The 57671-nt window shown below is 44.0% G+C and carries 52 protein-coding genes, 3 pseudogenes and 1 riboswitch (1 of these 56 running past the window's edge); of the genes and pseudogenes, 17 read left to right on the forward strand and 38 right to left on the reverse strand.

Annotation, left to right across the window (positions count from 1 at the left end):
* The 3 genes from ACERC7_RS03165 to ACERC7_RS03175 all read left to right on the forward strand — a co-directional run.
* The coding region (locus ACERC7_RS03165; RefSeq protein WP_373660429.1) for an IS3 family transposase at window positions 1-91 on the forward strand (91 nt) is incomplete at its 5' end.
* Window positions 92-385: 294 nt separating this feature from the next.
* Window positions 386-1147 (forward strand): GNAT family N-acetyltransferase, encoded by a 762-nt coding sequence (locus ACERC7_RS03170; protein WP_373666117.1) that lies wholly within the window; start codon window positions 386-388, stop codon window positions 1145-1147.
* A gap of 94 nt (window positions 1148-1241) precedes the next feature.
* Window positions 1242-1484 carry a type B 50S ribosomal protein L31 gene (locus ACERC7_RS03175; protein ID WP_018367403.1) on the forward strand — a complete coding sequence of 81 codons (243 nt, stop codon included), beginning with the start codon at window positions 1242-1244 and terminating at the stop codon, window positions 1482-1484.
* 128 nt (window positions 1485-1612) lie between these two features.
* Here the strand turns inward: ACERC7_RS03175 and ACERC7_RS03180 are convergent, their stop codons facing one another.
* A complete protein-coding gene (locus tag ACERC7_RS03180) occupies window positions 1613-2767 on the reverse strand; it encodes an MFS transporter (RefSeq protein WP_373666118.1) in 1155 nt (384 codons plus the stop codon).
* 62 nt (window positions 2768-2829) lie between these two features.
* A complete protein-coding gene (locus ACERC7_RS03185) occupies window positions 2830-3339 on the reverse strand; it encodes a QueT transporter family protein (RefSeq protein WP_373659540.1) in 510 nt (169 codons plus the stop codon).
* Window positions 3337-3436, reverse strand: a riboswitch (PreQ1 riboswitch). Its footprint overlaps the gene before it by 3 nt.
* A gap of 28 nt (window positions 3437-3464) precedes the next feature.
* Here ACERC7_RS03185 and ACERC7_RS03190 point away from each other — a divergent pair.
* Window positions 3465-3893 carry a GtrA family protein gene (locus ACERC7_RS03190; RefSeq protein WP_373659541.1) on the forward strand — a complete coding sequence of 143 codons (429 nt, stop codon included), beginning with the start codon at window positions 3465-3467 and terminating at the stop codon, window positions 3891-3893.
* Between the two features lie 33 nt (window positions 3894-3926).
* On the forward strand, window positions 3927-4697 hold the full coding sequence (locus tag ACERC7_RS03195) for a TraX family protein (RefSeq protein ID WP_373666119.1): 771 nt from the start codon (window positions 3927-3929) through the stop codon (window positions 4695-4697).
* Between the two features lie 128 nt (window positions 4698-4825).
* Here ACERC7_RS03195 and ACERC7_RS03200 read toward each other — a convergent pair whose 3' ends face one another.
* The 4 genes and pseudogenes from ACERC7_RS03200 to uvrB form a co-directional block, all read right to left on the reverse strand.
* Window positions 4826-5437, reverse strand: a complete 612-nt coding sequence (locus ACERC7_RS03200; RefSeq protein ID WP_373666120.1) for an acetate uptake transporter — start codon at window positions 5435-5437, stop codon at window positions 4826-4828.
* 311 nt (window positions 5438-5748) lie between these two features.
* On the reverse strand, window positions 5749-6180 hold the full coding sequence (locus ACERC7_RS03205; protein WP_373666154.1) for a hypothetical protein: 432 nt from the start codon (window positions 6178-6180) through the stop codon (window positions 5749-5751).
* A gap of 48 nt (window positions 6181-6228) precedes the next feature.
* A pseudogene (locus tag ACERC7_RS03210) lies at window positions 6229-6576 on the reverse strand (AbaSI family restriction endonuclease); the annotation flags it as partial.
* Window positions 6577-6598: 22 nt separating this feature from the next.
* The gene (gene uvrB / locus ACERC7_RS03215) at window positions 6599-8590 is read right to left on the reverse strand and encodes an excinuclease ABC subunit UvrB (RefSeq protein ID WP_373659544.1); all 1992 of its coding nucleotides are present in this window, start codon (window positions 8588-8590) and stop codon (window positions 6599-6601) included.
* A gap of 278 nt (window positions 8591-8868) precedes the next feature.
* Here uvrB and ACERC7_RS03220 point away from each other — a divergent pair.
* The 4 genes and pseudogenes from ACERC7_RS03220 to ACERC7_RS03235 form a co-directional block, all read left to right on the forward strand.
* Window positions 8869-10239 (forward strand): annotated as a pseudogene (locus tag ACERC7_RS03220) (amino acid ABC transporter substrate-binding protein/permease); the annotation flags it as partial.
* Window positions 10240-10242: 3 nt separating this feature from the next.
* Window positions 10243-10992: an amino acid ABC transporter ATP-binding protein gene (locus ACERC7_RS03225; RefSeq protein WP_373660589.1), complete on the forward strand. Its 750-nt coding sequence runs from the start codon at window positions 10243-10245 to the stop codon at window positions 10990-10992.
* Window positions 10993-11187: 195 nt separating this feature from the next.
* Window positions 11188-12429, forward strand: a complete 1242-nt coding sequence (locus tag ACERC7_RS03230) for an aminopeptidase (protein WP_373666121.1) — start codon at window positions 11188-11190, stop codon at window positions 12427-12429.
* Window positions 12430-12639: 210 nt separating this feature from the next.
* Window positions 12640-14104, forward strand: a pseudogene (locus tag ACERC7_RS03235) (transposase).
* Window positions 14105-14449: 345 nt separating this feature from the next.
* On the opposite strand, the gene ACERC7_RS03240 reads toward ACERC7_RS03235, so the two are convergent.
* The 11 genes from ACERC7_RS03240 to cps2T form a co-directional block, all read right to left on the reverse strand.
* On the reverse strand, window positions 14450-15952 hold the full coding sequence (locus ACERC7_RS03240; protein WP_373666122.1) for a DUF2142 domain-containing protein: 1503 nt from the start codon (window positions 15950-15952) through the stop codon (window positions 14450-14452).
* Entirely contained in the window at window positions 15952-17205 is a 1254-nt protein-coding gene (locus ACERC7_RS03245) for a lipopolysaccharide biosynthesis protein (RefSeq protein ID WP_373666123.1), read from the reverse strand. Before ACERC7_RS03245 ends, ACERC7_RS03240 begins: the two co-directional genes overlap by 1 nt.
* Entirely contained in the window at window positions 17189-17542 is a 354-nt protein-coding gene (locus tag ACERC7_RS03250; RefSeq protein ID WP_373666124.1) for a DUF2304 domain-containing protein, read from the reverse strand. Before ACERC7_RS03250 ends, ACERC7_RS03245 begins: the two co-directional genes overlap by 17 nt.
* Window positions 17539-18237, reverse strand: coding sequence for a glycosyltransferase family 2 protein (locus ACERC7_RS03255; RefSeq protein ID WP_373666125.1), 699 nt, complete (start codon window positions 18235-18237; stop codon window positions 17539-17541). The genes ACERC7_RS03250 and ACERC7_RS03255 overlap by 4 nt, the downstream gene beginning before the upstream one ends.
* A gap of 716 nt (window positions 18238-18953) precedes the next feature.
* The gene (locus ACERC7_RS03260; protein ID WP_373666126.1) at window positions 18954-21326 is read right to left on the reverse strand and encodes an LTA synthase family protein; all 2373 of its coding nucleotides are present in this window, start codon (window positions 21324-21326) and stop codon (window positions 18954-18956) included.
* A gap of 91 nt (window positions 21327-21417) precedes the next feature.
* Window positions 21418-23154, reverse strand: coding sequence for a rhamnan synthesis F family protein (locus ACERC7_RS03265; RefSeq protein WP_373666127.1), 1737 nt, complete (start codon window positions 23152-23154; stop codon window positions 21418-21420).
* Complete coding sequence (locus ACERC7_RS03270; protein ID WP_373666128.1) at window positions 23151-24167, reverse strand: glycosyltransferase family 2 protein; 1017 nt, start codon at window positions 24165-24167, stop codon at window positions 23151-23153. Before ACERC7_RS03270 ends, ACERC7_RS03265 begins: the two co-directional genes overlap by 4 nt.
* A 13-nt stretch (window positions 24168-24180) precedes the next feature.
* Window positions 24181-25407 (reverse strand): ABC transporter ATP-binding protein, encoded by a 1227-nt coding sequence (locus ACERC7_RS03275; protein ID WP_373666129.1) that lies wholly within the window; start codon window positions 25405-25407, stop codon window positions 24181-24183.
* Entirely contained in the window at window positions 25407-26222 is an 816-nt protein-coding gene (locus tag ACERC7_RS03280; RefSeq protein WP_373666130.1) for an ABC transporter permease, read from the reverse strand. The genes ACERC7_RS03275 and ACERC7_RS03280 overlap by 1 nt, the downstream gene beginning before the upstream one ends.
* On the reverse strand, window positions 26209-27159 hold the full coding sequence (locus ACERC7_RS03285) for a glycosyltransferase family 2 protein (protein ID WP_373666131.1): 951 nt from the start codon (window positions 27157-27159) through the stop codon (window positions 26209-26211). The genes ACERC7_RS03280 and ACERC7_RS03285 overlap by 14 nt, the downstream gene beginning before the upstream one ends.
* Window positions 27149-28303 (reverse strand): beta 1-4 rhamnosyltransferase Cps2T, encoded by a 1155-nt coding sequence (gene cps2T / locus ACERC7_RS03290; protein WP_373666132.1) that lies wholly within the window; start codon window positions 28301-28303, stop codon window positions 27149-27151. Before cps2T ends, ACERC7_RS03285 begins: the two co-directional genes overlap by 11 nt.
* 184 nt (window positions 28304-28487) lie before the next feature.
* Here cps2T and ACERC7_RS03295 point away from each other — a divergent pair, with 184 nt between their 5' ends.
* Together ACERC7_RS03295 and gorA are read left to right on the forward strand one after the other, a co-directional pair.
* Window positions 28488-29948 (forward strand): HlyD family secretion protein, encoded by a 1461-nt coding sequence (locus tag ACERC7_RS03295; RefSeq protein ID WP_373666133.1) that lies wholly within the window; start codon window positions 28488-28490, stop codon window positions 29946-29948.
* Window positions 29949-30063: 115 nt separating this feature from the next.
* Entirely contained in the window at window positions 30064-31416 is a 1353-nt protein-coding gene (gene gorA / locus ACERC7_RS03300; protein WP_373666134.1) for a glutathione-disulfide reductase, read from the forward strand.
* A gap of 65 nt (window positions 31417-31481) precedes the next feature.
* Here gorA and ACERC7_RS03305 read toward each other — a convergent pair whose 3' ends face one another.
* From ACERC7_RS03305 to galE, 5 genes are all read right to left on the reverse strand, one after another.
* Window positions 31482-31811: a metal-sulfur cluster assembly factor gene (locus tag ACERC7_RS03305; RefSeq protein ID WP_373666135.1), complete on the reverse strand. Its 330-nt coding sequence runs from the start codon at window positions 31809-31811 to the stop codon at window positions 31482-31484.
* Window positions 31812-31825: 14 nt separating this feature from the next.
* A complete protein-coding gene (locus ACERC7_RS03310) occupies window positions 31826-32302 on the reverse strand; it encodes a GNAT family N-acetyltransferase (RefSeq protein ID WP_373666136.1) in 477 nt (158 codons plus the stop codon).
* A gap of 370 nt (window positions 32303-32672) precedes the next feature.
* Window positions 32673-33782: an RNA polymerase sigma factor RpoD gene (rpoD, locus tag ACERC7_RS03315; RefSeq protein WP_373658753.1), complete on the reverse strand. Its 1110-nt coding sequence runs from the start codon at window positions 33780-33782 to the stop codon at window positions 32673-32675.
* Window positions 33783-33790: 8 nt separating this feature from the next.
* A complete protein-coding gene (dnaG, locus tag ACERC7_RS03320; protein WP_373666137.1) occupies window positions 33791-35575 on the reverse strand; it encodes a DNA primase in 1785 nt (594 codons plus the stop codon).
* 111 nt (window positions 35576-35686) lie between these two features.
* The gene (gene galE, locus ACERC7_RS03325) at window positions 35687-36703 is read right to left on the reverse strand and encodes a UDP-glucose 4-epimerase GalE (RefSeq protein WP_373666138.1); all 1017 of its coding nucleotides are present in this window, start codon (window positions 36701-36703) and stop codon (window positions 35687-35689) included.
* Between the two features lie 205 nt (window positions 36704-36908).
* On the opposite strand from galE, the gene ACERC7_RS03330 reads away from it, so the two are divergent.
* From ACERC7_RS03330 to ACERC7_RS03340, 3 genes are all read left to right on the forward strand, one after another.
* A complete protein-coding gene (locus tag ACERC7_RS03330) occupies window positions 36909-37037 on the forward strand; it encodes a DUF4044 domain-containing protein (RefSeq protein ID WP_018367432.1) in 129 nt (42 codons plus the stop codon).
* A gap of 188 nt (window positions 37038-37225) precedes the next feature.
* The gene (gene obgE, locus ACERC7_RS03335) at window positions 37226-38539 is read left to right on the forward strand and encodes a GTPase ObgE (protein ID WP_373666139.1); all 1314 of its coding nucleotides are present in this window, start codon (window positions 37226-37228) and stop codon (window positions 38537-38539) included.
* A gap of 315 nt (window positions 38540-38854) precedes the next feature.
* The gene (locus ACERC7_RS03340; RefSeq protein WP_373658756.1) at window positions 38855-39013 is read left to right on the forward strand and encodes a hypothetical protein; all 159 of its coding nucleotides are present in this window, start codon (window positions 38855-38857) and stop codon (window positions 39011-39013) included.
* Between the two features lie 26 nt (window positions 39014-39039).
* Here ACERC7_RS03340 and ACERC7_RS03345 read toward each other — a convergent pair whose 3' ends face one another.
* Window positions 39040-40527: an ATP-binding cassette domain-containing protein gene (locus ACERC7_RS03345; protein ID WP_373658757.1), complete on the reverse strand. Its 1488-nt coding sequence runs from the start codon at window positions 40525-40527 to the stop codon at window positions 39040-39042.
* A gap of 510 nt (window positions 40528-41037) precedes the next feature.
* On the opposite strand from ACERC7_RS03345, the gene ACERC7_RS03350 reads away from it, so the two are divergent.
* The 3 genes from ACERC7_RS03350 to ACERC7_RS03360 are packed head-to-tail and all read left to right on the forward strand — an operon-like array spanning window position 41038 to window position 43148.
* The gene (locus ACERC7_RS03350) at window positions 41038-41943 is read left to right on the forward strand and encodes a permease (protein WP_373666140.1); all 906 of its coding nucleotides are present in this window, start codon (window positions 41038-41040) and stop codon (window positions 41941-41943) included.
* Entirely contained in the window at window positions 41940-42755 is an 816-nt protein-coding gene (locus ACERC7_RS03355; RefSeq protein ID WP_373666141.1) for a TIGR03943 family protein, read from the forward strand. Before ACERC7_RS03350 ends, ACERC7_RS03355 begins: the two co-directional genes overlap by 4 nt.
* A gap of 15 nt (window positions 42756-42770) precedes the next feature.
* The gene (locus ACERC7_RS03360; protein WP_373666142.1) at window positions 42771-43148 is read left to right on the forward strand and encodes a glyoxalase; all 378 of its coding nucleotides are present in this window, start codon (window positions 42771-42773) and stop codon (window positions 43146-43148) included.
* 102 nt (window positions 43149-43250) lie between these two features.
* On the opposite strand, the gene ileS is transcribed toward ACERC7_RS03360, so the two are convergent.
* The 15 genes from ileS to ACERC7_RS03435 all read right to left on the reverse strand — a co-directional run.
* Window positions 43251-46013, reverse strand: a complete 2763-nt coding sequence (gene ileS, locus ACERC7_RS03365) for an isoleucine--tRNA ligase (protein WP_373666143.1) — start codon at window positions 46011-46013, stop codon at window positions 43251-43253.
* Between the two features lie 454 nt (window positions 46014-46467).
* Complete coding sequence (locus tag ACERC7_RS03370) at window positions 46468-47202, reverse strand: DivIVA domain-containing protein (protein ID WP_373666144.1); 735 nt, start codon at window positions 47200-47202, stop codon at window positions 46468-46470.
* Between the two features lie 10 nt (window positions 47203-47212).
* Window positions 47213-47998 (reverse strand): RNA-binding protein, encoded by a 786-nt coding sequence (locus ACERC7_RS03375; RefSeq protein ID WP_373666145.1) that lies wholly within the window; start codon window positions 47996-47998, stop codon window positions 47213-47215.
* On the reverse strand, window positions 47999-48253 hold the full coding sequence (locus ACERC7_RS03380) for a YggT family protein (protein ID WP_018367443.1): 255 nt from the start codon (window positions 48251-48253) through the stop codon (window positions 47999-48001).
* A 2-nt stretch (window positions 48254-48255) separates the two neighbouring features.
* On the reverse strand, window positions 48256-48906 hold the full coding sequence (locus ACERC7_RS03385) for a cell division protein SepF (protein ID WP_373666146.1): 651 nt from the start codon (window positions 48904-48906) through the stop codon (window positions 48256-48258).
* An 11-nt stretch (window positions 48907-48917) separates the two neighbouring features.
* Window positions 48918-49583 carry a YggS family pyridoxal phosphate-dependent enzyme gene (locus tag ACERC7_RS03390; protein ID WP_373666147.1) on the reverse strand — a complete coding sequence of 222 codons (666 nt, stop codon included), beginning with the start codon at window positions 49581-49583 and terminating at the stop codon, window positions 48918-48920.
* A 2-nt stretch (window positions 49584-49585) separates the two neighbouring features.
* Window positions 49586-50890, reverse strand: a complete 1305-nt coding sequence (gene ftsZ, locus ACERC7_RS03395) for a cell division protein FtsZ (RefSeq protein ID WP_373666148.1) — start codon at window positions 50888-50890, stop codon at window positions 49586-49588.
* Window positions 50891-50911: 21 nt separating this feature from the next.
* Entirely contained in the window at window positions 50912-52285 is a 1374-nt protein-coding gene (gene ftsA / locus ACERC7_RS03400) for a cell division protein FtsA (RefSeq protein WP_373658766.1), read from the reverse strand.
* A 146-nt stretch (window positions 52286-52431) separates the two neighbouring features.
* A complete protein-coding gene (locus ACERC7_RS03405; RefSeq protein WP_373658767.1) occupies window positions 52432-53121 on the reverse strand; it encodes a 5'-methylthioadenosine/adenosylhomocysteine nucleosidase in 690 nt (229 codons plus the stop codon).
* 9 nt (window positions 53122-53130) lie between these two features.
* Complete coding sequence (gene macP, locus ACERC7_RS03410; RefSeq protein WP_018367449.1) at window positions 53131-53355, reverse strand: cell wall synthase accessory phosphoprotein MacP; 225 nt, start codon at window positions 53353-53355, stop codon at window positions 53131-53133.
* The gene (locus tag ACERC7_RS03415; RefSeq protein WP_373666149.1) at window positions 53348-53905 is read right to left on the reverse strand and encodes an NUDIX hydrolase; all 558 of its coding nucleotides are present in this window, start codon (window positions 53903-53905) and stop codon (window positions 53348-53350) included. The genes macP and ACERC7_RS03415 overlap by 8 nt, the downstream gene beginning before the upstream one ends.
* Window positions 53906-53937: 32 nt before the next feature.
* The gene (gene glmU, locus ACERC7_RS03420) at window positions 53938-55317 is read right to left on the reverse strand and encodes a bifunctional UDP-N-acetylglucosamine diphosphorylase/glucosamine-1-phosphate N-acetyltransferase GlmU (RefSeq protein ID WP_373666150.1); all 1380 of its coding nucleotides are present in this window, start codon (window positions 55315-55317) and stop codon (window positions 53938-53940) included.
* 387 nt (window positions 55318-55704) lie between these two features.
* Window positions 55705-56034, reverse strand: coding sequence for a hypothetical protein (locus ACERC7_RS03425; RefSeq protein WP_373658770.1), 330 nt, complete (start codon window positions 56032-56034; stop codon window positions 55705-55707).
* A gap of 82 nt (window positions 56035-56116) precedes the next feature.
* On the reverse strand, window positions 56117-57082 hold the full coding sequence (locus ACERC7_RS03430; RefSeq protein ID WP_373666151.1) for a Gfo/Idh/MocA family protein: 966 nt from the start codon (window positions 57080-57082) through the stop codon (window positions 56117-56119).
* A gap of 23 nt (window positions 57083-57105) precedes the next feature.
* Window positions 57106-57671: the 3' portion of a CPBP family intramembrane glutamic endopeptidase gene (locus ACERC7_RS03435; RefSeq protein ID WP_373658773.1), read on the reverse strand. The gene runs 151 nt beyond the window's last position; the window shows 566 of its 717 coding nt (coding positions 152-717); the start codon falls outside the window, past its right edge; its stop codon occupies window positions 57106-57108.

The raw sequence follows: 57671 nt of genomic DNA on the forward strand, positions 1-57671 counted from the left end.
CGATTATATTTTTTACTACAATAACAAACGAATCAAAACAAAATTAAAAGGACTTAGTCCTGTGCAATACAGAATTAAATCCTTTCAATAATATTTCTTGTCCAACTTTTGGGGGTCAGTACATCGTTGCAGTTATTTATCGACAGATTAACATGGGTTACTCAACCAAGGTGGTTTTGTTGATGTTAACCTGTTGCCTACACCACTGGGACTTTTATCCTTCGTTAATGAAAACGAACTATTCTGTAAAACGATAGACAGGATAAAACACAGTTTTCCCAGTCTAAAAAGTGCGAAATAAGCGGTGAACAAGTTCACTCTACAGTACCTGGCACTGCTTGTCTCATGGCTGAACAACTACCGTCCTCAATACGGAGAAAACAAGATGATTAAACGTTTGGAGAAACCTGAAAGCATTGCTCACTTGTTTAACGGGTGGGAACAAGTGCTTCTAACTGCTTGCTTAACTGGTCAGATGGGTGATGTCTGGGGTGACCAGTCAGACAATCCTCAATCTGTTTTGGCACGAATCGGGCAATTTGGTGCCTTTGGATTTTTGGCAGGAGAGCCACTGCTCAATCTGGTTGAACACTGTCATGGTCAAGACATCATTCTAGTACCGACTACTGATGCATGGGCAAACCTGATTGAACATCATTACGGAGAGAAAGCACACGGTTTTACCCGATATGCCATGATTGCGAATCAGTTTGATCAAGCTAGGTTAAGAATTTTGGCAGATGGCCTACCTGATGGCTATCGTTTAGAGTATCTCAATGATTTGGCTTATGACCAGTGTTTAAGAGAACCGTGGTCGCGTGACTTGGTCGGCAACTTTCCGACAGCAACTGCTTATGCCAAAGATGGATTAGGCGTGGTTATCTGGTTTGGTGACGCTGTCGTAGCAGGAGCTTCCTCTTATGCTCGAACAGATGACGCTATCGAAATCGACATCAGCACCCATCCAGACCATCGCTTAAAGGGACTAGCAACGGTGGTTGCTGCACGTCTCATCCTGCGATGCTTAGAGCAAGGTCTCTCTCCGTCATGGGACGCCCATACGCTCATTTCTCGCCAATTAGCTGAAAAGCTGAGCTATGGCTTAAATTACCCTTATCAAGCTTATGAGATTTCTTGGGAAATTTAAGATAAAGTTCTTGCCAAGCTCTGCTATTTTTGGTAAAATGTAATGGTTAATAACTATGGCTCACAAAGGGCTATGGCAGAAAGGATTTTTTACGATGAGAAAAGACATTCATCCAGACTACCGTCCAGTTGTTTTCCTTGACACAACAACTGGTTACCAATTCCTTAGTGGTTCAACGAAACCATCTAAAGAAACTGTTGAGTTCGAAGGCGAAACTTACCCACTGATTCGTGTGGAAATTTCATCTGACTCACACCCATTCTACACTGGACGTCAAAAGTTCACGCAAGCAGATGGACGTGTGGATCGTTTCAACAAAAAATACGGTCTCAAATAAGAACCCCTATTTCTCAGTGGAAATCACTGAGAACAAGCCTTTTCCGAGAATATCGGAAGAGGCTTTTTATGTGCGGCAACCATTTAGGCGCACTAAAAAAGTGGCTGGACATCCAGCCACCTGACTAGTTAAGAGTGCTTCAAGGGACGAGCTAATAGATAGACACCGGCGAGTAAGCACAGCACAGCATAAATGAGCACAATCGTCTGAGTATTTGGAAAAATTTGTTCCAAAAAAGCTGGCAAAATCGACGAACTTGCTCCACCAAGATTACAGCCTACCAAAACAATAGTCATCTTTTTATTCAATAGACGAGCTGAAACACCTTCTGAGGCTTGATTGAACACGATAGTGAGAACAGTGCTGTAACAAAAACCAGACAAGATGGCGCCCGTTCCAAGCACTAAAAGACTACTTCCCAAACTAACCAACAACACTAATCCAGCAAAAAGAAGAACTGACAAACCCAGCAACTGGCGACCTAATCGTTGTACCAGAAAGCTAAACGAGATCCCTGCCAAAATTCCCATCAGCATCATAGCACTGATGATTCTGCTCGACTGGGCTGCTGTCCCTAGACCAAGCCCTTCAACAAGTAATGGAATTTTCAGGGTCAGCATGGTATTGATATGAATAACAAAACCCGCTATAAGACCTAAAAAGATGGCTTGTCGCCACTGTGATTTCGGCAAACGAACATCTGCGTCACTATCTTGATGGCGCTGACCGGGCTGTGTTTTTGGCACAAAAGCCAGATACAGCCCCAAAATAAGAAAGGCAACCAGATAAATGGCAAAACTGGCTGTCCAGCCCAAAGGCAAGAGAAGCCCGACCAATGCAGTCAAACTAGCTGAGCCGAGCACTTCTGCTGCACCTCGAAAGCCGAGCATTTGCAAACGTTCCTGACCATCATAGTGACTACTGATAATATTGATGGCTCGCGCATTGATAAACCCAAGACCGGTTCCAAGAATCAACCGTCCTAAGAAAATCAGCACGTAAGACCTTGTCACCAAAGGTAGACTACCGCCGCAAGCTATCAGTACCAATCCCAAACTAATCATGACCGGCTCAGGCAGATAGCCCTCTAGGTAAGGATTAACCAGCAGAGAAACCATGATGGCTAAGGACGTCACGGTAATCAAAAACTCAACCTGAGCACCAGAAATCCCTAACGGCTCAAAAAAAGCAATCATGGCAGGTAAGGCAGGCGACACTGCAAAGGTTGACACCAGCATTACCGACAAGGATAGGATGCTCATTTTTTCAATCAAACGTTTCATAAAACCTCCAAAATAAAACGGACATCTACCGGCTGGTAAGATATCCTTCACTACCAAATCGACTACTTGGTCAAATCAAATCGCTGGCTCAAATGCTCAATCAGCAATGACCCGATTAAAAGCGAAGCCAATTCTCCCAAACCTGTTGTCACCCAAGTCAAGAAAAAGGGAGCTCCAGCAATAATAGTCAATTCTGCTGCAATGGTAAACATGCTAGCTGCAAAAAATAAGGAAAAATAGAAAAATGCCTTATTAAAGAGTCCACCCAAAACGCGCTCATTCTGGTATTTTTTGAATAGCATAACTCCCAGAGCAACGAAAACTAAGGTCGATAAGCCCCCTACAACCACATCAATCAAGCCATAAGTAAACAAGTTGGCAATAACAACACCCGCAGTAACAGCGATGATGTATTTCCGATGGAAAAATGTCAAGAAGTTCATCATCTCTGATATCCGAAACTGGTACGGACCGTAGCTGATGGCATTAAACGGTGGTGTAATGGTCAACACAACATAAATAGCAGCAACGATAGCCATGTGCGTGTAGTCAGTAACTGTCAATTTTTTCATTTCTTTTCTCCTTTAGCGGCTTTCCCGCATCTAATATGCTCGGCGAAAGGGAAATAAGCACCGAGGGTCCGTAAACGAACGTTTTTATTGTAGCATATTTTTAGTTTTTTTGGTATAGTCTGAGTATGAAAAAATTATTTAATAACGAGATTTTTAGCTACCTCTTCTTTGGTGTCTTGACCACCCTTGTCTACCTCAGCATCCGCTTTGCTTTATTTGAATTTCTAAAACAAACGGCTTTGCACTCAGCGGTTATTGCTAACATGACTGCTATTATCTTTGCCTTTTTAGTCAACGATACCTTTGTTTTTCGGCAAAATAAGCAGGGCTGGCAAGCACGTTTTGTTAAATTTTTCCTGGCACGACTTGGCACTCTTGCACTCGATGTGATATTGGCCTATATTTTCATTGATAAATACCCGCAACTGATTGGTCAGTTTGTTCATCATGACCTCGCCATGATCAATAAAATTGAGAGCGTCATCGCCCAATTCCTGATTGTGGTTGGCAATTATTTCATTAGCAAACTCCTCATTTTTACCAATAAAAAATAATCTAATCCGTAACTCTTCTCGAAAGGAGTAACCATGCCACACACCTTCAAAGGATTCTCCGCCTTTTCCTTGCGCCTCATCGCTATGATAATCATGCTTATTGACCACACAGGTGCGGTCTTTTTCCCACAATTTCTGTGGCTCCGCTACATCGGACGATTAGCCTTTCCCATCTTTGCTTTTTTAATCGTAGAAGGCTACAGCTACACCAAAGATTTCCGCCGGTATCTTTTAAGATTATCTGCCCTCGCGGTCATCTCCGATTTCCCCTTTCATCTCATGTTACAGGGCACCTGGGGCTATACCCCCTTTCAGAATGTTATCTGGACATTTGTTATCAGCCTGATAACCATCTGGCTGGTTGACCAAAGCCGTCAAATCTTGCCAAAATGGGGCGCATTAGCTAGCGGTATCCTGATCACTGCTATCGCTTACAACCTCGCCCAATTTCTCGATACCGATTACCGCGGTCTTGGTGTAATAACTGTTCTTGGATACTACTTATTCCGAGGCACCACATGGTCACACCGCCTCGGTCAACTGTTCACCCTCCTCTTGGTCAATCTAGGACTTGCCAACCTCTCCTACCTTGGTGCCAACGGCTGGGAAAACCTCCCCCTGCTCTTTCAACACTTTGGCTTCTCATTTTTGTCGCCTCAACTCTATGCTCCTTTGGCACTGGCCTTTATCTGGCTGTACAATGGCAGAGCTGGCTACAAATCTAAACCTACCCAGATAGCCCAGTATCTCTTCTACCCTATCCACATGCTTATATTGGGAATCCTAGCATTTTATGTTTTCTAAATCTTTCACTTAACATCAATAAAATAGATTTTATCACAAAAAACGAGGACATGATCCAGTCCTCATTTGATTATTTATTCCCTATTTTCTATAAAATAAGTCGTCGCAGTGACCAATAGGTCCTGCTTTTATTTTTTAAAGATACCTAGCGGTTTACCAAATGGTAAAAATTGGTAACCGAAGTGACCGTTTAAAATATTAACCACAAAGCCATAGAAAGACACAGCTGAAATCGCCAGCTCGCTATAGGCAGCTAAGCTATGCATGGCATGCTCTGCGATGCCCAAGGTCGAAAGGGTCAGACCGATGAAGAGAAGGTCAATCAAGACAAAGATGGTCAGTAAAGTCTTATTGGTCTCAGTCGCAGCTAGGGTCATCACCAGCGTGAAAATCAGGTAGCCCAGAAAAGCAAAACTCAACTGTTTCACATCAGCCAGCTCTGCCATTTTAGCCCCAAAAACGCCGTTTTGGGTCATCCAACTCATAGCAACGCCAAACCAGAACAGGACGTAGGCACCAAAAGCCGTCGTGCCAAAGAGGTTTTGGCGCTTAGCATCGTGAATGCAGGCAAAGAGCTGGGCAAAGGCACCGAGGAAGATGGCCCAAGGAACAACCAGAGAGGTCCCGGTGGTAAGGCCTAGCTTCTGCGAAGAAGCAACGAGAGTAACAATGACCAAGCCAAACAGCCCTAGAGCCGATGGATCAGCATTTGCGATTTTGATGATTTTGGTTTCAGACATGAGGTCTCCTTCTAAAATTGTAATCATCAACCTTTATAGGGTAGCAGATTTTACGTTTGGTGTCAACGGGGAATTGTGGCGATAAACATCAATTTGCGCAACATTACGAATCCCTACCCCATCGCTTTCAACTCCAATAACATATCCCTGATTTGGGCAGCCAGTTAACTATTTAAAACAGGCATCTAGTTTTTTACTATCTGGAATCTAAACTTAGCTGCTCTATACTTTTGATTAATTACTCCACAAATAAAAATTCTACCCACCCTAAATTTTGTAAAGAATTAACTAACTTAAAATATCTAATCATGTTATAAAAACGTTTTCAAATCTAATACTTCAGATACTCTATTGTACTCAATGGACTCAGAATCGGCCTTAACACATTCAAAAACTCCCTTGAATACATAATACGTTTTTCCGAACACATCCGTTTGATGTGCAAAAACTATAGAATTTTTAACTATATTTTCAATTAACATTATTCCATCATTTTTAGTTTGAATAATCTTCACATCATCAATCAATTCGTTTGTCCAATCCCTGTTGCTATAAAGTTTAGGAAACCAAACTTGCGTATTTTCTAAAATTTTCCAAGTTGCTCTCTGATGACCTTTATAGTCTTTGCCAAATAATTTCAAAACATCTACATGCGTTCTAAATTTAGCATTATCTGTAACTTTCAACTTTCCTCTATCAATCCATTGTTGTACATCAAATCGCTTGTCAAATTGAAAGGGCATAAACTGATTTGCTTTAATCTTGGAATTTTTACAATTTCTTATCTCTTGAACCAGCCTTTTGATTTGTTCATCAACATCGTATAAGTCAGTTATAGTAATTCGTTTTATAGTTATTCCTGTAAGATTTATGATCTCTTTTTCTCTATATTTATCAAGTTCAAAGTTTTTTATATGATATGGTTCATCTATCTCAACCGCGATATTGAACTGCGGGAAAAATAAATCCATGAGATAATTCCCATTGGGTTTTCTAACAACTTACTGAGTTGTGAACTCTATCTCAAAATCATCTAATAAATGTATAATCCTTGATACAACGTAATACTCATATTTTTTATGGCTAATTTTTGTCATCAAGTTAGCATAATATTCTAATTCTGTTATTTCTTTCGTCATCTCATTCTCCCGTAAACCTTATTTACCCCATCGCTTTCAACTCTAGCACCATATCCCTGATTTGGGCGGCCAGTTCGAAGTCGAGGAGTTCTGCGGCGGCTTGCATTTCTTTTTCCAGTTTCTTGATGGCGGCTGTCCGTTCGGTCTTATTCATAGCCGAGTAGTCCACGGTCTCTTCTGCCACCTCACCCTTAGCAGACTCGGTGATGACGATGAGGTCGCGGATTTCTTTTTTGATGGTTTGTGGGACAATGCCGTGCTTCTCATTATAAACCATCTGGAGTTGACGGCGGCGGGCGGTTTCATCCATAGCCCGTTGCATGGACTCGGTCACCTTATCGGCATACATGATGACATGGCCTTCGGCGTTACGAGCTGCCCGTCCGATGGTCTGGATGAGACCACGCTCATTGCGCAGGAAGCCTTCCTTATCCGCATCGAGGATAGCGACCAGCGACACCTCTGGCACATCAATCCCTTCACGCAGCAGGTTAATTCCAATCAGCACATCAAAGACACCCAGTCGCAGGTCACGGATAATCTCCGTCCGCTCCAAGGTCTTGATGTCGCTGTGCATGTACTTGACCTTAACCCCCATCTCCTTGAGGTAGTCGGTCAGGTCTTCTGCCATTTTCTTGGTTAGCGTGGTGACAAAGACCCGCTCCCCTTTTTCTGCTCTGCTATTGATTTCACCCAGCAAATCATCCATCTGCCCCATGGTCGGACGCACCTCCACCTCGGGATCCAGCAGCCCTGTCGGTCGGATAATCTGCTCGACCACGGTCTCGGTCTGCTCCATCTCATAGTCGCCAGGGGTCGCCGATACATAGACAATCTGATGGACGTGGCTCTCAAACTCCTCACGGCGAAGTGGGCGGTTGTCCAAAGCCGATGGCAGGCGGAAGCCATAGTCGACCAGCATCTGCTTGCGGCTGCGGTCACCGTTGTACATGCCCTTGATTTGCCCCATGGTCATGTGGCTCTCGTCGATCATGATGAGGAAATCCTCTGGGAAAAAGTCCAGAAGTGTATAAGGCGGCTCGCCCTCTTGTCGCCCATCCATGTGGCGAGAGTAGTTCTCCACGCCATTGGTATAGCCCATCTCCCGCAACATCTCGATATCGTAGTCCGTCCGCTGCTTGAGCCGCTGGGCTTCGAGGAGCTTACCCTCTTGTTCAAAATGGCGGAGCTGCTCTTCAAGCTCATCTTGGATTTGGGCAATGGCCTGCTCCATGTGGTCTTCATTGGTCACGAAGTGGGTGGCTGGGAAGATAGCCAAGTGGTCAACTTCACCCAGCACCCGCCCTGTCAGGCTTTCGATTTCACGGATACGGTCAATCTCATCACCGAAAAACTCGACCCGAAAGGCATGCTCGTCTCGGCTAGCTGGAAAGACTTCCACCACATCACCCCGCACACGGAACCGCCCCCGCTGAAAGTCGATGTCATTGCGTTCAAACTGAATATCCACCAGCGCATTGAGCAAGTCATCACGAGACAACTCCTGACCAGGACGCAGACTGACCACGCTGTCCGAGTATTCCTTGGGGGACCCCAAACCATAGATGCAGGACACTGAGGCCACCACGATAACATCATTACGCTCCAGCAGAGCTGAGGTCGCCGAGTGACGAAGTTTGTCGATTTCGTCATTGACCGAGCTATCCTTTTCGATGTAGGTATCGCTGGATGGCACATAAGCCTCAGGCTGGTAGTAATCATAGTAGGACACGAAATACTCCACAGCATTATCAGGGAAAAATTCCTTGAACTCGCCGTAAAGCTGACCAGCTAAGGTCTTGTTGTGGGCAATGACAAGCGTTGGTTTGTTAACACGAGCAATGACCTGACTCATGGTGTAGGTCTTGCCCGTTCCCGTTGCTCCCATGAGGATTTGAGCTTTTTCGCCTCCCTCGATATTATCCACCAGCTGCTCAATGGCCTGCGGCTGGTCACCTGATGGGGAATATTTGGAGACTAATTTGAATTGATTATCGGATTTACGGTCAATCATTATGCTTTTCCTTTTTCTTCTTTTATCCTATTTTACCACATCAGAAACTATTTGACTGACTTGAAATCAAATCTATCGAGACTCTAATTTTTATAATGTAAAAAAACCTAACATCAATTAAAATCGTTTATTGACTGACAGAAAAAATCTTGTTATAATAGCCCTATATCTAACCAAGGAGGCTAACTTTGAAGCGATTTTTAATTTTTTTGACGTCACTTTTTATGACATTTCTTGTGATTTTATCTGGTGGACTAGTTGCTGCAGATGACACTATCGCAAAACCGATCAAATCGAATTACCACATCGTCAGTGATTCATCATTTGCACCCTTTGAATACCAAAACGACAAGGGCAACTATGTCGGCATTGACATGGAGCTGATTCAGGCTATCGCTGATCAACAGGGCTTCAAGATTACCATCAGCAACCCAGGTTTCGATGCCGCCCTCAATACGGTTCAAGCCGGTCAGGCTGATGCCGTCATCGCTGGCATGTCCATCACCGATGCCCGGCGAGAAATTTTTGATTTCTCCGACCCTTACTACACCTCAAACATTTTGCTGGCGGTAAAAAACGGAAGTAATATCTCTACTTACGAGGACTTGACTGGTAAAATTGTCGGCGCCAAAAATGGTACCTCGTCCTACAAGTTTTTAGAAGAAAATCAAACAACATACGGCTATACCCTCAAGGCTTTTGATGAAGCCTCAGCCATGTATGACAGCCTCAATTCTGGCGCTTTAGATGCTCTAATGGACGATGAAGCGGTTCTCCGCTATGCTATTACCCAAGGCAGAAACTTTGCTACCCCAATCTCAGGCGAGCCATCAGGTGAGTATGGTTTTGCGGTCAAAAAAGGTAGCAACCCCGAACTCATCACCATGTTCAACAATGGGCTAGCCGCCCTCAAAGCTAACGGAGACTACGACAAAATTATTGCCAAGTATCTGGGCGAAACCAGCACAACCGCATCAGCTGTTAACGAGACTACCATCGCCGGATTGATTAGCAACAATTACAAGCAACTCCTATCTGGGCTTTGGGCAACCTTGTCTCTGGCTTTGATCTCTTTTGCCTTAGCGACTGTGGTCGGCATCATCGTCGGTATGATGTCCGTCAGCCCTATAAAGGCTCTACGCATCCTCTCAACTATCTTCGTCGACGTCGTACGAGGCATTCCCCTCATGATTGTCGCCGCTTTTATCTTCTGGGGCATGCCTAATCTCCTTGAGAGCCTGACCGGTCAGCAGAGTCCCATTAACGACTTTGTGGCTGGTACTATTGCGCTAACGCTCAATGGCGGAGCTTATATTGCCGAAATCGTCCGCGGAGGCATTCAAGCCGTCCCCTCTGGTCAGATGGAGGCTTCTCGCAGCCTAGGCATTTCCTACAGAACCACCATGCGAAAAATCATTATCCCACAGGCCGTCAAGCTCATGTTGCCAAACTTTATCAACCAGTTTGTCATCTCACTTAAAGACACGACCATCATCTCAGCCATCGGAATGGTTGAACTCTTCCAAACAGGGAAGATCATCATCGCCAGAAACTACCAATCCTTCCGCATGTATGCTATACTAGCAGTGATGTATCTGGTCATCATTACCCTACTGACCAGACTAGCCAAGAAACTGGAAAGGAACTAAGCCATGACCACAACAAGAGAATTAAAAATTGATGTGCAAGATTTGCACAAAACCTATGGTGATAACGAGGTGCTAAAAGGCATCACTGCCCAATTCTACGAAGGTGATGTGGTATGTATCATCGGTCCGTCAGGATCTGGCAAATCAACCTTCCTGCGCACCCTTAACCTGCTTGAGACCATTACTAGTGGCAAGGTAATTGTTGATGGTTTTGACCTGTCTGACAAAGCCACTAATGTAGACAAGGCAAGGGAGAACATCGGCATGGTCTTTCAGCACTTCAACCTTTTCCCTCACATGACCGTGATTGAAAACATCACCTTTGCCCCTGTCGAATTAGGCAAGCTGAGCCAGAACGAGGCTGATAAGGTCGGTCGCGACCTTTTGGAAAAAGTTGGATTGGCCGATAAGGCAGATGCCTACCCAGACAGCCTATCAGGCGGTCAAAAGCAACGGGTGGCTATCGCTCGAAGTCTGGCTATGAATCCAGACATCATGCTCTTTGACGAGCCAACCTCTGCTCTTGACCCTGAGATGGTTGGCGACGTGCTCAATGTTATGAAAGATTTGGCCGACCAAGGTATGACCATGTTGATTGTCACTCACGAGATGGGCTTTGCTAGAAGGGTGGCCAACCGTGTGATTTTTACAGACGGCGGTCAATTCCTCGAAGATGGCTCCCCAGAGCAACTCTTTGACAACCCACAACACCCACGTCTCAAAGATTTCTTAGATAAGGTCTTAAATGTGTAATGTAGATTCCCTTCACTGAGTTGAGGGGAATTTTTTGCAACTACCAATCAAAAATCAAGGCAAGTGCCAATAGAGTTAACCATATGCCAGTTGTTCAGCATGTTTTTTGTGTTTAACATGTTCTTTTCATCAATTCTTGTGAAAAATCAGAAAATATGGTAAAGTAGAAAGGTCATAAAAAAAAAGGAGACACTTATGGTTTTACCAAATTTTGACCAGAACCTGAAAAAATACGCCCAGCTCTTGATTGCTAAAGGCGTTAACGTCCAAAAAGGGCATACCCTCATCATCTCAATTGCTGCTGAGCATGTTGCCTTCGCCCGCGTCTTGACCGAAGAAGCTTACGCCAAGGGAGCTGCTGAAGTTATTGTAGACTTCGTTGATGACAAAATTTCTCGCCAACGTCTGCTCCATGCTGACATTGAGCGTTTGGAAAATGTACCAGGCTACATCGTTGAACGCTCTCGCTATTTGCTCAGTAAAAAAGCTAGCCGCTTAGTTATCCTATCATCTGACCCTAACGCTTACGGTGGGGTTAACCCAGACCGCATTCAGACAGCTCAGAAAGCTATGGCTATCGCCCTCGAAGAGCAACGTAATGCTAGTCAAGCCAACAAAATCAGCTGGAACTTGGCCTCTGCTGCTAGTCCAGAATGGGCGGCTATGGTCTTCCCAGACCTAGCGAGCGAAGAAGATCAGGTTGATGCTCTCTGGGATGCCTTCTTCAAGATGAACCGCATCTACGAGGAAGACCCTGTTAAGGCTTGGGACGAGCACGAAGCACGTTTGACAGAACGCGCCGCTTGGCTCAACGAGCAACAGTTTGACGCCCTCCACTACACTGCTCCTGGCACTGACCTTGTCCTTGGTATGCCAAAAGACCACAGCTGGCAAGCTGCTGGCTCTATCAATGCCCAAGGTGAAAAATTCATCGCCAACATGCCAACTGAAGAAGTCTTCTGTGCCCCTGACTACCGTCGAGCTGATGGCGTTGTGACCTCAACTAAACCGCTCAGCTACGCTGGTGTTGTCATTGAAGGCATGACCTTTACTTTCAAAGACGGTCAAATCGTTGACGTTAAGGCTGAAAAAGGTGAAGAAACCCTCAAACGCTTGGTGGAAGAAAACGATGGTGCCCGTGCCCTTGGTGAAGTGGCTCTGGTACCCCACAAGACCCCAATTTCATTGTCAGGTCTGACCTTCTTCAACACCCTCTACGATGAGAACGCCTCTAACCACTTGGCTATCGGTCAAGCCTACGCCTTCTCCATCAAGGGTGGCACTGAAATGACCCCTGAACAGCTCAAGGAAGCTGGACTCAACCGCTCAACCGCTCACGTGGACTTCATGATCGGTTCTGAACACATGGACATCGACGGCATCAAGGCCGACGGCACTCGTGTTCCAATCTTCCGTGGCGGAGAATGGGCTGAATAATCCTTATCATATAAAAAAAGGCTCTATAATTTTTGTAGTGGTTAAATCCACCTCGGAGATTATGGAGCCTTTTTGAGTATGAAAAAAGCCCATATGACCTATAATGAAAAGCGACTAAATTCACATTAGAAAGACTCATATGGAATAAAGAACTAGTCAGGGGAGTGACTAGTTCTTCCCGAGCTCTAAAATAGAAAAAGCGAGGATTTTATCACAAACCTACTCGGAATTAAAGACCCTAATATCACTATTTTGGAGGTTGTGGAGGCTGGGAGTCACAAAGAGGTCATCGCTAAACTCGATTACCCTGCTCCAAAATGCCAACATTGCCAAGGCCAGATGGCCAAGTAAGACTTCCAGAAACTATCCAAAATACCTTATCTTGAGTGTGCAGGGTACAAGACACTCATTCGCTTGCGAAAGCGACGCTTCCACTGCCAAAAGTGCGGGAAAATGGCTGTCGCTGAAACGTCATTGGTCAAGTCAACCATCAAATTCCTGTCATTCTTAATCAGAAAATCGCTCAAAAATTGATGGAGAAAGTCGCCATGACGGCCATCGCTGAAAGCCTAGCCGTATCAACCTCAACGGTCATCCGAAAACTAAAGGAATTTCAGTTCAAGACAGACTTGACCTGCCTCCCAACTAACATGAATTGGGACTCAAACAGTCCAGTGGACTGTTTGAGGTAGGAGCCTGAAAATACAAAAGCGACTAGTTGAAGCAGGAAAGGCAAAATGAGCTTCATCGCACAGGACTTTGACTCGCTCAAAATCATCACTATTCTGGATGGTCGAACCCAAGCCACCATCCGCAACCACTTTCTACGCTATTCTAGGGCGGTCAGAAGCCGTGTTAAGGTCATCACCATGGACATGTTTAGTCCGTATTACAAGTTAGCTAAACCCCCTCGCTCTCCCGTTTTCAAGCTCGGGCTGAAACAGTCTCTCCCCAGACTGTTTCACTCCCAAACGCCAAAATCGTCCTCGATCGTTTCCACATCTCGCTTTCGAATTTCTTAGCCCAAGGCTAAAATAGTCCACTGGACTAGTTTATTCCAGCATATGAGCCGTGCCATGAANGAATTTCTTAGCCCAAGGCTAAAATAGTCCACTGGACTAGTTTATTCCAGCATATGAGCCGTGCCATGAATAAACTACGCATACAGGTAATGAACCAGTTTGACAGAAAATCGCACGGATATCGACCACTTAAACGCTATTGGAAACTGATTCAGCAGAATAGTCGCAAACTCAGCGATAAATGCTTTTATCGTCCGACTTTTCGCATGCACTTGACCAATCAGGAGATTGTCGCTAAGCTGCTTGGCTATTCTCAAGAACTGAGAGAACACTACAATTCTTTATCAACTCCTCTTGTTTCACTTCCAAGAAAAGCAAGCCGAACAGTTTTTTGGGCTAATCGAGGAGACGATTTCGAGCGTCAATCCTATCTTTCAGACGGTTTTTAAAACTTTCTTGAAGAATAAAGACAAGATTGTCAACGCCTTGAAACTGCCTTACTCAAACGCTAAACTAGAGGCGACAAACAACCTTATCAAGGTCATTAAACGGAATGCTTTTGGGTTTCGGAAGATAAAAACTTCAAAACTCGCATTTTCATTGCGCTAAACATAAAACGAGAGAAGACTAAACTTATCTTCTCTCGGTGTTAAATTGGTCAACCCACTACAGTTGACAATGAGCCCATATATTCAAGTAAAAAATACGATCCGGTCCTACTATCACATAAAGAATTCACCTTCGAAAAACTTTCAAGAATTTTAGTACCCTCGAATATTGTCATAGAAACCAATTGTCCTACTCTAGATATTTTAAAAGCTATAGTACTGAGACAACTTTCCACAAAACAGATTTAATTAGAATTACTTTTATCTAGACTAAATATTTCATATTTATAGCAAAATATTTAAAAAAGAACAAGAACTAGTTTTCTCTCCATTAGAAATAATATCCATTTAGTTTACTTAATACCTATACAATCAATCACAAGATTGTATCTAAATTGGATAATATTCAAATAGAGTACTTAATAACATCGTGACAAGGAATAAGCTTGCTATCATTAAAATAGCGCGATTATTCAGCATATCTCGACCAGATTGAAAAATTTTATTACTTATAGCAACCAAAAGTAGTAATGGCAATAAACCAATAAAATAGCGAGCTTGAACTCCCAGAACGTGTAGCGCTCCAACAGGAGTCCAACTTAAATACAAAGCTAAAACATTGGCGCCTGCTATTCCCAGTGCAACTATAATTGAACCCAATTGAGTCTTTCTAGTAAGTTGTATTTTGCCGGAATTATTAAGTATAACAATTGTCAAATAAACGGCATAGGCAGCAAATAAATTTACAGTTCCATAGCTAAGATATCCGTATTGAAATATGCCATCCGGCTTTATCAATTTATCAAACATCTCCCTCAAAAGTACTCCACCATATTTAATCGGATTGCTCAAAAGCGATGAAATCTGCATAGCCGGATCTACTTGCTTCAAAAAATCAGCATCATAGGGTGATGAAATCTGACTGTAGAGCTTGTACCATATGCCCGCTAGTAAAATAATGACGAGCACTCCCAAGCCGCGATTTAATAAATTTAAAGTAAATTTTCCTTTAAACAATCTAGATGGCAAAAATAGTGGTAATCCTACTAGCAAAAGATAAGGGAACTTAGTCACAACTATTAAAGAACACAATATATAATAAGCGAATAATAAGCGATTCGAGATTTTTTCAACCTGTGTCATTCGAGAAAATAGAGAAACAATTAACAAAATTAAACCAAGGGCAAATCCATCTTGATTGTATGAACCCGCCAGATAGATAGACATCGGTAAAAGACCTAATACCGCAATAACTTGACCAAAGGAGCCTGCTAGGATAATAGCTAAATAGATAGTAATAGCATAAATGAGTAGATTAAAAAAGCGTCCTAGATAGTAAGTTTGTTTTAGCGGAAGTTGAAATAAACGGCCTAATACCAAACCAAAAACTTGAGGGAAGTAAGATAAACTGTAATACGCATTAGTACCTTTTAAGTTGGGGTATTCCACTTCTTTATCTGAATGCCACTGTTTCTCTAGACGCTCATCAAATAAAAGCGCGCGCTGTGCAGCATCAATTTTAAGAACATCTTCAGAAACAAGAAGATCTTCTGATTTATCCGTCAAATTGACATCTCCCTCAGAAATATATAAACTCCTTGCAAAATGAACATATTCGTCTGGAACATCGTTGATTGGAGTTACAAAGGTAGAAATACTTCCGAAGAAAACAATCATCAAAAACGTAGCCTTAGGTAAAGACTTTGGTAAAAATATCATGAAAACCCAAACCAAAATTCCTAACCCCATTATAACTAAAGCTAATTTTAAAGATGGTACTGACTTAATATAGATAAGTGTTGCAACAAAAACTGTTAAAGCTAAACCTACTAAATAATTTAGCGATGAGCGAAATGTATCTCGACCAATTATATATTGTAACTTTTGAAACATTAATTTTTCCTCTTAAATTTTAAACTATAGAAGATAGCTACGGATAGAGCTAACCAGACCGCAGTTGTTATCAGGAAAGACAGAGCTGCACCAATCAATACTTTATTGCCAATGAGAGGCGCTGATATAAGCATCGCAACAACAAATGCCAATCCATAGGCTACTACTAACACTCTCTGCTGACGCATAGCTGTCAAAATATTATCAATAGCTGTAACAAAGCTGCCTAAAACTCCCCCAAGCATCAATAGCATAAACGACAACCAGTACTCGTTCAGTGAGACACCGTATAAAACTTCTAAAACAGGCAACCCTATGATTCCTGCTCCTAACAGTACAACAAAACTTGCCAAACCAAGGAAAAGGAATAATTTCCTTTGTAATATATGAAAACGCGCAACATCTCTCTGTGATAGAGCTAAAGCTAAATCTGTTATCAATGGTCTAAAAAATAACATCATTAAATTCATCACAAAAGCAGGCATAAAAAGAATACTAAATATTGTTTGTAAGCCTGCATCGACTTGACCAGCTAAGTAAAGTCTATCCAAGACATAACGCGGCTGATTATAGATATAAATCAACAAAAAACCATTAATAAAAAGTGGCAGATTCTCTCTTAGCAGGGACCAGCTATTGACAACTTGGTCAATCAACGGCTGCCTTGGAGCTATGCGTTCGCTGAACTGTCGGGACTGAATATTATCAAAAAGTAATATCATACCTACTGAAGTTATTAGAAGTGCTGCTAGAGCAAATTCTAAACGTTTAGTAAAAAATAACACAACTGTAAAAATCAGAAAAATTAAACTATTGCGATAAACAAGTGATTTACCAGCAACATCCAATCGCTCTTCTTGCTGAAAGAGACCTTGGTAAAGATCAGATACAGCATCCGTTAAACGGTACAAGGTCACTAGCATAACAACTGTAGCACGTTCTTCATCTGCAGAGGTTATCAACAAGTAAACACTTGCTACAATAATCATAGCCAAACACGTTTGTATCCGAGCCACCGCATACGTCTGAAAAGAATATCGCCGTTCAATGTCAGTCGCTTGATAGTTTCTTACCTGAAAAAGACCAATCACAACCAGCATATTCCCCAAAGCATAAGCAAAAGCAAATAAATCAGCCTCTGACGCTGGTAAAAAACGCGAAACCACTATCAGTAATAGAACCGAAATAGCCGCTGTAGAAACACTACCCGCCATATTCCAGAGAATAATTCGACGATTAGTCACTGCCATCATCTCTTTTCTCCTTGTTCTCTATTAATGCAATAGCTTGAGTTAATTTTTTAATTTTTTGAGACTGTAAGGAAACTGTATTTGTAAGCCAAAAGATAATCCAAAGACTTAGACAGAAACCGACAAAGAATACCAAATTGGTTTCTGAGTATACACCTAAAACTTTGGATAAAATACCTAAAATTCCTGGAAACCAAACTACTATCAATAAAACTAAAGACAATATCACCCAATACAAAGAATATTTGATAGCCAGTCGATGTTTCCTAATTAGTTGACCTAACCAGAGTAAAAAGCTAATAATGACTACTGAAATAAATAAACTTGCCGTTATTGTCATCTCATTTTACCTCTCAATTTAACAAATAGGATTGCCAAACTAACTTTAATCATATAATAAATAGATTTTCGTGTTGAAATAGACGATACGCCGCCTTGGCGCTCGTTCATAATAACAGGAAGTTCTGTAACTTTAAATCCATTATTAAGTGCATCAACAACAGTTTCTGGTTCTGGATAATCATCAGGATAGGATTCTGCAAATCGCTCGATTAAACTCCGATCGACCATACGCAATCCGGATGTAGCATCAGTAATAAGATGACCTGTTAATAATTTGATCAACCATGTAAAATATTTAATTCCAATACGACGAGCAAATGATGATTGAAAACCTTCTTTTTCAATAAAACGCGATCCAATAACCATTTGACTTTTTGTTCGTTCTAAAGTTTCAGACATACGTGAAAGAAATGCAGGATTATGCTGACCATCTCCATCAATCTGAACAGCCAAGTCATAACCATATTGTTGCGCATAAAGATATCCTGTCTGAACCGCTCCTCCAATACCCAAATTAATAGGCAAAGATAGCATTCGATAACCTCTACGCTGACAAACTTCTCGAGTATTATCTGTTGAACAATCATTGATGATTATATAATCAAAATCTGGAGCATCTCGCAAGATAGCTTCAACAGTTCCTTCGATATTACTCTCTTCATTATAAGCTGGAATAATAATCAGTTTTTTCAAAATAATCCTCCTAGTATTTGGATGATTGGCTTTTTCATAGCCTTTAATGGGTATTCTAGTTAACCAATTAAACTAAAATTGCTGTTCTATCAAAAATGCTCTTAGTTTTACACTTAACCATCATTTTATCTTCATGTATAACTGCATTAATCTTTCAAACAAATACTCAAATCCAATGAGTAGTTTTGACTATTCATAAAGCAAGTATATCATACAATAATTTTTTTATCTTTTCCATTAAATCGAAAATTTTTTCAACGTTTAAATAATAAATCACTTCGGGAAAAGAAGTCAATTCTTCAAAATATGAGGTGTGGCTTTACAAAAAAACTTATTGATAAATCACGCTATAACTTTACTTATAATGCTTTTTACATTAAAATTAAGATTTTTATAACATCTCTCATTATTCTGAACCTTCTCGCAATCACTACAGGGCAAGTCTCATTGAGTCATCACTCTGATGCACAATCGTGATATAAAGCGTCATTACTTAATAAGGTATCTTACGCCAATTCTAGCCCTTCTCTCTTTCAGATTCAGGGAGCATAACTTCATGCTCTTTTCAAAAGAGAGTCATTGAGTTATTCAGGCAAGATTTAAACAGATGAACAATAACAATAATTTTACCTGTTTTTGCAAAATAAACTGTACCTTTCTAAATAGGGATATACTTTATAGGAGCAAGTGATAAAAGTATACGTCGTATTATTTCCTTATTCAAAGAAATCAAGATGCTTTACAAGATAGCCTTTGCCAACAGTTAAATCATACTGAACCATCTGTAAATCCTTTAAAGCTTGTAATTCCTCATCTTGCATACTCAAACTTGACTGCTTGAGATGAAGAGTCAATAAAGCCTGATAGGGCGTTACTTTCGAGCCCGTATGTTCTAACAATTGTGCAATAAAATCATTTGGACCGATGATAGGATAGCTTAATTTATGCTCTGGTTGGTCGTTGCTCCAGATAAAATAATCCGTCTGATATTGCGACTCAGGTTTAGATGAGAAAATTTCTTTTGGGTAAAGACCCGGTAGATGATCTCCATAAAAAACAACCGTAATCTTTTTCTCCACGGTAGACAATTTCTCTAAAAATTCTTGAGTTGCTTGGTCTGTGTGATAAAGTAAACGAGCATAATGTGTTAGATTAGAATCTTGTTCATCTGTAAAACCTTCACCAGTTGCTACAATGTGTTCTGGTTCTCCAAGCAACCATGGTGCATGATTCTGCATTGTAATTACTGAAAAAAATTGACTTTCTTGGTAATCAAGGTTATCCAAAATATTGCGATAAACAGTTTCATCACTAATTGAAACTCCAAGTGTCTTAGGGTTTGAAAAATTATACTCTGAACCCTCTTTCGCAAAAAACTTAGCAAACTTCAAGGACTTATAAATATTTTGGCGATTGTAATTAGCTGCTCCAGCAGGATGCATAGCGACACGCTGTTTTTCCGGATAAAACTGGCTAATAGAGGGTATATAAGACATTTTGGGGAATACCTCTGTATAGGCAATAGAAACTGAGGAGGAAAAATTTGAAAAAGGTAGACCTGTCAAACTTTGAAATTCCATGTTAGCAGTACCTCCTCCATAGAACTGAGTCTCCATAAGACCACTGCTTGTTGTTTGTTTTAATCTTGAAATATTTGATAGAACGGGTTCAGAGATGGTTACACCAGGAATATGGCTCGGATCCGATAAACTCTCACTCAAGATAAAAATTACTGTCCGATCAGTCAGCTGAGCAAATCTTTCTCTATTAATTTTTTCTGCTTCTGCTGTATAATGACTATGAATATCTTCTAAACGATCAGCAGTATAGCCATCTGGCTTTTCCATAATTGACTTTGTCAATTGTTTTGTCCATACAAAAGCTAAAGATTTGTAGCGAGCGTTCATTGTTAAACCAAGCCAATTAATATCAATTTCATTATTCAGTCTTGAGATTACAGGAATTTCTGGTATAATTTTGTTTTCCTCTTCTTGAGAAAATATAGAAAAAACTCCTGCAACAAAACCAACTAAACTTATCAGAAGAATAATGCGTTGAAAGAGGGAAGAGCACACTGCACCATAAAATAATCGACGTCTGAAAAATATATACAATACCAATAACAGAATGATTAACAGAAAAGTTTTGTAAATTAAGGTTTTATCTACAAAACTAAGTAATAGCCCCATTTCTTTAAGCCAAACAAAATCTGTAAGCAATAGTGGTTCATCTCTCATGCCAACTTTTAACTGATTGACCAGCACAATCAATACAGAAAAAATCCCTGTCACAAGTGTTGATAGAAGATACCGATTAAACAAAATATAAGTGATTAGGAAAAAAATAGCGAAAAATACTAACTGATAAGTAACAGCACCTGTAAAAATATACCGCCCTAGCAAACTTTCCTCAGATTTATAGCCACTCTGCAGGTGATAATTTACCCATAGTGCCATTAAAAAACTTGTTACTACCGCTCCTCCAAGAGAAGAACGATTATTAAATAATGCCTTTAATCCATTAAGACTAAGTACGCATAAGATCGTAATGAGACTAAAAAGGGATAGACTACTATAAAGGAACTGCGATAGGAACAGGGAAATCGATCCCTTCTCTAAAAATGGTAATAATTGGTTTTGATAAAGAGCTATAATCTTCGAATGGCTCATAATATCTAACCCTATAATTCCTGCTAACGCATAGGATAAAGGAATTGAAGGTAAGTGATGGTCGATAAGCTGATAAAATCTTAGCTTATTTAATTTAACAACACCAAATATCAGGAAAATTCCTAATGTAGGTAATCGATGAAATTCATAAAGTTCATTAGTGATAAAAAAATTTTCATTAAAATTTGGATTATTAATTTCCCCAGTCATCACCTGCATGTAAACGGCATAAAAGAAAATGGCATAAACTGCTAAAACAGCTAAGATATCCCGCCATGTTCGCCTTTCCCGGGTCACAATAAGTATTAGCAAGAATCCAATAGCATAAGCTGGAAGTAACCAAATAGCCTGATCGTTGGCACTTTCATATACTTCTCCTATTTGGTTCGCCAGCCCCCAGCAAATAACTGCTGACCACATAAGCAAAAGTCCAATAGCTAATAAAGCGAAGGAGCAGAAAATTTTCAATGTTGACTTTCGTTGGTAATGTCCTTCGTCTAATCTATGAAAACTAATTAAAGAAGCGATGATGAAACCTCCTCACAATATACTTCAAGGCTCGAGCTGGACCAACAATAAGATACTTAATCGCCCCTTTGATACCTCCCATAGCATCAAAATTAACATAATTATTCCCGGCTCGGTTTAAGAGCTTGTTATCCACAAATGGGGTAATCGGTACCGGACTTTGAGCAATCACAAAATCATACTGCCTATCCCAAGCAATATACACCAATAACCGCTCCATGGCATGCAAGACAGAATTTTGTGGCAATGGCTCGTCTGGAATATCGAGTCTAGCTAAATCTAACTCAAATAGTGGTTTCAAAGCATCATATTTGAACCAGACAAAAGTACCATAACTCATGACAAAGGTTGATAAGGCTTGAAACTGGATTGATTTTGTCATTCCCATTTCTTGCCACAACGCCATCATGTGTGGTGCAATCAGATGCTCATTCCAAGCATCAACAATCTTGTTGTAGCGGAAAAAACTCGGTATATCAGCAATTACCAAACCCAAATCAACCTGGGTCTCTAAAGCCGTCAGCAACTGATGAGCTGGTTTCACTAGCATCTCTATCAATTCGGTACGCCAGGACTGTCCTGCCCAAAAATCAGCTTCCTTGGATTTTTTCGTATGGAAATGCCCGACATAATCGTACCTTTCCAGCTCCTGATCAAGTTTAAGCAAAGGGATAATATCTCGGCCTTTATTTCCCGTCACAACCACTTGAGCCATTTGCTCATAGTTACTTAGAATTTTGGCAATAGCAGAGCTTTTCTCCGCTGTATCCGTTGTGATAAAAAGGTCGTAGCTAAAGGCATAGGTCTCAAATACCCTTAAAAACTCCTCCAGTAAATCCACATAAAACACATGCAGATGGATAGCCACTCTACCCTTAATCGGTTGAGCAGGCATTGTTTGCATATACTTTTGCCCAAGCAGATAAGGCAAATCTGGCAGGTCAATAGAGGACATATGATGAACCATGAGTGAGACAGGATAGCTGGTCTGCTGCTTCACTAGCTGAAAGAGGTAGGCAGCGATATGCTGGTTGCCAGATAGAGCCTTGACTTTTAGAAAAGGAACCCCTTGTTGTAAAATTGCTGTAGGGTGGTAATAACTGAAATCTGGGTGCAACAGCCCACTCGCATCTGCTGTGGTCGTATCAAAAACGGCTTGATAAGCAAAACCTGCCGCTTGTAAGGTCGTTGTCACTTGCGTTTCATAACGGTCAATCACTTGTTGAACATCCTTAAACTCCTCAACGCCCTGCCAGAACTGCTGAAAGGCTACGGAACTGACAACAGCTTGCTTAAAAACAAGGAAATAACTTTGTAGGTGCTCTGGAAAGTGTTGACCCGCCCGGTGATTGGTCATACCCCAAAAATCGACCTGACCATCCGCCTCAAATCGCCCATAAATCGGAGCCAACTCCCAAAGTGGGCCAAAGCAGGTGTCATTCATCAAGGTCACACTGTCATAAGCAGTCAGTTGTTCAAAGCCGACATGAGCCATCCCATCTCGCCAAGCTGCAAAATCAAAGCCGACATTCCCTCTCTGTAGGATATTATCAACAAGTCCAAGGTGTTGTAACTCCTCTTTTTTATCTGCGGTTAGATCACTATTAGAGATAAACATCACCTTGGTAAAAAGTGGGCGTAATTTTTCAAGCTGATACAGGACATGCGAGCTGACCTGATTAAATTTATTAAAATGCACATACAACAGTAGGCGATTCATTTGTTTCTCCTAAAGAAATTGATAAGCTTTGTTGGAATTCTCCAGCGTCTCGAACCGATAACCGCATGGTAGTCTTTAAACAAGTCCTGATAATCGCAGTCGAGTTGAGTGAATGCTTCTTGCCAGTTATCAGTCTTCTCTGTCAAAAGCTCACGTTCTATCTCTAAGTCATGAACACGCTCTTGCAGCGCCTTTATTTCTGTGACAAGTTGAGCAATGCGATCTTCTTGCTTCATACCATGTTCAGCTTGAAGTCTAGCGATTTCTAAAAGATTGATCTGCGGATACTTTGATAAATAAGCATATTGGGTATCTAAAATACCTGCCAAACGCTCTAATAACTTACTTTTATTTGTCGTCCGCGAATCAGATTCACTGACCATACGATAAACAGTTGTTGACTCTGGCAAGAAAGCCAGTTCCGTCCGCTGAAAAAGCTCCAACTGTAGGTTAAAGGTGTCGTCCGTTGCGTCATCAGGGAGCTCAGCGTTAACTTCCAGCATCAGATCTCTCGCCACCAGCCAAGTGGAAGACATGGTCATGCCTTTGAGCGCCAGCATTTTTTCATAAGAATCCATAAAAGGAATAATCCCATTTTGCAGGGCTTTTTCCTGAAATACCTGTCCTTGACTATCCACTAAATCAAAATCAGTGTTTGACCAGCGCGCTGTCGGATGATTGGTCAAGAGGTTAACCTGTTTTTGTAACTTATGACTATCTGTCCAAAAATCATCTCCGTCACATCTAGCAATATAGTCTCCATGGGCTTCTTGGCAGATAAGCTTCCACGTTTTGGCGATTCCTTGATTTGTGGGATTGAAAAAGGCGCGGATTTTATCAGGAAATTTTGCCTGATAGTCCCGAATCAGCTGAGGAGAATGATCCGTCGAGGCGTCATCTACCACGATAATTTCATAGGCAAAGCTCGTTTCTTGCTTGAGAATGCTCTCTAGTGCTTCCCCAATCCAATTCCCCTTGTTGTAATTGGTACAAATTACAGATACCTTAACCATGGGTTTACTCCTTTTAGTTGTCGCTTTTTCCAAACAACCACTGACCATTACGCTGATAGAGCCCTGACGCCGAATCTAAAGCTGATTGGTCATCCGCAGCAATATCCTGTCGCTTCATGATGAGGGTATGGGTGTTTTCCGCTGATGAATAGGCGAGCAATTGCCCCTGGGCATCTCTCACCGTCACTTCCAAGTGCATGTTAGCATCATTTAGCTGAGATAAGTGACAGGTATAGGTTACAACCTTTTTACCCTTACCAATCTGCATTTTGTCCATCGAATTATCGTTATAAATCCAAATGTGGCGGTCAATATCCGTCAATGAAATAGCGATATAGGTCGCTATCTCTTCTTTCACCTCATAGGACACCTCAAATGAAATGGGTTCAGCTGGTGTCAATTGTTCTGGAGACAAGAGCTTAACGGTCAGATCCGTTACGACGTGTTGCATTGCCTCTTTTTGAATCACTTCAGTTTCTGTCAAAGTTGATTCGGCAGCTGTATTATCCACACTGTACTGATTAGCCACATCAAACGGATCGCCGTAGGCCTTGACCAGACCATTTTCGACTAAGACCGCTCGGTTGCAGTATTTCTTGACCGCACCCATATCGTGGGTGACGAGAATGGTCGTCTTTCCACTATTCTTACGCTCAAGGAAATAATCGTTACACTTGCGCTGAAAGGCCTCATCTCCGACCGCAAGAACCTCATCAAGAATCAGAATATCACCTTGCGCCTTGATGGCAACGGAAAAAGCCAAGCGTACCTGCATGCCGCTCGAATAGTTCTTGAGTTTCTGGTTCATAAACTCTCGGAGCTCAGCAAAATCAACGATGTCATCATACATGGCGTCAATCTGTTCGGTCGTAAAACCCAACATGGCACCATTCATATAGACATTTTCCCGACCTGTCAACTCTGGGTTGAACCCAACCCCTAGCTCGATAAAGGAGACGAGCTTGCCATCAACCGTCACCGTGCCCTGCTCAGGCACGTAAATCTGAGAAATAATCTTGAGCAAGGTTGACTTGCCTGAGCCATTTCGTCCGACAATGCCAAAGAAATCGCCTTCTTTGACCTCAAAGTTGATGTCTCTGAGGACATGCTGCTCCTTGTAACCTTTGATGCCTTTAAAACGGTTGACCAGAGCTGTCCGTAAACTTCTGGTCTCCTCGGTCGGCAGTCTAAAAAATTTGCTGACGTGGTCTACTTTGACCACTGTTTTTCTATCTGTCATTACAAAATCTCCGCAAAACGCTTGGCTTCTTTTTTGAAAATAGCAGAGCCTACCACTAGAACAAGGACTGGCAAGAGATAAGACACCAAACCCAACCATGACCCATCATAGAGTTGCCAGCCACGAAAAGAGCCACTATAAACAATAAAATGCCTAATGTCCTGAATAATCTGAGCCATAGGATTGAGCATCATGACTTTTGCCATGAGTGGTGTCCACGGATTCTCACGCTGTAAAAAGAAATTAAGCGAGTAAATCACTGGTGTAGCATACATGCCCGCCTGCATGATGACTTCCCAAACCGGTCCAATATCACGGTACTTGACAAAGAGACTAGACAACATCAAGGCTAATCCTATGGCTAGAACAAACAATTCAAGAAAGAGAGGCACCAAGACCAGAACAGACCAGCTAAGTGTAACTCCATTGAGTAGAGCAAAGACCAAAACAACAAGCAAGTTGATGCTGTAGTTAATAGCTGCCCCGACCACTGCTGATAAGACGATAATTTCTTTAGGAAAATTGAGCTTGCGCAACAAATCCCCCCGTGACACAATAGACATCATGCCCATATTGGTCGCTTCCGCAAAGAAATTCCACGTCACCATGCCAAACAAGACGCCAATAGCATTATGTGGTGTCCCATCATCCAACCGTAAAAAGCGGATAAAGACCACATACATGATAGAAAAAAGCATCATCGGCTTCAAAATTGACCACAAATGCCCAATCACACTCCCTTGATAACGGAGCTTAAAGTCTGTTTTAACCATTTCCCGCAAGAGGATACGGTGTTCTTTGCTAAATAGATTCATCTCTTTTCTCACTTAAATAACCAAACTTGGTTAAGATTAGGGTCGTAAAGACCAGGGTATGAAACCAGCGGTTCTTGGCAAAACCATAACGCCACAAGGTCGCCCAGCGTTGCCTCAAAGGCTGGTTCATCAGTCCAACATAGGCTTCAACCATTGCTTTTTTGTCTTGGGGCAATGGCAGAGCTAGGAGTTTAGTCGCTTGTGCTTGACTGCTTTCGATGAGCCACCAGTATTTGGCCACTAAAACCTGTGGTCTTAGCCAATTTTTCATGCGCTTGCGCCAGGTTCTCGCCCCAAGGACATTGCTGTCGTGCTGACGATAGAGCTGAGTAGCATGGTCAACATAGACCAGCTTGCCCATGCTGCTAGCTACTAGAGCCAGATACCAGTCGTGCATGATCAGGTCATCAGCTGTTTGCCAGAGCTCCGCCAAAGCATGGTTAATCATCATCGTGCCGCCAGTCACCGTGTTCTCCGTCAACTCCTGATGGAGTTCGGTGTTAGCATGATGAGACTGAGTGGCAATCATGCTCTCATGAAGAACCCTTAATTCCTGATTGACAACCTTGAGGTCTGTGTAGGCTAAGAGCGGTTTAGTCATGTCCTCTTGTTTCGCCTGTGACAGAGTCACTCCCAGCTTATCGGGCAACCAAACATCGTCCTGATCGCTGAAAAAATAAACATCCGCAGGCTCATGCTTCACCAAGCTGTAGAAGCTTTTAATAACACCCAGATTACGCTCTTCATCTGGATTGACCCAGCGGATGCGACTGTCCTTAGCAACAAATGCTGCTATCACGATTCTCGTGTCATCGCTAGAACCATCATCTCGGATGAGAAGCTGCCAGTCAGCATAAGTCTGCGCTTGAATGCTCTCGATTTGCTGGGCTAAAAAACGTGCCCCGTTGTAGGTTGATAAGAGAATATTAACCTTCATTTAAAAACAAATCCTCATACTCTCCAACAATTTTTTCCCAAGTGTACTGGTCACGGATAATGCCCTTAGCCATCTGTCCCAGAACTGTAAAATCAGTCTGACTATCCACGTCGTCAATCAGACTAGCTAGGTTGCCCTCTTGCTTGGTCCAGTAATAGCTATTTTGTCCTGCCACCGTGCGGTTGAAGGACACATCTAACACCAAGTTTAGATCAGTCTGTGCTAAGGCTTCTAGCAGACTAGGATTGGTTCCTCCGACCTCATGACCATGGATATAGGCAAAGGCCTGCTGGCGGATATAAGCCACAAGAGGCTTGTCATAAACTGTCCCGACAAACTTGATCCGAGAATCACGGTCAAATCCTGTCGCCTGCTTCAACCGTTCAAAATAAGCACTGCCCTCTTGGTTACAAATAATGACCAAATCTCTCTGGGTACGACTTTCCATAAACTCGCGAATAATGGTTTCGTAGTTATTTTCAGGGACAAAACGCCCCAAGATCAGGTAGTAATTTTTTTCTCTCAAGTTATGCTGGTCAAAGTAAGCCCGCACCTGCGCATCTGTCGGCGTCAGAGGGGTTGGTTCCACTGTCGTGCCATAGGCGATGCAAGTCGTCTTAGCTTTGGGATAGGCTTGCTTAATGTAATCTTCTATACCGATATTGTCAGCGATAACTAGGTCAGCCGTCTGGCACATGAACCGCTCAGCCAGTTTCAGGTAGGCACGAACAGGACGCGGCCACTTAGTGCGTCGCCATTCCAGACCGTCAGGGTTGATGTAAAACACTCCCCCTACTGACCAAATCTGACGAGCAAAGAGAGGCATGATGCCACCTATGGTATTACCCAAAAGGTAAAAAATCGGACGCTCCCAGCCTTTTGTTTTGACTAGTTTTAGGGCGTATCGGACCGCCATCAAGTCATAAGCCATGACACGTGCTGCTCCCAGTTGAGGTGGGTTGATGGTAAAGCAGTCTGCCCCTCGGTAGAAGAAATGGGTGCCATGATCGCTATCAGACAGACAGGCGACATGATAGGTCACGTTTTTTGATTGCTGGTGAGTGACCAATTCCTCAACAAAGGTCTCAAAGCCACCATACTTAGCCGGCAATCCTCTGCTGCCGATGATAAACACATGACGCATCCGCTTCTCCTTTCTTTGTTGATTAAGCAGAATATCACTCTATTATACCATAACATTAAGCCATGGAACAAGTTAAAAAGTTATCACGATAAAAACTGAACAAACAGATAAAAGTCACTGTCTTTTTCGGTCATAACCTCCTAAAATATGGTACAATAGGGTCATTATATCTATGGAGGAAAATGTGCCAAAACGAATCAATCGCGTCAGGAGACGACGACAAGTTACTCTTAACATCACCTTACTAAGCCTGTTGCTTGTCAGCTCACTTACCCTTTACAATGTCGTTCGTCAAATAGAGAACGGGCAAACCCCCAGTGTCAAAACCCTCTGGCAAATCAAGTTACAAGACCCAAAACCTACTTTTGCAGTTGGGCAACAGGTTATTCTCCTTAAATCAGCCAGCAAAAACACCGACGGCACTCCCTTAGATACCCTGAAAAATAACATAGCGCAGGTCATTTCCAGTAAAAAAGTAACGATTGATGGGAATAACCTGATTGTCTATGATTTGAGCTATAACCAAGGCAAGATGATGAGCGGGGTCGCCGAAACTCAATTACGTGCCATTGATACCGCCTATCGTCTCGGTGAGACAGTGACTATTGCCAATCATCCAGAAGACGGTGAAAAGGAAGACGGACAAGTCAACGGTATCCAACTCAAAGAGATTGATGGCAAGGTGCAATACCGCTATGATGCCACTTTCCCAAACCTCGGTCAGCTAACTGACCTTGCTGAAGAAGATTTCGTTTGGGTGACCACCTTAGGGTTTCGTGAGGATAACACAGCCACTGAAAACAACAAAATTCTACAAGAGGCTTTGAATACTGCCCAAACAAAATCAAGCTCACGTTTGCTCTTTCCTCCTGGTCGCTTCGCCATTGGAAGCCAAACCCCTGAGACAGATTATATTACTTTGACCTCAAATGTAGAGCTCCGTGGTCAGGACACAACCTTAGTTGTTGACGGCTCAGCACGCTGGTTCGGGCTGACAACAGGCCCTGAAGCAACCGATGGGCTCTCACATTTTACCATTCAGGGGCTAACAGTCGAAGCCAAAGATTTAACACAGGGCAATCAGTTTATCCTCATGGCCAATCATGGCTACGATTGGCAGATTTTTAATAACCGCTTCACCATGGTACAGCAACTATCCAGCCATATTTTTGATCTCGGTGGGGTACAACAGGCCGTCTTTTCGGACAATGTGTTTGAAGGCTACGCTCCCGAACTAACAGCTGTCACAGAAATTGGCAACCGTAGCATCCATAATTTTATTGCAGAAGCTATCCAGCTAGACGCATCATCAAACAATGGCGAATGGGATGGTGGGATGCTAAAAGCTATCGACCCAAATTATCAGCTCAACAACCCTAACCAACTGGTGAGTAACCACATTACAATTCAAAACAATCACTTCCTGCCCTATATCGGTTCAGACGGTCAGATTATTGCCTACGGCGGGAGCGTCGGTCAACATTCGTCAGAGGTTGGTCAGGTAACCATTACAGATAATACCTTCACCTCAACCTTATCCCGACGGTTCATCACAAGTGTCCTCGAGGGCAATCGTTGGGTCTTTGAGCCCATCCATCTCCAGTCCAATGCTGATAATCTCATCTACGCCAATGTCTTTAACTAATCAGACCACAAAGATGGACTAACCACAGATGAACAATCATAATCGTAGCAGAAAATTGTCTGCGATGATTTTTTGTGCTAAAGTAGATTTATTAGTAAAGTAAGGAGACGTTCTCATGGTAAAAGAATATGATTACATCGTGATTGGAGCAGGTAGTGGTGGTATCGCTTCTGCCAATCGTGCTGCAATGCACGGTGCCAAGGTTGTCCTATTTGAAGCAAAAGATATTGGTGGCACCTGTGTCAACCTAGGCTGTGTCCCTAAAAAAGTCATGTGGTATGGGGCTCAGGTGGCCGAAGCCATCAACCACTACGCTGCCGATTACGGTTTCGATGTGACGACCAACAACTTTGATTTTGGGACGCTAAAAGCTAACCGCCAGGCCTACATTGACCGTATCCATGTGTCTTACGATCGTGGGTTTGACAACAACGGTGTTGAGTTAGTTCAGGCCTACGCTAAATTTATTGATGCCCATACGGTTGAAGCCAACGGTGAGCGCTACACTGCTCCCCATATCCTAATTGCAACTGGTGGTCATGCGGTCGTTCCTGATCTACCAGGAGCAGAGTATGGCATCACCTCTGATGGCTTCTTTGAGCTAGATGCCGTGCCTAAACGAGTAGCAGTTGTTGGCGCAGGCTACATCGCCGTTGAAGTGGCTGGTGTCCTCCACGCCCTAGGGGCAGAGACCCATCTCTTCGTCCGCCAGCACGCGCCATTGCGGAACTTTGATAACTTTATCATCGACGGTCTAGTCGAGGAAATGGCTAAAAACGGTCCGAGCCTCCATATTTTTTCTGTGCCTAAAGAGGTGGTCAAAAACGCCGACGGTAGCCTGACACTTTTTTTGGAAAATGGGCAGAGCTACACTGTCGATACCCTCATCTGGGCTATCGGTCGCAAACCAAACATCTCAGGATTCAATCTGGAGGCCACTGGCGTAGCCCTCAACAATCGTGGTTATATTGCGACTAACGAGTTTGAGGAGACCAACATTGACGGCATCTACGCTCTAGGCGACGTCAATGGTAAAATCGAGCTGACACCAGTTGCCGTGGCTGCAGGTCGTCGTTTGTCTGAGCGCCTCTTTAACGGTCAAACAGGATTGAAGCTAGATTACACCAACGTTGCCACTGTCGTCTTTAGCCACCCAGCTATCGGCACTGTCGGCTTAACTGAGGAAGAAGCTAAGAACACCTACGGAGAAGACCAGATTAAGGTCTATACCTCAACCTTCACCTCCATGTATACCGCTGTCGCCAGCCATCGTCAAATTTGCAAGATGAAGCTGGTTGTGGCAGGTGACAAGGAGAAAGTTGTCGGTCTTCACGGTATCGGCTATGGGGTCGATGAGATGATTCAAGGCTTCGCCGTGGCGATTAAGATGGGAGCAACCAAGGCAGACTTTGACAACACTGTTGCTATCCACCCAACTGGTGCAGAAGAATTTGTCACCATGCGTTAAATATCCCAAGAACGATCAACAAAAAATGAACCTAAATCACCTGTAGGTTCATTTTTATCATTGCGCTATAATTTTATCCCCAGAGCAATACGTGCGTAACGGCTCATGCGCTGAGGTGACCAGGCGGGGTACCAGACCAGCTTGACCTCGGATGAGGTCACCTCTGGTATGGTTTTCAACACATCATACATCTGGTCTGTAATCAAATCAGCTAAAGGACAACCCATGGTCGTCAAGCTGATATCAATTTCTGCTCGGCCATTTTGCTCAAAGCGAATCTCATAAACCAGTCCTAAATTGACAATATCAATGCCTAATTCAGGGTCGATCACCTCTTCTAAAGCCTGCAAAATGCGGGTTTTGATGTCTTCAATCTCTTGGTCGGTGTAAGCCATTTCCTCTTCCTCTTCTAATGTGTCTTAACCATTTCCTCAGCTAACAAAGGCTCCCCTATTGTCAGTATTTTTTGTTTGCCACTCAATGTAAAGCCTTGATTATTGTAAAAATCAACAGCTCGGCGATTGTCAGCCAAAACCCCAAAAAAAATTTTTGAACAGTTTGACAAGCGCTTTATCCCTGCCTCTAGCAATAAGGCTCCTATCCCCTGTTTCTGGTGTGAAGCTAGAACGCCAATCGCTGAAATCTCACCCTCGTCAGCCGAAACTTGACGACAAGTCATAAAACCGATAGGCTCCTGATTCAGCCAGGCCAAAAAAGTAGCTTCAGTGTCTAATCTATCCTTCGTGCGCTCCATGAGCTGGGGCAAACTAAGGGAGTTTAAATAGTCATCACCAACCAAACCTTGATAGGTCTCTTGAAAAATTGCTAATTGGATAGTAACTTTCTGAGGAATGTCAGACACAGACATAGGGCGTATGCTTATCATTATATCTTCTCCTAAAAAACAGGCACAAAAAGAATAAATTAAGGTCTTAGGCTGTCTTCGATTCGCTCAGCAGTACAAGGGTTTTCTGACATGAACCGCACTTTCGTCAGACGAAATTGAACGCTAAAGTATTGCAAATTCTACCTTTGGTTCGCTACCAACCTTCTAAGCTCATCGCTCAGAAGGTCCTCTGGAATAATGACATCGTTCTACACCATGACTATCATCAGCTAAACAGGCTTACCTCAAATAACATGACGCAGTAGTTGGCTGGACATTCTACGCCCTACAGGCTATGAAAATCCTAGCCAACCTTGCGGAGGTGAAACAACGACATCGAGCCCTTGGGCTACCGATGTCTGTTTCACTCTCACTCATCAATAAAGTCTTTGAGTTGCTTGCTACGGGACGGATGGCGGAGTTTGCGTAGCGCTTTTGCCTCAATTTGACGAATGCGCTCACGGGTCACGTTAAAGACCTTACCTACATCTTCGAGCGTGCGCATCTTGCCATCGTCCAGCCCAAAGCGTAAACGTAGCACGTTTTCCTCGCGGTCAGTCAGGGTATCTAGGACTTCGTCCAATTGCTCGCGCAGCACCACGCGCGTGGTGTAGTCAACAGGGTTCTCAATCACTTCATCTTCGATGAAATCGCCCAGATGGCTGTCATCTTCTTCGCCGATTGGAGTTTCAAGAGACACAGGTTCTTGAGCAATTTTCAAAATCTCACGCACCTTATCAGGAGTCATGTCCATCCGCTCTGCGATCTGCTCAGGTGTCGGTTCTGTTCCCAGTTCTTGCAAGAGATTGCGTTGCTCCCTGACCAGCTTGTTGATGGTTTCAACCATGTGAACAGGAATCCGAATGGTTCTAGCCTGATCGGCAATGGCACGGGTAATGGCCTGACGAATCCACCAAGTGGCATAGGTTGAAAATTTGAAGCCTTTGGCATAGTCAAACTTATCAACAGCCTTCATGAGCCCCATATTGCCCTCTTGGATCAGGTCAAGGAACTGCATACCCCGACCAACATAGCGCTTGGCGATGGACACCACCAGACGCAAGTTTGCTTCTGCCAGACGTTGCTTGGCTTCGACATTGCCTTCCGCAACCAGGAGAGCCAGTTCTTTTTCTTCCTCGTTAGACAAGAGCGGCACGACACCGATTTCCTTGAGGTACATGCGGACAGGGTCATTGACCTTGGCAGAATTACTACCAAGCAATTCTTCGTCGCTCAATTCTTCAGGTTTGATTTCTTCAATTTGGTAGGTAGTTGACGGATTGCCTTCCTTATCGGTGATCGCAAGACCACCGTCAGTCAGTCTTGTCAAGAGGTCATCAATCTGATCCGCATCCAAGCTAAAGGGAATCACGAGCTGCTCAGTGACCACATCGTCTACAGCTGTCCCTGCTGCCTTATGTTTACGAATAAATTCTGCAACTTGAACGTTAAAGGTTGAAATGTCTTGTTGTTTTGTCATACAAACTCCTATTCTAAACGCCTTTTTTGGGCGATGAGGGCTGCCAGAGCATCTTCTGCCTCTAGCAAATTCCCTTGTTTACTGTGTTCACGAACAGCACGCTGGTGCTGGGCAAGTTCTTGCTGGCTCAAATAATGTTGCCGCCAGTAGAGCAACTCTTCAATCTCACCCTCGGGCATGACCTCTGGAAAATGTTCTGCTTGAACATCATAATAGGCCTGTCGACTGTCATCAGAAAGCTCAGACAGCATCTGGGAGTCAATCACCTCCTCAGCCAACAAGTTCTCATATAAGGTTTGAAGAGCGGGTGTTACAAAGGCAAAATCCTCGTTATACCTGAACTCTTGCAAGAGATGATGCTGAGTCGATAAGCGATAAAACAGCTGTTGCTCAGCCCTGACTAGCCCTCCTTTTTGCGAAGAAGTTTGAGGAAGTTGCTGCCAGCTAGCAGGCAAGGGCTTAGCAGGTGACCGATTAGGCTCAGGTTGCTGTAGGCGCTGCTGATTGACAGCTTGCTCAACCATAAAATAATCAAAGTCAGGCAGCAAATCCGCCACTAATTGGCAGTAACTAGACTGAGCTATGATTGACGACTCACGAGCAATGAGCTGTGCCATCTGCTCCACATAAGCAATCTGGGCTTGAAGATTGTCTAGATTATCTGGCAACCAATAGTGAGCATAGAACTCTACTTGACTGATTCGGGATTGGGTCAGAAAACGGGCCAATTCTTCTTCAGAATGCTTTTGTAAAAAATCATCAGGGTCCAGCTGTTCAGGCAGTCGAACAATTTCTGTTGTCAGATTGGTTAACAGAGTTAAGGACTTGTCGATAGCAGCTTGCCCAGCCTGATCGCCATCATAGGCTAAAATGACTTTCTTGATATAAGGCTTTAGGTGCGCAATATGTTCTGGTGTCAAAGCTGTTCCCATGGTCGCTACAGCGTTTGTGACCCCAGCCCGATAAGCAGCGATAACATCCATGAACCCTTCCATCAGATAGAGTTCACCTGTTTTTTTCGCCACGCTTTTAGCCTTATCTAAGTGGTAGAGTTCATAGGATTTATTAAAAATGGGCGTTGAACGCGTATTTTTATACTTAGCCTGCTGATTCGCTCTGCCATTGTCCCGCCAAATCCGCCCTGAAAATCCAATAGGTCGACCACTATCATCAAGCAGAGGGAACATAATCCGATCACGAAAAGCATCAAAAGCACGATCCTCACTCCAGTTAAATAGCCCTGAATCACTCAATGTTTTTTCATCATGCTTTTTGGATAGGTTTTGATAAAGGTAGTCAGACTCATCTGGCGCAAGACCGATGCCAAAATACGTCAGCAACTCATCTGTCAAGCCTCGCTTAGCAAGGTAAGCTTTGGCGGCTGCTCCTTGCGTGGTTGTCATCAGAACCGCCTGATAAAATTTAGCGGCATCGCGATTGATGTCATAGAGCTGTTGATGAGGGTGCTGTGATTGCTGCTGAGGTAACGACTGCTGCCTGACTAAAGGAATCCCAGCCCGTTCCGCCAAAATGTGAGCTGCTTCGGTAAAACTAACTTGCCGATACTCTTCCAAGAATTTGAAGACATCGCCTGACTTGCCACAACCAAAACAGTGATAAAACTGCTTATCCTCCAAAACGTTGAAAGAGGGCGTCTTTTCTTTGTGAAATGGGCAGAGCCCCAAAAATTGTCTCCCCTGTTTAACAAGCGGTGTCACCTCGTTAATCACATCAACAATGTTAACACTAGCCTTGATATCCGCAATTTTTTCCTTGGTTAACAGGTGAACCACCTCCTCCAACAGCTGTTGATGTTTTATATTCCATTATACCACAAGGAGAGGTTTTGGTAAACGAACAAACGGTGACGATGAAAAACAGGACAAAATGCCCTGTATCATCCATCAGTCTTCAAACCCTTGAGGGTGTTTGCTCTGCCATCTCCAGGCGTCATCACACATCTGCTTGATGCCAAGCGTCGCTGTCCATCCTAGCTCACGACTGGCCTTATCGACCTTGGCATAGCAAGTTGCAATGTCCCCAGGACGTCTTGCCACAATCTGATAAGGAATGTCGCGACCCACCGTTTCTGACATCTGTTGAATAATCTCTAGAACTGAATAGCCCTGACCTGTCCCAAGGTTGTAAATCGATAGCCCGGTCTCGGGTGCTAGGCGCTTCAAAGCAGCAACGTGTCCCTTAGCTAAATCCACCACATGAATATAATCTCGGACACCAGTGCCATCAACGGTATCATAATCATCCCCAAAGACACTGACTTGCTTCAGTTTTCCAACAGCCACTTGGGTAACATAAGGCAGGAGATTGTTTGGAATCCCACGTGGATCTTCTCCCAAATCACCGGATACATGCGCTCCAATCGGGTTAAAATAGCGGAGCAACACGATGTTCCAACTCTTGTCAGAATGGTAGAGATCCGTTAGAATCTCTTCCAACATCAGCTTTGTTCGACCATAAGGATTAGTCGCTGACAAGGGAAATTCTTCCGTAATTGGAACGGTATGAGGGTTACCATAAACAGTTGCCGATGAGCTGAAAATGATATTTTTGCAGCCATAATCTGCCATCACCTTGAGCAAGTTAACTGTCCCTGAGATGTTGTTATCATAATAGTCCAGCGGAATCTGTGAAGACTCTCCGACAGCTTTTAGACCCGCAAAATGAATCACATGGTCAATCGCTTCTTTTTCAAAAATCTGGCGCAAGAGCTCCGCATCTCGAATATCTCCCTGATAAAAGGTAACCTGCTGTCCTGTCAATTCTTCAACAACAGCTAAACTTTTAACGTTTGAATTACGCAGATTATCCAGCACAATCACTTGATGTCCGCTTTCTAGAAGTTCCACACAGGTATGGGAACCGATATAGCCTGTTCCCCCTGTCACCAAAATCCTTGCCATGCCAACCTCCTTATGTTAACTGATTTTCTTATCTCTAGTATATACAATTATCCCTTGATTTGTCAATCTAAAACCATGCTTCCCTACTTTGGATATCCCAATAAATAATTTAAGTTTTAAGAGGCTACTTTAGCATTTTGCTTTGCGATTTTTTTAAAATTATGGTAAAATGGCAGAGTATAGTAAACAATGAATGAGGTGACACATGGCTTTTGGTGATCAAGGTCCACGTAAAAAAACATGGTTCGAACGCTTGACGCTCTTCGTCGTTCTTTTGATGGTTCTAGTAACCATTGGGAGCTTGATTTTGAGCGCTTATTCAGCCATCCGTTAAAACGCTACCCAGCGTTTTTTCATTGGTGCGGACAATAGCAGAGCAGCAACAGCTCAAGAAAGTTGTCGGCTCGACATGCTAAAGACCAGATTGGCTTAACAAGATTAGTTAAGTCATCGAGTGAAGCAAAACTCAGACTTGCTGTACTTGTCCGACCAGACTTCAACTAAAGAAAGAATAACTAAACTATGAGTATGTTTTTAGATACTGCCAAAATCAGCGTTAAAGCTGGACGTGGTGGTGATGGAATGGTGGCTTTTCGCCGTGAGAAATACGTGCCAGATGGCGGTCCTTGGGGCGGTGATGGCGGTCGTGGGGGCGATGTGATTTTCATCGTTGATGAAGGCTTGCGGACCCTGATGGATTTTCGTTACAACCGCAAATTTAAGGCGCCATCCGGCGAAAAAGGCATGACTAAGGGCATGCACGGCAAGGGCGCTAAGGATCTCTATGTGCGTGTTCCTCAAGGAACGACCATCAAGGACGCAGTGACTGGCAAGGTCATCACCGATCTGGTCGAGCACGGTCAGGAATTTATCGTCGCCAAAGGCGGTCGCGGAGGGCGTGGTAACATTCGTTTTGCAACACCACGCAACCCTGCACCAGAGATTGCTGAGAATGGTGAGCCTGGTGAAGAGCGAGACCTCGAGCTGGAATTGAAGATTTTGGCTGATGTTGGTCTGGTTGGTTTCCCGTCCGTCGGCAAATCAACCCTGCTCAGTGTGGTTTCTGCAGCTAAGCCTAAAATTGGGGCTTATCACTTTACCACCATCGTGCCTAACCTTGGCATGGTCAGAACCAAGTCTGGCGATAGCTTTGCCATGGCTGACCTACCAGGTCTGATTGAAGGTGCTAGTCAGGGTGTGGGCTTGGGTACTCAGTTTCTCCGTCACATCGAGCGGACACGCGTCATTCTTCATGTGATTGACATGTCTGCTAGTGAGGGGCGAGATCCCTATGAGGACTACGTCGCCATCAACAAGGAGCTAGAGACCTACAACCTGCGCCTCATGGAGCGACCTCAGATTATTGTGGCCAACAAGATGGATATGCCAGAGGCTGAGGACAATCTGGCTCTCTTCAAGGAGCAACTCGCTGCCAACTACGATGAATTTGATGAGTTACCACAGATTTTTCCAATTTCAGGGATTGCTCATCAGGGGTTGGATGCTCTTTTAGAGGCAACCGCTGACTTATTGGCCAAGACAGACGAGTTTCTCCTTTACAACGAGGACGAGATGTTGGATGAGGAAGCCTACTACGGCTTCACCGAAGATCAGAGACCATTTGACATCAGCCGTGACGACGATGCGGCTTGGGTGCTGTCTGGTGAAAAACTGGAACGCCTCTTTGTCATGACCAACATGGAACGCGACGAATCCATCATGAAATTTGCCCGCCAGTTGCGTGGTATGGGAGTCGATGAAGCCCTCCGAGAACGCGGTGCCAAAGACGGTGATACCGTCCGCATCGGCAACTTTGAGTTCGAGTTTGTGGATTAGTGAAAGAGTCCAGTGGACTCTTTCAGCTACTCGCCCTAAAATGAAAAAGCGAGTAGGGCTTCGGGTGACCTTATCAACCCGAGCCTAAAAATTGGAGAGCGAGCCTAGAAGCGACAAAATAAACAAAGGCTGTAACAACCTAATCAAGCGCGTTGCCTAAAAAACAAGAGCAATGAGAGATTTGTTTGCAAAAAAGGCTCCTTTGACTGATGCTATGGCAAATATATTGGCTGAAATTCTCGCTCATCGTCTCGTTTTTCATTGAGTAAATGGCAAAATAACTTGTGCTAAAATCTTATCAAGGGAGGGTCAAGCATGGGCGATAAACCGATATCTTTTAAGGACAAGAATGGTAATTTTGTGTCAGCTGCTGATGTTTGGACAGCTGAAAAATTAGAGGAGCTGTTCAACACGCTCAACCCCAACCGTAAACTGCGTTTGGAGCGCGAGCGATTGAAACAAGATAATACCTAAGCAAACGGTTGGACTTCCCAACCGTTTTAATGATGTTCCAAATCTAATAGTTGCCAGTCCAGAGCGTTTAGCAAAGCTCTATCGTGCGTCACGACAATAATGGCACCCGGATAAGCTTGTATGAGTCTTCTAAACTCTTCTTGAGATGTCGGAGACAAATGCCGAGTCGGTTCATCTAGCAAAATAATCTGGTTTTTCTCTAAGACCATTTTTGCAAGACAAAGTTTGGCCTTTTGTCCGCCCGAAAGCTCACCGACAGCATGCTGAATTTCCTGTCTCGTGAACTGGAGGCTAGCCAGCAGGCTTCTAGCCGCTTCTTCGCTCACTCGCTCTGTCAATACCTCTAAAGCGGACGTCTGTTCTGGCAAGATTTGATGGTAGTCCTGCGGCATATAGCCCACTGAAAGATGTTCTCGCTCAATCAGTTCATCTCTAATAGTCATCAGTAATCTTGTCTTACCGACACCATTTTTTCCGATAATAGCAAGCCTATCCTGCCCTCGTAAGCTCAAACTAAGGCATTGCCCTGTCAATAAAGGCTTGTGTTCCCAGAACAAGAGTTTTTTTTGTTTTGGAAGAGGGGTAACGTCAGAAAAGAAAAGGTTAATGCTATCCGTGTCCTCAGGAAAATCTATAAATTCTTGACTTTCTCGGTCAAATCGCTTCGCCTGAGATTTCAACGACTTCATCTTCTTAGCTAAAAGACGCCCAGCGACATCATTTTTAGTCTGACGCAGCTGATGCTCAACACGTTGTTGCAGTTGTTGGTTTTTCATGAGGCGTTTGGCAGACTCATCTCGCTGTTTGGTGGCAACCTGAAGCTGTTTTGTCAGGGCTTCGCTACGCTCTTTTTTATAGTTATCATAGGTCCCCTTATAAAGTGTCCAGCGAGCCTCACGGCGTTTTTTTACTAATTCTAAATGAAGAATGTGACTGGCTGCTCTGGCTAATAATTCTTCATCATGAGAGATAAAGATAACTGTCTTATCTGTTTGTCGAATAAAATCTTCTAACCAAATCAAGGTTGCCAAGTCCAAGTCTCCACTTGGTTCATCAAGCACCAACAGATCAGGATTCCCAACTAATATCTTGAGAAGTTGTAACTTGATTTTTTCACCGCCAGATAAGCTAGACAGGCTCTCCTGCTTTTCCTCGAAACGCTCTATCGGTAAATCAAAACGTTCCACATACTTCCAAAAAAGAGCAAAATCAAATTGTTCAATAGCCATATCGGCATAAATAAAATCTGTCACTGTCTGGTTTAGCAACTGTTCAGGCAACCTCTGCGGAAGATAGCCGATACGGTTAAAGTGACTGCTGATATGCCCTGTCACATCAGCATAAGACTCAGTGAGATGAGAGGCAAGTATTGCTTGAATTAAGGTTGATTTACCCGTCCCCTCCTCACCGATAATAGCTAGTTTGTCACCAGGATTGACAACTAAGGATAGGTTTTCAACAATAACTTGTAAATCTTTTTTATGGGTAATAGTAACATCTTTCAGTTGTAACATCGTTCCTCCTTTGGTGTGTCTCAACATAAAATTCCCTACTTATCCAGTAGGGAATACGTCAAAAATCATGCCAAAAGAGGCACTCTATGGACGCACAAACAAGCCTGGTCAAACTAGGAAAACCTACCAGATAACACTTATCAGTAGACTTACTTGTTCACGTCCTCTTACCTCCGTCTAGTATTAACAATAGTCTAGCAGATTAAATAAGTCCTGTCAAACAAAATCCTGTCTTGAAAATAATCTCCCCTATTTTACCACAAGCTGAATCGTTGACTGTCGCTTGCCATCAGGTTAGCTGTCCTAATAAGCAATATTCCTCACATAGCATACTCTTCTTTTTGACTCAAGCAGAAAAAACAGCATTCATGATACCTGTCCATTCATCCGTTTTAATAGTTCTTTTCGACCCTGTGTTCTCTCAGTAGTTTAACTTTTATTAGCTAAACAAGCCTTTTTTAGTGTATAATAGGTTTAATCATTATAAGGAGGCTAGGAGATGTCCATTTTATGACCATTTTTTCTCAACTTCCCCATTCAGTCTTACAATTATTTGCCATTTTTTTATCAATCATTATTGAAGCACTGCCATTTGTCTTTTTAGGCGCTATTTTGTCTGGTTTTATCGATGTCTTTGTCACCCCTGACCGTCTTCAATCTTGGTTGCCAAAAAACAAAGTGCTTAGCATTATCTTTGGTACCTTTATCGGTTTTGTTTTTCCATCGTGTGAGTGTGGTATTGTGCCGATTGTTGGTCGTTTTCTCAAAAAAAAGGTCCCTAGTTACACTGCTATTCCCTTTATGACGACAGCTCCTGTTATTAACCCCATCGTCTTATTTGCAACGTACTCGGCTTTCGGGCATTCTTTTAGGATTATGTTCTTGCGTTTCTTGGGCTCAAGTCTGGTTGCTATTGTTTTGGGGCTTTTACTTGGCTTTGTTCTTGAACCTGATATTCTAGACAAGCAAGCAGAAATCCCCCACCTACACCACTATAGTCAGCTAAGTGTCGCACAAAAAGTATTTGCCGCACTGGCACATGCTATTGACGAGATTTTCGATGTCGGTCGTTACTTGGTTTTTGGAGCCTTATTGGCCGCAAGCATGCAAATCTATATCCCTACTCGGTTATTCTTTGCTATTGATAATCATCCGCTGATAGCGATTCTCTTGATGATGCTGCTAGCTTTTGTCATGTCGCTCTGTTCAGAAGCAGATGCCTTTATTGGGGCTTCCTTGATGTCAAATTTTGGACTTCCTCCTGTTATTGCATTTTTACTTTTTGGACCAATCATCGATATAAAAAATCTCTTACTCATGTTTCGGGTCTTCAAAAAGCGCTTCATTGGGCAATTTATCGGTGTTGCTGGGGGAGTTGTCTTAATCTACTGTCTTATCTTGGAGGTCATTGGATGAAACGTTTTATTATTCTAGCAGGTTACTGTGAGTTGGGGATGTACCTTTACTGGACTGGTAAACTGGATCAATACATCAATACCCGCTACACTTATCTCGCCTTTTTGTCAATGGGAATTTCCTTCATTTTAGCTGTGGTGCAACTCATAATATGGGTTAAACAGTTAGATAAGCATCAGCATAAACAGCTGGGCTGGGGAAGTCTGCTGACTTTAGCTATTCCTTTACTTATTGGTTTTTTCATTCCAACAGTCACTCTTGATGCCACTACCGTCGCTAGCAAAGGCTATCAGTTCCCCTTGGCGGCAGAAGTTGATGCGGATAGCCAATTGCAAAGCGCTGATGGTACAGATATTCAGTATTTAAAGCCAGATACTAGCTTATTTTTTACAAAAAAGAATTACGAGCTCCAGATGGCAAAGAGCCTCTCGCGCTACCAGCAGAGAAACCATATTACGATTACCAATGACAATTACATGGAAGTCATGGAGCTAATTTACCTTTTCCCAGATCACTTTATGGGGAAAACAATCAGTTACTCAGGTTTTGTCTACAAGGACCCCGAAGCCGAAGGGCAGCAGTATCTCTTTCGGTTTGGCATTATTCACTGCATCGCTGATTCGGGTGTTTATGGTCTCTTGACAAAAGGCAATGAAATGAGTTATGATGATAATACTTGGATACAAGTGAGTGGTCAGCTAACTAAAGCTTACAATCAAAGCTTAGATTTTTACCTGCCCGCCTTAGATATCACAGAAAGCTCTGCCATATCACCACCAGAAAATCCTTATGTTTACCGACAGTTTTACTAGATTAAAGGAGAAATGATGTTTAATAATCCATACAAAACCATGATTTATGTAGCAGATGTTGAAGCCGAAAAAAATTTTTGGAGTAAGATGGGATTTATCATTGTCAAAGAAGATATCATCTTAGAGTTTCCGACATTTGAAATGAAAATCTCACCGGATAGCCAAACTAGTTTTGTGGTCTATTCTACAGCTTTCATTGAACAGTATTCGCCAGAGTTGCTTGGTAATCAGCCTAATTTGCTCTTTTTCACTCATAACATCGAGATGGTTTACCAACTTGTCAAAACGGTCAGTCCAGCGGTGAGTGACTTAAACGAACTACCTTATAAAAACTTTAGTTTCGAGTCACCAAACAGGCAATTTTATACTGTTCGCGAAGAAGAAAGCTATTAAATTTTTCTATTTACCAATAAACAAGGCAACTATTGTGTTGTAAAAAGTTACTATCTAATATCAAAAATCAGGGAAATAATATTTCTCTGATTTTTATTTATTTTACCCTTCAAATCCTTCTGCGACTGCTTCTGGAAATTCAGCTTCGATGATAGCGGCACAGTGGTCACAGATGGTGGCACCGTAGGCACGCTCTTTGGTCGTTTCATCAATGCGGCGGCAACGCTGACAGACCTCACCTGCAGCACGCTCGACACTAAAGTTGTTTTCAGTAGCTTCTACAAGGGTTAGCTTGGAGACGATAAGAAGCTGGGCTAGATCACAGTTGAGGGCTTCCAGCGCTGCTTTTTCACTGGCTGTCACTTGAGCCGTAAGGTGGGCTTCTAGCGATTTACCGATGATTTTCTCATTGCGGGCTTCTTCCAAGGCTTTTTGGGCTCTGGTGCGGAAGTCCATAAAGTCGGTCCACGCTGCTAAAATAGCGGCGCTATTGTCATATTCAACCGCCTCTGGCAGGTCGGTCAGCTGAACAAAGTCTGCGGTCTCGTGCTCCAGATAAGACCAGATTTCCTCTGCGGTGTGCGGTAAAATTGGGGTCAAGAGCTGGGTCAGCTTCACCAAGATATCGTAGAAGACTGTCTGCATCTGGCGACGCGCTGTGCTATTTTCCGCTTCGATATAGACCACATCCTTGGCAAAATCCAGATAGAAAGCGGACAATTCAACCGTGATGAAGTTGACCACGCTCTTATAGATGGTCATAAAATCATAGCTGTCATAGGCCGCACGGACAGTTGCCACAAGCGCATTAAAGGCTACGGTCATGTACTGGTCAACGCTACGAAGGTCATCAAAGGCGACTGTATCTGTCGCAGGATTGAAATCGCTGGTATTAGCCAGTAGGAAACGCAAGGTATTGCGGATTTTACGGTAGGTTTCAGACACCTGACCGAGGATGTCCATCGATACCCGCACGTCGTTTGAGGTATCAACCGAAGTCACCCAGAGGCGGAGAATCTCAGCCCCGTATTGCTTAGCGACATCGTTTGGCGAGATAATATTGCCCTTGGACTTGGACATTTTCTCGCCCTTACCATCAAGGACAAAACCTTGAGAGAGAATGCTCTTGTACGGCGCATGCCCATTGACAGCGACAGAAGTGATTAGAGACGAGTTGAACCAACCACGGTACTGGTCTGAGCCTTCAAGGTAAAGATCCGCTGGATAGGCAAGGTTGTCACGGGCATTCATCACCCCATTCCAAGAGCTACCAGAGTCAAACCAGACGTCCATGATGTCGGTTTCCTTGGTAAACTCCCCGTTTGGTGAGCCTGGGTGGCTAAAGCCTGCTGGCAGGAGGTCTTTGGCATCACGCTTCCACCAGATAATCGAACCTTCTTTTTCAAAGAGGTCTGCCACGTGGTCAGTGACTTCCTTGCTCAGGATTGGTGAGCCATCTTCGGCGTAGAAAATCGGTAGCGGGACACCCCAAGCTCGTTGACGGGAGATCACCCAATCCCCACGGTCACGGATCATGTTGTAAAGGCGGGTTTTACCCCAACTTGGGTTGAAGGTCGTTTTCTCGATATTATCCAGGATGTCCTGACGGAATTTAGACACAGAAGCAAACCACTGCGGTACTGCCCGCCAGATAATCGGCTTCTTGGTCCGCCAGTCAAATGGGTAAGAGTGGTTGATGACTTCCTTGGCAAGAAGCAAATCACCCAACTTCTCCACAACCGCCGGCACGACCTTGTCATAAAACTGCCCCTCAAAATCAGGACCCGCCAGCTCATTCATCAGCCCACGCTCGTCAACCGTCACATAGACCTCAAGACCGTACTTGACACCGACATTGTAGTCATCCTCACCAAAGCTCGGTGCCGTATGGACGACACCTGTACCAGACTCGGTCGTCACATGGTCACCCAGAATCACCAGCTCATCCACTTGGGCATCCCACGGGTGCTCGGTCACGATATACTCCAGCTCTGCTCCCTTATGCTGTTGTATAATAGCAAAGCTGTCCCAGCCAAACTTGTCTGCCAGTTTGTCAACCAAGGCTTCAGCAAGGAGGTACTTTTTAGAAGAAGCTTCTGGCTGTACCACCACATAGTCCATGTCCGGTCCGACAGTCAAGCCACGAGAGGCTGTGATGGTAAATGGGGTCGTTGTCCAGACCACGATGTAGGTATCTGTATCCAGCACGCCTTTGCCGTCCTTGACCTTATTGGCATAATAGAGCGAGGTCGAGTCGAGGTCGTGGTATTCAATCTCTGCCTCTGCCAGAGCAGACTCAGATGACCATGACCAGTAGACAGGCTTAGCACCACGGTAAATATAGCCCTTGTCCGCCATCGCACCAAAGACACGGAGCTGAGTGGCTTCAAAGTCTGGTGTCAAAGTGATATAAGGATTGTCCCAGTCTGCAGATACGCCCAGACGCTTGAAATCCTCTCGTTGTTTGTCCACCTGCGACAGGGCATAGTCACGACACATTTCGAGATAAGTAGCAAGATCTGACTCCTTGCGTTTAACGCCTTGTTTGGACAAGACCTGCTCAATCGGCAGACCATGCGTGTCCCAACCTGGAACATACGGAGCAGAAAAACCTGACATGGACTTGCTACGAACGATGATGTCCTTGGAAATCTTATTGAGAGCATGGCCAACGTGGATATTCCCGTTAGCATAGGGAGGACCATCATGGAGATGGAAGGCAGGTTTTCCTGCATTTAACTCCTGACGGCGTTGGTAGATCTTGGCTTCTTCCCAAGCTTTTTGCCATTCAGGCTCTTTTGTCGGCAACCCAGCCCGCATAGGAAAGGCTGTTTGACCGAGGTTAAGGGTTTCTTTTAATTTCATAATGTTCTCACTTTCTGTTGCTTTACACGATTGTCGATGAGCCCTAAAGGGCAATCCGACTAGGAGATAGTTTGGTTGTGGTCAGCTATATCAGTGGTTTAGCCTTGGTAGGCAAGCCTCTCAATACTTCTTAACTCACGAATGAAGTCTGAAATTTAGCATTCTCAGAAACAGACTTCCAGACTAGTTTACTTACCATCTCGGACTACTTTAGAAACTATCAAAAAGAAAAAAAGCCCTCATCTCAAAGGACGAAAGCTCGTGGTACCACCTTTTTTCAGACAGGTCAAAAGACTCTATCCCTTATGTAGCTAGTAAGGTTAGCCAAACCTTCTGACCTACTCACATTCAGTCAAAATGCTATAAAATGATGAACCAATCATCAGTGATGGCAGGGCTCGCACCGTCCCCTGCTCGCTTGGCATATCATGATTGGTTCGTGTTTTTATGTCGCTTAAATATTCAGTTTGAAGGTTTGAGTGTCACCAGAGACAGTTCCATCAGGAACTGGTCCTTGCTGTTCTAACTGAGCGTTAGCTTCTGCAATACGGCGCTGTAGCTCTGCCATTTCTTCTGGAGAAAACTGGCGTGTCGCATCAATGGAGGCAGTGTCATCTATTTCAGGGATATGCTCACCAAGTACTTTTTCTACCACTTCCTTGAAGGCTGCATCAGAGTTTTGCAGATAAACCACTGTCGGTTGCAACAGCTCCTGCCACTCAGGAGCATTGACCAGTCCCAGCTGTGCTTCTACTGTAGCTTGTAGACGTTGATGGAAAATGCGCGTCTGGCGTTTTAGATCTTCTGTCTCAACAGCCACTCGCTTGGCGTCATCTGAAGCATCTCTAAGCAGTTGGTTCGCTTTTACTTTAGCTTCTTCAATCAGCTGCTTGGCATCATGAGTAGCTTTGTTCAGGATGTTATCCGCTTCTGTACGCGCAGACAATTTTACCTTTTCAGATGTTTCTTGGGCCAGTATAACCGACTGGGTCAGAGATTCTTTCATATCCCCAAAGTAGGCTAATTTTTCTTCCAAATCACGGATACGCTGTTCCTGCTCCCGATTAAGGCGAACTAGGGTTTCATAATCATCGATGACAATGTCTAAAAATTCATTGACCTCATCTCGATGATAACCGCGAAATTCATTTCGAAATGTTTTATCTTTAATATCAAGTGCTGTTAACACATGTCCCTCCTTAACTGTTTACTATTTTGGCAATCATGACTTTATGTTTACCACTTTTGCTGATACCAATATGCTCTGTCAAGTGATAGCGACCAGAACCACGAATACTCAATAAATCTCCAATAGCAATCTCTTGCGTGACTTTTAAGCTCTCCCGATGATTAACCTTAACTTTACCACTGGTAATCATCACCTGCGCTTGTTGACGGGACTGACCAGTCAAGAGAGCCACCAGTTTATCCAAGCGCAAACTAGAAACTAGATAAAGAGTTGTTGCAGTTTTTTCTTCAGACCTTATCAGCTGTTCAAAGTCAATTTGGCGTAATTGCACACCTGTTCTTGCCATCTTTCTTATCTCTCGAACAGCATAATCAGCCATCTGCTGGTCTAGGACAACTTGAGCATAACCCTTTGCAACGATGATGTCGCCAATCACCTGACGCTTCAATCCTAAACCGTTTAGCAGAGAGCCCAGTATTTGGGAATGGCTGAGCTGGGCAAATTTGCCATGATAGGAAATCTCGACTAGAGCCATCTCAAAATCCGTCAACTCCAACTGGTAATAATCCGGCGCTAAAATAAAGCGTGCCTGCTCCAGAGGATAATAGTCCTGGCTAGAATAATACCTGACCCCAGCTTGTCTTAAAATACTGTGAGCAATCTCTTGCTGTCTAGGGTCAAGAAACCCCGTTAGCTGATGACAGTAATAGGTCTCTAAGCGATCGACTAAGTCCAGTATCTTCTCGACAGTCTCATATTCGCTAGGATTAAAATGTTGATAAAGTTGCTTTGCCATTTAATATAAAAACGAAGATAAGAAACTAGAGGCAAGCTCAATCAACAATAGGGCAAGAAAAACGGTAAAGTCTAATCCACCAAACTGCAAGTTGAACCGACGAAGCGGTGCTAAAACCGGATCGACAAGAAAGCGAACAAAACGTCCCACTGCGCTGTCATACAAGCTTGGAAGCCATGATAAAAGTGCATACGCAATGAATAATTTAGAGTAAAGAGACAAGGTCAAGAGTAGAAATCGAATCACTAGCCCCATCGTTATCGCCTCTTCATGTCGTAATCGTAGTTAACTTCTTGTATCCCTTGATGTGATGATAGAACATTTTCCATGGTAACAACAACATTTTCAGGAGTGAGCAAAAACATGGTTGCCCCAACCCTCTGCAAGGTACCATTAGCAACGACACAAGCACCTGTCAAGAAGTCAATACAACGACGCGCTTGCGCATCGTCCTGCATATACTCAAAATCAACAAGCAGACATTGCCCCTGTGTGAAGGCATCTGCAATCGCAGATGCATCTTCATAGCGCAAGGGGTGCTTGATAGCGATTTGAGTTTGACCTGGCTTAATCGTCTGTTCTTTTGGACGAGTAATCGGCTGGCTCGGTTTACTTGTAGGTGCCTGTGGTCGCTCTGGTAAGCGAGGACCTACTAGTCGCTCTCTACCTTCACGTCCAGCATCGTCAACTGAACGAGAATTTGCTGATGCTGATGGATACTGACGAGTCGGCTTTGTCGTTGGTGCTTTCGGGCGATTTGAACTCACGTTTTCTTGTTTTTCTGGCAAATTAACCTCCTGCCTTGGTTGAATATCAGGTTCCACTACATCAACATCTGTTTCAGTGTCACTGACATCATCGGTATCAAAATAAGAGATAATTTTGCTAAATCTATCGCGAAATGCCATAGGTTTCTCCTTTACTCAAAGAATAAAGAGCCAATACGGACAAAACTAGCACCTTCTTGAATAGCGATGGCAAAATCACCACTCATTCCCATGCTTAATTCAGTCAATGGCATATTCTTTAATTGTTTGTCTTGTAATTGGTCTCTCAGCTGTCGTGTCGCTGCAAAAATCTGATGGAGTTGGTTAGGGCTGGCTTCAAAAGGCGCCATGGTCATCAAACCAACAACCTCAATTTTATCCAGCTCTGCGATTGTCGGCAAGGACTCTAAAACCTCCTGAGGCGTAAAACCGTGCTTACTCTCTTCACCTGAGATATTAACCTGAAGAAAGCATTTCACCACTTTCGAGGCCCGCTTTTGAATCTCTTGAGCCAAGGTTAGGCTATCAAGGGCATGAAAATAATCAATGTAATCAATCACATCTTTAACTTTACGACGTTGAAGACTACCGATAAAATGCCATGTGAGGTCTGGATGATGTATCTGCTGGTATTTATCAAGAAACTTATCAACACGATTTTCACCCAAATGGCGAACGCCCGTGTTGATAAGATCTTGTGTGGTTTCTACATCCATATACTTGCTCACAGCCACGACTGTGACGTGATCAGCTCGTTCAGCTCGCTCCATAGCGGAGCGGACAGCTCGATTGACCTGTTCCGTTTGTAGCCGTGTCATGTTTAGCGATTTCTGAAGAATGGTGGAGTCTCTAGCTCGTCATCCCCATCAAAGCGGTCTGAAAAAGTTGAAACAGACAATTGACTGTCCAATTGACCTTCTTTTGGACGAGCGATATTGTCACGCTTCAAGTCCCAGTTACCAAAAGGTGATTCTTCTGGAGTGTGCTGCCCTTGTTGTCTTGATGAGCTAAAGGTTTCTGTTGTTTCACGATTAGTAGGCAAATCAAAAGTTGAACGTTCTGTACGATTAACTTGTTCACCTGTGTAGTTGGCACCTGGTTGTTGAGCTACAGGACGAGCTCCAAATGTCCGTGGTCCACGATTAAAACCCGCCACTTGGTTCACCTTGTCTTTGCGAACACCTGTCGCTACAACAGTCACACGGATTTCATCGCGCATGCTCTCATCAATCGACGTGCCCAACCAGATGTTTACACCGTTGCCAGCTGCTTGACCAACGATTTCAGAAGCTTCTTCTGCTTCTGTCAAGGTCATGTCAAGACCACCGGTCACGTTGACGATAACATCCTCTGAACCATCAATTGTTGTCTCAAGAAGCGGAGAGTAAATTGCCTTGCGAGCTGCCTCGACAATGCGCTCTTCCCCAGTACCGATACCGATACCCATGAGGGCATTCCCTTTATTTGCCATGACTGTTTTAACGTCGGCAAAGTCAAGGTTAATGAGGCCTGGACTGGTAATGAGGTCAGTGATCCCTTGCACACCTTGGCGAAGAACATTGTCTGCTTCACTAAGCGCTTCTAAGAGCGGTGTCTTCTTGTCCACGATTTCAAGCAAGTTATTGTTTGAAATAATCAACAAAGTGTCAACTTGTTCACGCAGTTCTTCAATCCCTTGAATGGCAAAGGTGCTCCGCTTGTTGCCCTCAAATCCAAAGGGACGTGTCACAACCGCAACAGTCAAAGCTCCCAAGCTCTTTGCAATACGTGCGATAACTGGTGCAGCACCTGTACCTGAGCCACCGCCCATGCCAGCTGTGATAAAGACCATATCTGCACCTGCAAGGGCATCTGTCAAAACTTCTTCACTTTCTTCAGCCGCTTTGCGACCTACTTCAGGCTGACCGCCTGCACCCAAACCACGGGTCAATTTTGGCCCAAGTTGAATAACCGTTTCAGCCTTAGACGAGCTGAGTGCTTGAATATCAGTATTCGCTGCAATAAACTCCACGCCTGCTACACCTTCATCAATCATACGGTTGATGGCATTGCCACCGCCACCACCAACACCGATAACTTTAATCACTGCACCTTGAACAGATGCCGCATCAAATGAAAATACCATAATTCACCTCGTTTACTGCTTTTAATCAAATAGATGGAGATTGTCAAAAAGTCCTCTGAAACGGTCCCCTAGTTTTTTCTTAGGTGCCGCCGTTTCTTCCGTTGCTGAATAGTCAGACTGTGCACTGTCTTGTTCGGCAACAGCAGGCTCTATCGGCAAGATTTTGCTTGCTAAACGTTCCACTGTTGAGGGTGAAGTCGTCACCTCAATTGGTTTACGTCTCAGCAACTCTTCACCTGATACGGCCGCCTGAGCAATGATATCAACATCACTCATCTGACCAACTGTCTCAACCAAGCTGATAACCGTTGAAAATATCGGATTGCGAACACCAACCTGATGTGGGATATGAAGCTTCACAGGAACACCGAAAATTTGTTGAGCTAAGTCAGACACACCTGGTAAAATAGCACCACCGCCTGTCACAACTATCCCACCAGGCATGTCAAGTAAACGCGCCTGATTAAGCGTCTGATAAACGCGGTCTAAAATATGACGAATGCGGGCAACAATAATCTCAGCCAAATAGTGTTCTGTGACCTCAAGCGGTTGTGATGAACCGACAACATCAACCTGTACAACATCTGTTTGACTAGCCGTTTCTAAATCAGCACTGCCAAAGTTAAATTTCAAGGTTTCAGCTGTCTGAATAGACGTTTTCAGAACTTTGGAAATATCCTTTGTCACATAGTCGCCTCCCTCATGGAAGACTTCATTATGCTGCAATTGTTGATTTTTTATGACAGAAATGGTTGTCTGTCCAGCCCCCATATCGATAACAGTTGCACCGAATTCGCGTTCGCCTTCGTTCAAAATCGCACCGGTCAAGGCTAAAGAAGAAATTACCGTGTGTTCAAGTTTCAGACCAGCACGTTCGATGGCCTTGCGTAGGTTATGAAGAACTGTTGACGGTCCTGTGTAAAGTGTCCCTCTCATCTCAAGACGAATTCCCATCATCCCACGAGGGTCACGAATCCCTTTGAAACCATCAATCGTAAACTCCTCTGGAATCAATGAGATAACCTCACGTTCAGGGGCGACATTTTTCATTAAAGCAGATTTGATAACATTCTCAACATCTTCATCTCTGATTTCTTTGCTGCTACCTGCGATGGGAATCATGCCCTGCGTTGGCTCCATCTGAATCTGTTGAGCAGGAAGGGCAACACTGACCTTATCAATCGATACGCCTGCTTTTTCTTCAGCTTGCTCAATCGCCTCACGCACGCTTGCTGCTGCTGCTTCAATATCAATCACGATACCATCTTTAACACCTGCACTTGGAACATTACTAGCCCCAATCACATTCATCTGACCATTAACGAACTCTGCAACGAGTACCTTAATCGAGCTGGTTCCTATATCTAATCCTGTAAAAAAGCCATTTCTAGCCATTAACTCGACCTCTCCGTTTCAACACTTTAATAAAAGACTTTATTTATATAGTCTTATTCTAGCTTATTATACCACAAAAAAACACAAAATGTCATCATTTTGTGTCAGTCTTTCGGAAAAAAAGCCCTTGTCATGAATTTTTAATATTAGAGCTTGGCCAGACCTGCTAAAACCATCTGGGCAGAACGTTTTCCCGCCTCGATGATAAAGGTATCAAAGCTGATATTGGCCTCATGATCTGCTGTATCACTCATGGCACGCACCACAAGCACTGGTAAATCAAGGCTATGAGCTGCCTGGGCGATAGCAGCCCCTTCCATCTCCACTGCCAAAACCTGCGGAAAATGTGCTTTAATCTCTTGGATGATGGCTGAGCTAGCAATAAAGCTATCTCCTGTCGCAATCAGACCAACCCTGCTCGTCAAATCCTGCTCCGCTATGGCCTCTGAAAAAGCCGACCGCAAACGCTCGTCCGTGTCGAAATAAAGGGGTTGCCCAGACATCTGACCGTAGGCATAACCAAAAGCAGTCAAATCGACATCGTGGTAGACCAGCTGGTCAGCCAAAACAACGTCACCGACCGCAAGACCTTGGGCAACAGCACCGGCTGAGCCAGTATTGATGACGGCAGTCACCCCAAAATGGTCTGCCAAAGCAGCGACTGACATGGCTGACATGACCTTGCCGACGCCAGATTGCACCAGAACGACAGATTGACCAGAGAGGCGACCTGTGTGGTAGGTGCGTCCAAGAACCGTCTCGTCTAAGCGATTATCCAGATGCAACAACAACTCAGCCAGCTCTTGTGGCATGGCTGCAATAATTCCAATGGTCATCATTTTCTCCTATAACTTGAACATGGCGTAAATTAGTGCGAGTATCAGCAAAATCACAACCACAAGCAGGCGATTGAGTTTGGCACGAACAAGTCCTCGCTTGGTGTTTTCAATCCGCCGGCTTTTGTAAATCTGACCAGTTGCCCGATCGGCTGATACCTCTGTGTGCTTGTCCCAGTTCGCTTCTTTTTGCGCCTCTGCAATCATGTCATCGGTCAACAGTGGCTTACCCATGACGACCTCCCTGTGTTAAGGCATAATGCTGAAGAGCAATGATGGTCTTGGCATCGACAATCTGACCAGACCGCACCATCTCCATGCACTCATCATAGGTCAACTCCAAGAGATCAATGGTCTCGTCCGCATCTTTTGGACGGGGATTGTCTACCTTGACCAAATCCGTCGCCAGGTACAGGGTCAGCTTTTCATTGCAAAAGCCGATCGCTGAGTAAAAAGCATAGAGATAGTCCAGCTGACCGGTATAGCCTGTCTCTTCTTCCAGCTCGCGCAGGGCCGCCGCTGCTTCACTACCCGCCTCACCGACTTCCAGCTTACCTGCTGGGATTTCGTAGCTAATGCTCTCTATCGCCTTGCGGTACTGCTTGACGAGGATAATCTTCTCCTCTGGCGTCACCGCAAGCACACAGACTGCTCCCTTATGGAAAATCAGCTCCCGCTTGGCCTGACCCAGCCCGTTTGGCAGCTCGACATCATCAACCGCTACGGTAAAGATATGACCTTCAAAAATGGTCTCCCTATGGAGGGTTTTTTCTTCAAATTCCATGCTGTCTCCTTTTGGTTGAGAAATGGCAGATCTTATTTTCTGGTTGGATGATGGGGTAGGCGTTTGGCGTAGCCATCTTTATTTTCCTGACGAGCCCGTCCGATAGCCACTGTGTCTGTGCCCACATCCTTGGTAATGGTGGATCCAGCCGCTGTCAGGGCATTGTCTTCGATCGTCAAGGGAGCAATCAAGGTCGAATTGCTGCCGATAAAGACGTTATTGCCAATCACCGTCTTAAATTTATGCTTGCCATCGTAGTTGACCGTGATAGTGCCTGCACCGAAATTGACATCTGACCCAACCTCTGCATTGCCAATATAGGTCAGGTGGCCTGCTTTGCTATTTTCTCCGATAGACGATCCCTTAACCTCGACGAAGTTGCCGATATGAACGCCTGTCGCAAGGCTAGAATCTGGGCGAATGTGGGCATAAGGGCCGACGGTGACATGATCTGCGATGACCGCATGCTCAATGTCAGAATTGCTAATCACTACATCGGCACCAATCTGGCTGTCCACCACCCGTGTGCCATTGGTCAATACTGCCCGCTCACCGATGGTGGTCTGTCCCTTGAGAACGACATTGGCCTCGATAACCGCTTCTGCTCCAATCGTGACATCAATATCAATATAGGTCGCATCAGGTTGGGTGAAGGTTACGCCATTCACCATGTGGGAGGCGTTGATGCGTTTGCGCATGACTTGTTCCGCTGTCGCCAGAGCAATGCGGTCATTGACCCCTAGGCTCTCATCAAAGTCCCGCAAGACATAAGCGCCGACCTTCTCACCTGCCTGACGGAAGATAGAAATCACATCGGTCAGGTAGTACTCGCCTTGAGCGTTATCTGTATTGAGCTCCTTCAGGGCTTCAAAGAGGCGTTTATTGTCAAAGAGATAGGTTCCTGTGTTGATTTCCTTGATTTGCTTCTCGAAGTCGTTGGCGTCTTTTTGCTCGACAATCTTGAGGACTTCGCCGTCGGTATTGCGGATAATCCGTCCGTATCCAAAAGGATTGTCCGCTTGAGCAGTCAAAATCGTTGCGACGTTTTTGTGGCTGATGTGGAAATTGATGAGATTTTGCAGGCTCTCTCCTGTAATCAAGGGGGTATCTCCTGCAATGACCAAGGTATGCCCTTCCAGTCCTGCCAAGGCAGGATCTGCCATCATGACCGCATGCCCTGTCCCTAACTGCTCGCTTTGCAGGGCAAAGTCAGACTGCCCAGCCAAGACTGCTTCGACCAGCTCTGCCTTGTGACCGACAATGGTCTGAATCTTTGCAGGCTGGATGGCTGATACCGCACGAAAAACATGCTCCAACATGGAAATCCCTGCCACCTTGTGCAAGACCTTGGGCAAATCAGACTTCATGCGGGTTCCTTTACCCGCTGCGAGGATAATAGCGTAATTTGACATGTGTGTTTCTCAATTCTGTATAAAATTAGAGAGTGAAAGTGAAACAGAAATCGGTAGTTCGCAAGAATTCGATTTCGTCGTCCCACCTCCGCATAGCTCAAACGGTCAGGAAAACGACTGTTTGAGGTTGGAAATTTGGGAAAGACATTTCCCTCATTCGTTAGGGCTGTAAAAACTGATAAAATCAGCGTATTAGAGCCCGCTAGCAGTGGTTCATTGGCGCTAAAGCGCCTAATGAACTGTGCAGGCAACTCTAAAACTGGCAAAGCCAGTGAGAGTTACTCCCAACCACTGCGTTTTGTTTAGTTGGTTATAATAAAAAATGCAGAAACTAGGACTTTTGCCCCAGCCTCTTGCATTATACCATAAAATAGTGAAAGTGTTAAGCTAGATACCAATCCCGATACCGTAAAGGTGAAGATTGCCTTGTACCTGATCCATGTGAAAGGCATCGTAGGCTCGCCAAGCTTGCCTAGCAGGTTCAGTCAGCTCTGCCGCCCCTAGCCCAACTGAAACCGAAAAACTCTTATGAAAACGCTCAAGAGCAATCAGAACCTTATTGTCTGCTGTTTTGCTTTTTCGAACAATAGCTAGTACCTCATCCAGCAATTCGCGCATACGACGGTCATCGTAAGAATTTGGTGCCGTTGTTGCAAACTGACTTTGTAGGTCTTCCAAGAGGCGCAAGGCGTCTCGAATCACTTGTGTATCTACCATGATAAACACCTCTTTCATTAATTGATGGCTTTATCATACGCCTTTGTGATTGAAAGGTAAAGCAAAAAGAGGTAAAGAATGACTAACCGTTCGCACTTGTCGCCATCTCCAAGACTGCCATCACAGCTCGGCTATGATCGAGGGAAGACTTAGCTACAGTGGTATCCCCTGTGCGAATCATCTCTTCAAAAGCCACAAACTCGGCATACATGCGATGATGAGGGCTGTTTTGGTCACTGGTCTGGCTATCCTGCCCATTGAGGGTTAGGGTAACTGATGGCATGGCGTTGGTTGGCCCATTTACCATCAGCGATCCCTTATCACCTTGGATGGTGGAGCTGATGACCGCTGAGCTGTCTTTTGACCCGATACAGACTGCCTTGAACTGCCCGTAATTCATGGTCAAAATACCTGACGTGTCCACGCCCCGCTCCATATTTGGCAGATAGGTGGCTGACAGGGGCTTGCCAAAAAGCCCCACGACCAGATGAATGTTGTAGATATTTAAGTCACGAAGAGCCCCGCCACCCATCTCTGGGTTGAAAGCTGGAGCAATTTCCCCTCGCTTAAAGGCATCATAGCGGGAGCTATACTGAGAGTAGTTGCAGGTCACGATTTTGATGTCCCCCAGCTGGGCAAGCCGCTCTTTCATGTACTGGAAATTCCCCAGATACTGGTTGGTAATGGCTTCTAGCAAAAAGAGCTTGCGCTGCTCAGCTATGGCCACCAAATCCTCCAACTCGTGCGCACGCAGGGTAAAAGGCTTCTCGCAGATGACGTGCTTGCCTGCCAGAAGTGCCTGACGGGCATAGTCGTAGTGGGTGTTATTGGGCGTGCCGATGTAGATGGTGTCAATGGCAGAGCTGGTCAGGAGGTCTTGGTAGTCGCTGGTCGCAAGCGGTATCCCATACTGGCCAGCCAGCTCCTGAGCAGTCGCCAAACTGCGTGGCGTGGACAAAATCCCCCCAAGCTCAATGCCCTCAATCGTCGTTAAAACAGGTAAGACCTCCTTAACAATCATGCCTGTGCCGAGTAATCCTAGTTTCATCATTTCTCCTCTTTAATTTGTTATCATTTAGTGATTTTTGCCACTCGTCGTGCCATGATGATGGTCAGCACAATGCGAAGTAGCAATTGTGCAATCAACAGCCACATGAACAGGGGCGTTGAAGCTGCTGTTTTGTTAAAAACAATATAGTCCCATAGCCCATGATCCACTGCACACCAAGCAATTTTTTGCGTAAACAAGTAGAGGTGGGCATAGTAAAATCCAAGTACAGTCGTCATAATGACTTGGGCAACGACTGCCTTAATATCGCTACCGGCAAAAATGTTGATGGCATGGAAGGCACCAAATGCTAGTGCCGAATAAATAATAGCTTTTCGAGTCGGAAACTGTTTTAGAAAATAAGGCAAAAGCACTCTTCTGAAGAGAAATTCCTCGCCGAAACCAACTAATAACGTTCCAACAAGAGGCAATAAAACAGCGACGTTAAATTGAGATTGCCCCAGCCACACAAGAATCAAGGTCACCACTAGCGGTAAAAAACCACTCAAAAAATAATGGCGCTGAGGAGAGATGTCGTTCGGCAAAGTCAATCTTTCGTGATGCTTCCAAACATACCAACTCGTCATAG

The sequence above is a fragment of the Streptococcus sp. E17BB genome, from assembly GCF_041807725.1.
Taxonomy (GTDB): Bacteria; Bacillota; Bacilli; order Lactobacillales; family Streptococcaceae; genus Streptococcus; species Streptococcus entericus.

Bases quoted from the DNA above. Each gene is read 5' to 3' on its own strand.
- cps2T (WP_373666132.1), bottom strand. From the start codon at position 28,303: ATGCGTCATGTGTTTATCATCGGCAGCAGAGGATTGCCGGCTAAGTAT.
- ACERC7_RS03195 (WP_373666119.1), top strand. From the start codon at position 3,927: ATGCCACACACCTTCAAAGGATTCTCCGCCTTTTCCTTGCGCCTCATC.
- ACERC7_RS03190 (WP_373659541.1), top strand. From the start codon at position 3,465: ATGAAAAAATTATTTAATAACGAGATTTTTAGCTACCTCTTCTTTGGT.
- ftsA (WP_373658766.1), bottom strand. From the start codon at position 52,285: ATGGCTAGAAATGGCTTTTTTACAGGATTAGATATAGGAACCAGCTCG.
- ACERC7_RS03245 (WP_373666123.1), bottom strand. From the start codon at position 17,205: ATGATGGCAGTGACTAATCGTCGAATTATTCTCTGGAATATGGCGGGT.
- ACERC7_RS03170 (WP_373666117.1), top strand. From the start codon at position 386: ATGATTAAACGTTTGGAGAAACCTGAAAGCATTGCTCACTTGTTTAAC.
- ACERC7_RS03350 (WP_373666140.1), top strand. From the start codon at position 41,038: ATGACCATTTTTTCTCAACTTCCCCATTCAGTCTTACAATTATTTGCC.
- ACERC7_RS03185 (WP_373659540.1), bottom strand. From the start codon at position 3,339: ATGAAAAAATTGACAGTTACTGACTACACGCACATGGCTATCGTTGCT.
- ACERC7_RS03360 (WP_373666142.1), top strand. From the start codon at position 42,771: ATGTTTAATAATCCATACAAAACCATGATTTATGTAGCAGATGTTGAA.
- ACERC7_RS03330 (WP_018367432.1), top strand. From the start codon at position 36,909: ATGGCTTTTGGTGATCAAGGTCCACGTAAAAAAACATGGTTCGAACGC.
- ileS (WP_373666143.1), bottom strand. From the start codon at position 46,013: ATGAAATTAAAAGAAACCCTTAACCTCGGTCAAACAGCCTTTCCTATG.
- ACERC7_RS03285 (WP_373666131.1), bottom strand. From the start codon at position 27,159: ATGAAGGTTAATATTCTCTTATCAACCTACAACGGGGCACGTTTTTTA.
- ACERC7_RS03260 (WP_373666126.1), bottom strand. From the start codon at position 21,326: ATGTGGTCAGCAGTTATTTGCTGGGGGCTGGCGAACCAAATAGGAGAA.
- ACERC7_RS03240 (WP_373666122.1), bottom strand. From the start codon at position 15,952: ATGTTTCAAAAGTTACAATATATAATTGGTCGAGATACATTTCGCTCA.
- ACERC7_RS03375 (WP_373666145.1), bottom strand. From the start codon at position 47,998: ATGGCAAAGCAACTTTATCAACATTTTAATCCTAGCGAATATGAGACT.
- ACERC7_RS03250 (WP_373666124.1), bottom strand. From the start codon at position 17,542: ATGACAATAACGGCAAGTTTATTTATTTCAGTAGTCATTATTAGCTTT.
- ACERC7_RS03415 (WP_373666149.1), bottom strand. From the start codon at position 53,905: ATGGAATTTGAAGAAAAAACCCTCCATAGGGAGACCATTTTTGAAGGT.
- ACERC7_RS03380 (WP_018367443.1), bottom strand. From the start codon at position 48,253: ATGGGGCTAGTGATTCGATTTCTACTCTTGACCTTGTCTCTTTACTCT.
- ACERC7_RS03205 (WP_373666154.1), bottom strand. From the start codon at position 6,180: ATGCCCTTTCAATTTGACAAGCGATTTGATGTACAACAATGGATTGAT.
- gorA (WP_373666134.1), top strand. From the start codon at position 30,064: ATGGTAAAAGAATATGATTACATCGTGATTGGAGCAGGTAGTGGTGGT.
- ACERC7_RS03265 (WP_373666127.1), bottom strand. From the start codon at position 23,154: ATGAATCGCCTACTGTTGTATGTGCATTTTAATAAATTTAATCAGGTC.
- ACERC7_RS03340 (WP_373658756.1), top strand. From the start codon at position 38,855: ATGGGCGATAAACCGATATCTTTTAAGGACAAGAATGGTAATTTTGTG.
- ACERC7_RS03275 (WP_373666129.1), bottom strand. From the start codon at position 25,407: ATGACAGATAGAAAAACAGTGGTCAAAGTAGACCACGTCAGCAAATTT.
- rpoD (WP_373658753.1), bottom strand. From the start codon at position 33,782: ATGACAAAACAACAAGACATTTCAACCTTTAACGTTCAAGTTGCAGAA.
- glmU (WP_373666150.1), bottom strand. From the start codon at position 55,317: ATGTCAAATTACGCTATTATCCTCGCAGCGGGTAAAGGAACCCGCATG.
- ACERC7_RS03310 (WP_373666136.1), bottom strand. From the start codon at position 32,302: ATGATAAGCATACGCCCTATGTCTGTGTCTGACATTCCTCAGAAAGTT.
- ACERC7_RS03230 (WP_373666121.1), top strand. From the start codon at position 11,188: ATGGTTTTACCAAATTTTGACCAGAACCTGAAAAAATACGCCCAGCTC.
- obgE (WP_373666139.1), top strand. From the start codon at position 37,226: ATGAGTATGTTTTTAGATACTGCCAAAATCAGCGTTAAAGCTGGACGT.
- macP (WP_018367449.1), bottom strand. From the start codon at position 53,355: ATGGGTAAGCCACTGTTGACCGATGACATGATTGCAGAGGCGCAAAAA.
- ACERC7_RS03280 (WP_373666130.1), bottom strand. From the start codon at position 26,222: ATGAATCTATTTAGCAAAGAACACCGTATCCTCTTGCGGGAAATGGTT.
- ACERC7_RS03355 (WP_373666141.1), top strand. From the start codon at position 41,940: ATGAAACGTTTTATTATTCTAGCAGGTTACTGTGAGTTGGGGATGTAC.
- ACERC7_RS03305 (WP_373666135.1), bottom strand. From the start codon at position 31,811: ATGGCTTACACCGACCAAGAGATTGAAGACATCAAAACCCGCATTTTG.
- ACERC7_RS03345 (WP_373658757.1), bottom strand. From the start codon at position 40,527: ATGTTACAACTGAAAGATGTTACTATTACCCATAAAAAAGATTTACAA.
- ACERC7_RS03425 (WP_373658770.1), bottom strand. From the start codon at position 56,034: ATGGTAGATACACAAGTGATTCGAGACGCCTTGCGCCTCTTGGAAGAC.
- ACERC7_RS03175 (WP_018367403.1), top strand. From the start codon at position 1,242: ATGAGAAAAGACATTCATCCAGACTACCGTCCAGTTGTTTTCCTTGAC.
- ACERC7_RS03180 (WP_373666118.1), bottom strand. From the start codon at position 2,767: ATGAAACGTTTGATTGAAAAAATGAGCATCCTATCCTTGTCGGTAATG.
- uvrB (WP_373659544.1), bottom strand. From the start codon at position 8,590: ATGATTGACCGTAAATCCGATAATCAATTCAAATTAGTCTCCAAATAT.
- ACERC7_RS03390 (WP_373666147.1), bottom strand. From the start codon at position 49,583: ATGACACGGCTACAAACGGAACAGGTCAATCGAGCTGTCCGCTCCGCT.
- ACERC7_RS03270 (WP_373666128.1), bottom strand. From the start codon at position 24,167: ATGGTTAAGGTATCTGTAATTTGTACCAATTACAACAAGGGGAATTGG.
- ACERC7_RS03430 (WP_373666151.1), bottom strand. From the start codon at position 57,082: ATGAAACTAGGATTACTCGGCACAGGCATGATTGTTAAGGAGGTCTTA.
- ACERC7_RS03405 (WP_373658767.1), bottom strand. From the start codon at position 53,121: ATGACCATTGGAATTATTGCAGCCATGCCACAAGAGCTGGCTGAGTTG.
- ACERC7_RS03385 (WP_373666146.1), bottom strand. From the start codon at position 48,906: ATGGCATTTCGCGATAGATTTAGCAAAATTATCTCTTATTTTGATACC.
- ACERC7_RS03200 (WP_373666120.1), bottom strand. From the start codon at position 5,437: ATGTCTGAAACCAAAATCATCAAAATCGCAAATGCTGATCCATCGGCT.
- galE (WP_373666138.1), bottom strand. From the start codon at position 36,703: ATGGCAAGGATTTTGGTGACAGGGGGAACAGGCTATATCGGTTCCCAT.
- ACERC7_RS03225 (WP_373660589.1), top strand. From the start codon at position 10,243: ATGACCACAACAAGAGAATTAAAAATTGATGTGCAAGATTTGCACAAA.
- ftsZ (WP_373666148.1), bottom strand. From the start codon at position 50,890: ATGGTATTTTCATTTGATGCGGCATCTGTTCAAGGTGCAGTGATTAAA.